Below are 57,671 nucleotides of genomic sequence, written 5' to 3' on the forward strand. Positions count from 1 at the left end.
ACTGCGACGGAATGATCGGCAGATCGTTAATGTTCCATTTCTTATATCGATCGTCGTAAGCATCGGGCTCCGCAAGCCCGATCAAATGCCCGATTGCCCACGTAATAATGTAATGTTCGCCTTCTATGTAGGAACGGTGATTTTTTGCTTTGGGATCGATTGCGGCTGCAATATTTCTGCCCATATCCGGTTTTTCCGCAATGATTAATGTCTTCAAAAGATAATCGCTCCTTCATTAAGCATTTCGCAAGCATAGCTGATTGTGCCACCCATACATGGCTTGAACTAGCTTCGCACTGCCTTGCCTCTAAACATTTTACAGACTTCTCGTCCAAAAAGAAATCCTTTTTCGTCATGGAAGCGACAAGTTACTCATAAAAAAATAAACCCAATAGGACGTTTGTCCCAATTGGGTTCATTGTTTTATGGCTCATCCAGATACGCCATGATCTTTCCGAAGATCGTACGGACACCGTCCGACCAATTAGGGTCCTCCGCGTACTTTCGATTAATCCAAGTGAACGGGTCCACATCCGCTGGCCTGCCTTTGCTTAAATTAAATACGGTACGTGCCGCGATTTCTGAGGATTGTCCGATATTCGTATTAAATTCCTTCCAGCTGTGGAATACGTTAAATGGATTGTTAGCGATCTGCTTGTGCAGCTTATTCGTCTTTGGCACAAAGCCCTGTTCTTGGCCCGTAATGGCAAACAACAACGCTGGATGGATATCAAAGCTTTGAGCGGCTTTTATGATGGCATCAAAATAGGGCTTTTCAGCTAGAATAGAAGAATTGCTTTCCAAAAATTCAACCAATCGTGCGCGATCAAATTCGTCGTAGCGGAGCTCAATAGGCAATCCGTCTTCGGGAACCGCCAGCTTTTGAACGGGTTTCACGACGACAGGCGGCTGAAGCTTTTGCTCGGAAGGCTTGCCGAGCGACCAGCCGTATAAAAGGGAAGTTCCAATAAGCAGCATGCATAAAGCACTATAGATGTACGCTCTAACTTTTGAATAGCGGGACAATGGCATTTTCCACTTCGTGACAGGAAGCGCAATCACCTCCGCGGCACTCAGGGTAGACGATTCCGCACGAACCATGACACCTGCTGACAATAACAATGCTCTCAGCTGCGCCAGAAGGCCATTCTCAGCATCAATAGCTAAGATATCCGATCGCTCCCTCTTCGAGGACAGCTCGTCCATTAGACGCTGCATGACGGGCTTCTTACAGCTTACATTCAGCTGCGTCTCTACCCAAGCATGGAAAGGCTCATAAATCTGTGCGTCAGATCGGTCGAGCAATAAACACGCTTGAAAAATATCATCTGCCCGCACCGGCCTCTGCCGCTCCAAAACGGCTGTTCGAATCAATGTCTCCGTAATGGATCGCTTAATGCTGCTCTCGAAATTCGGCAATTGCTTATGTATGATCCGTTTGACCGCATCCGCCACGATTTCCGCACGCTTATCTTGCGGCATCGCGGCATACTTATGCTGAACGTAGTTTCGAATGTTCCGAACGTCTGCCTGAGACAGAACGTATGCTTCATCGGCTGGCATGACGAATCGCCCCTTCGCGTCATCTCAAACCGATTTTACCACAACTTTCCTTATGATGGTGTGCTTAGTTTTTGGATTTCGTCTTGAATTTGCTGCTGCATAATAAAAGCAGTAATTGACTCAGCTCTAATACTCTAAATCGGCAATGCTTTCCACAACAAGAAAAGCGCCCGAGGGCGCTTCTCTTCCATCCTATTAAGCTTTGCTTGTTTATTTACGTTGATTAAGGAAGCATCGACGAACCCATCAAATATTTATCTACTTCACGGGCTGCTTCGCGGCCTTCGTTAATTGCCCATACAACCAAGCTTTGGCCACGACGCATATCGCCAGCTGCGAATACTTTATCAACATTTGTCGTGTATTTGCCGTATGCTGCTTTCACGTTCGTGCGGCGGTCTTGTGCAAGACCAAGCTGCTCGATCAACGTTGTTTCAGGACCTTCAAAGCCTACTGCGATGAATACAAGATCCGCTGGCCAAACTTTTTCTGTTCCTGGAATTTCGCTATATATTTTACGTCCAGTTTCATCCACTGTACGCTCAATTTGTACCGTATGAAGCTCTTTCAGGTTTCCGTTGCCGTCGCCGACAAATTTCTTCGTCAGTACGGAGAATGCCCGAGGATCTTCGCCAAATAGCGCTTTTGCTTCCTCTTGTGCGTAATCAAGCGTGTACACGTTCGGGAATTGCGGCCAAGGATTGTTTTGGCTGTCGCGCACTAGCGGAGCTTTGGCATGCGTACCGAATTGCGTAACCGATTTGCAGCCGTGGCGAAGCGCTGTTGCTACGCAGTCCGTACCTGTATCGCCGCCGCCAATTACGATAACGTCCTTGTCTTTTGCGGAGATATATTTGCCGTCCTCAAGGTTGGAATCCAAATAGCTTTTGATTGTGCCATTCAGGTAATCCATCGCCATGTGAACGCCGTTCAAATCGCGGCCTTCCATTTCAACGTCGCGCGCTCTAGTCGAACCGCCGCATAGCACAACTGCGTCAAAGTTCTCAACAAGCTCATTCGCTGTAATGTCTTTGCCGATTTCCGTATTGACTACAAATTCAACGCCCTCTGCTGCCATCAAGTCAACGCGGCGCTGAACGACGTGTTTTTCAAGCTTCATGGTTGGAATGCCGTAAGTGAGCAAGCCGCCAATGCGGTCAGCGCGCTCATATACCGTTACCGTGTGCCCTGCTTTGTTAAGCTGAGCTGCGGTAGCCATGCCGGCCGGTCCTGAGCCTACAACTGCAATTTTTTTGCCAGTACGCACTTTAGGCGGCTGCGGAACAACCCAGCCTTCGTCAAAGCCGCGGTCAATAATAGCTTGTTCGATCGTTTTAATCGTAACCGCATCGCCGATTAGGCCAACGGTGCAAGATCCCTCGCAAGGCGCTGGACAAACCCGGCCTGTAAACTCAGGGAAGTTATTTGTTTTATGCAGACGGTCAAGCGCTTCACGCCACAACCCGCGATAGATCAAGTTATTCCACTCCGGAATGAGATTGTTGACCGGACAACCCGAAACAGAGCCTGCAAGTTCTATACCTGTATGGCAGTATGGCGTACCACAATCCATGCAGCGAGCTCCTTGCGTCTTTAACTGCTCATCCGAAAAATGCTTATGAAACTCTTGCCAGTCTTTGATGCGCTCTAGCGGGTCGCGATCGGCCGGCAATTCGCGCTGATATTCCATAAAACCAGTAGGTGTAGACATGATCGCATTTCCTCCATCCATATTTCCCGTTAACCACTTTACGATTCTCTTTCAAACTATATCGGGAATCCATCAAATATTCAATATCAAACTTTCTCAAAAACGAATATTTTGTCTAAAGCGCTCGTTTGCTATTTTTAAACATCCTAGCATTCAAGGCCTTATGTCGTTAATGGATTATCCGTACAATCATTTGCACTTTATGACATATCGTACGTCAATTGTTCGTTTCTAGCGTAAAAAGCTATTTTTCACGTCGTTTGAACGTTTGAAACGTAAAAGCATAACGATTCTTTTCATCGCTCTCCCTGCTCTCGGCTTCCACGATTTGCCACTGCGAATCAGAGAACGCCGGAAAGAACGCATCGCCGCCTTCAACGGCCGTATCTACTTCCGTAAGTAATATCGTATCCGCAAAGGGCAGCATTTGTGCATAAATATCTGCGCCGCCGATAACCATCAGCTCATCGTTTTTGCATAGCTCAAGCGCTTCCTCAACCGAATGGACGATTTCACAGCCCTCAGGCTGAAAATCATGCTGCCGCGTCAATACGACATTCCGGCGGTCAACAAGCGGCTTAGGGAGCGACTCAAACGTCTTGCGCCCCATCAAAACCGTCTTGCCTAACGTCATCTTTTTGAAAAATGCCATTTCCGCTGGCAAGCGCCATGGCAGCTTATTCCCAATCCCAATGGTACGATTGCGGTCCATTGCAGCAATTAACGTAATTGTCATAGCGGTTAACCCCTCTCTCTATCGATCAGCTTAAATCCGCTACACAGCTACCGGAGCTTTTATTGTCGGATGCGGCTCATAATTTTCAATGGTCAGATCCTCTACTGCAAAATCGAAAATCGATTTTTTGTCAGCATTTAGCTTCAGCTTAGGCAGCGCCTTAGGCTCGCGGCTGAGCTGTATGTCGATTTGCTCCATATGATTCGTATAAATATGGGCATCGCCAAGCGTATGGATGAAATCGCCTGCCTCAAGCCCGCATTCATGCGCAATCATGTGGGTTAATAACGCATAGCTTGCGATATTAAACGGAATGCCAAGAAAAATATCAGCGCTCCGCTGGTAAAGCTGGCAGGACAGCTTGCCGTTAGTCACATAGAACTGGAACATGGTGTGGCACGGAGGCAGCGCCATGCTTGGCACATCCTCCGGATTCCACGCGGAGACGATCAGCCTTCTGGAGTCCGGATTTTTTTTGATCGTTTCAACTACGTCCTTAAGCTGATCGATCGTGCTGCCTTGTGTCGTCTTCCAATCCCGCCACTGCTTGCCGTACACGTTGCCGAGCTCGCCAAATTCCGCCGCAAATGAATCATCAGCCAAAATCCGTTGCTTAAAAAGATTCATCTGCTCGTCATAAGCTTTAGCGAATTCAGCATCCGTTTGAGACCGAAGGCCAAAATTCGTCATGTCAGGACCGTCATATGACGCGCTCTCGATCCATCTTTTGAACGCCCATTCATTCCAAATATTATTATTGTGCTGAAGAAGATAACGGATGTTCGTATCCCCTTGTATAAACCAAATTAGCTCGCTGGCAATTAGCCGAAACGGCACGCGTTTGGTCGTAAGCAAAGGAAAACCTTCGCTAAGATCAAAGCGCATTTGATAACCAAAGGTGGAAATCGTGCCCGTACCGGTACGGTCCTCTTTTTTGCTGCCGTTCTCTAGAACGTATTTTAACAATTGCAAATAGGTGTTCTCACTGTTGCTCATATTGCTATCGCCCCCCAATCATGAAACATAAATCAGAAAAATAACAATTTATTATATCATTATCCGCGTTGTCTGTCCTGCTTTCGTTTCTTTCTGAGGGCATGCCGCTCCGGCGCCGATGCATGAAGCCGCTTCTCTTCTTCCGTCTCCGGAATGACGGTAGGAACGACCGCTGGTTTGCCGTTTTCGTCAAGCGCAACGAATGTAAAAAAAGCGGTAACGGTCGTTTTGCGAACGGCGGTGAACAAATTTTCCGAGTGCACGGACACGTAAACCTCCATGGAACTCCGGTTCGTCCACGACACGAACGCTTCAACCTCAATGACTTCCCCTACCCGAATCGGCGCTACAAAATCAAGGCTGTCCGTCGATGCGGTTACAGCCTGCATGCGCGCATGCCGCATGGCTGCTATTGCAGCAACCTTATCCATGTACTCCATCAGCTTGCCGCCAAACATCGTATCGTAATGGTTCGTATCCAGAGGAAAAATAAGCTGCGTCATTATCGTTCTTGATTCGCTTGCCGGCTTCGTCGTTTGTTCCATGTTCGCGTATGCCCCCTAATTGTCGTTTGGTAGCTCTTGATGCGCAAAGAGGCCCCGCCGGCTGGTAAGCCGCGTGACCTCTAGTAGCGCTAAACGATAAATTTAGTGCGATTTATTTGATGAACGTGTGGATCGGGTGACCTAGTGCAACTTCAGCTGCATCAAGCACGATCTCTCCAAGCGTAGGATGCGCGTGAATCGTAAGCGCGATGTCCTCAAGCGTTGCACCCATTTCGATTGCTAGAGCAAGCTCAGCGATCATGTTGGAAGCCTCAAGGCCAATAATTTGCGCACCGAGCAAAAGACCGGAATCTGCGTCGGATACAAGTTTAACAAAACCTTCGTTTGCGTTAAGCGACATTGCACGTCCATTGATCGCGAACGGGAATTTGCCGACTTTCACATTATGGCCTTTGTCTTTTGCTTCCTTCTCGCTGAGACCAACGCTTGCGCATTCCGGATCGGAGAAGCATACTGCCGGAACACATTTATAGTCGATAACGCTTGATTGACCCGAGATTGCTTCTGCAGCAACACGGCCTTCATACATCGCTTTGTGCGCAAGCGCAGGTCCAGCAATGATATCGCCAATCGCATAGATGTGAGGGATGTTCGTACGGCATTGCTCATCAACTTCAACTAGTCCGCGATCGGACAGCTTCACATTGATAAGGTCAAGGCCAAGCTCGCCATCGGTATTTGGACGACGTCCAACCGTTACAAGCAAGTAATCAGCTGTTACTTTTTCTTCTTTGTCGCCAACAGTATAAGTTACCGTTACGTCTTTATCCGTTTGCTCAGCGCCTTTTGCTTGTGCGCCAGTAATGATATCAACGTTCGTGCTTTTTAGTTTCTTAGCAACGATGGATGACATATCTTTGTCAAAGCCCGGCAAGATAGCGTCGGAGCCTTCGATTACCGTTACTTTTGTACCGAATTTCGAGTACATTTGACCAAGCTCGATACCGATGTAGCCGCCGCCGATTACTACGAGGCTCTTCGGAATTTCTGGCAAGGACAAAGCGCCTGTCGATGATACGATGCGGCCGCCGTAAGGGAATGCTTTAAGCTCGATTGGACGTGAGCCAGTAGCGATAATACAGTTTTTGAAACGGTAGCGCGGCGCTTCTTGATCGTTGAATACGCGTGCTTCGTTTTCGTTAATGAACATGACTTCGCCTTGGAAATATTGGACTTTGTTTGCTTTCAATAGGGAAGCAACGCCGCCTGTCAATTTTTTGACGATACCTGCTTTAAACTCTTGTACCTTAGTGAAGTCAACCTTCGCTTCGCCAACTTCGATACCGAAAGCGGAAGCGTGGCTGATTGATTCATATTGATGCGATGCGGAAATAAGTGCTTTGGATGGAATACAACCCACGTTCAAGCATACGCCGCCTACATATTCTTTATCCACGATGAGTACGTTTTGGCCAAGCTGAGCAGCACGAATCGCTGCTACATAACCGCCTGGGCCCGCACCAATAACTAGAGTGTCAATATCAAGGGAAGCATCACCTACGACCATGTCTTATACCTCCATTATGAACAATTCCGGTTGGCCCAGAAGTGTTTTGATGTAATTCATAAAGTTTTGTGCTGTTGCACCGTCAATGAGGCGGTGGTCAAAGCTGAGTGAAAGAGCCATTACTGGAGCTGCAACGATTTCGCCATTGCGAACGATCGCTTTCTCCGTAATTCTGCCTGTGCCAAGAATCGCAACTTCAGGGAAGTTGATTACTGGTGTAAAGAACATACCGCCAGCGGAACCGATGTTCGAAATTGAAATCGTGCTGCCTTTAAGCTCGTTAGCAGCAAGCTTGCCGTCGCGTCCGCGAGCAGCTAGATCACGAATCGAATCTGCGATTTTGAATAGGTTTTTACGGTCTGCATCTTCGATAACCGGTACGATTAGACCGTTTTCCGTATCTGTAGCAATACCGATATTGTAGTATTTGCGCAATACGATTTCTTGGTTTGCCTCATCAAGCGTAGCGTTCAAGATCGGGAACTCGCGGCAAGCTGCCACAAGAGCTTTTACGATGAACGGAAGATACGTAAGCTTGGAGCCTTTTTTCTCGGCATAAGGCTTATATTTGGCACGTAGTGCAACAAGCTCGGTTACGTCAACCTCATCCATAATGGTAACGTGCGGCGCTGTATACACCGATTTTGACATCGCGTTTGCAATGATTTTGCGGATACCTTTGAAAGGAACGCGCTCCTCTGGACGGTAAGCCGTACCTGTTGCTGCTGGGGCAGCTTTTGTTTCCGCTTTAGCCGCTGTATTGGATTGTTGCTCTGCCGCAGGAGCAGCATCGCTTGCAGCAACAGCTGCTGGTGCACCGCCGAAGCCAGTAACATCATCGCGAGTAATACGTCCGTTTTTGCCGGTGCCGCCAACTTGAGTCAGGTCTACGCCCTGCTCGCGTGCGAATTTGCGAACGCTAGGCGTTGCAAGTACAAGTCCGCCTGTCGCTTTAGGAGCTACCGTCGCTGCTGGTGCAGCAGGCGCTTCCGCTTTTGGAGCTTCCACTGCAGGTGCAGCCGCTGCCGGCGCTTCTGCTTTTGGAGCTTCTGCAGCAGGTGCTGCTTGCTCAGGCAATTCGCCTTCCGCATCGATAATCGCAACGATCTCGCCAACGTGGCAGACTTGACCGTCTTTTACAAGCACTTCAAGGACTTTACCGTTTACTGGGCAAGGTACCTCAACGATCGCTTTGTCGTTTTGAACTTCCATAATAATGTCATCATCTGTAACCGTATCGCCGACTTTGATATGCACTTTAATAATTTCGCCTTCGTGCAAGCCTTCGCCGAGCTCCGGGAAACGATATTCGAATTTAGCCACCGCTTGTAACCTCCTTTAAAAGTTCAGTACTTTTTGAACGGCTGCAGAGATACGCGCTACCGAAGGAAGCCACGCATCCTCAACTAGAGCAAACGGATAAACGGTATCCGGTCCAGCTACACGAAGTACTGGCGCTTCTAGGTGCAGGATTGCTTTTTCATTGATTTGGGCAATGATTTCAGCTGCTGCGCCGGATGTTTTTTGCGCTTCTTGAACGACGATTGCACGGTTCGTTTTTTGGATCGAAGCGACGATTGTATCGATATCAAGCGGAAGCAGTGTGCGAAGATCGATAACCTCAGCACTCACGCCTTGTTTTTCAAGCTCTTCTGCAGCTTTGACAGCTGTGTGAACCATCAAGCCGTAAGAGATAATGGTTACGTCTGTACCTTCGCGAACGACGTTCGCTTTGCCGATTTCAACGGTATATTCGCCTTCAGGCACTTCAGCCTTGAATGCGCGGTACAGGTTCAAATGCTCCATGAAAAATACAGGATCGTTGTCGCGGATAGCGGAAATCATCAAGCCCTTTGCATCATAAGGATTGGAAGGAATGATAACTTTGATACCTGGTGTTTGAATGGCAAGACCTTCAAGGGAATCCGTGTGCAGCTCAGCCGCTTTCACGCCGCCGCCAAATGGCGTACGGAATACGATTGGCGAGTTGTAGCGTCCGCCAGAGCGGTAACGCATACGAGCAGCTTGGACAAACATTTGGTCAAGCGCTTCATATATAAAACCTACGAATTGAATTTCGGCGATTGGACGGAAGCCTTGCAAGCCCATCCCAACTGCCATACCTGCAAGGGCGGATTCAGCAAGCGGCGTATCAAATACCCGCTCTTCACCAAACTCATCCTGCAAACCTTCTGTCACGCGGAATACACCGCCGACCTTACCTACGTCCTCACCGAAGATGACAACGTTTGAATCGCGTTTAAGTTCTACGCGCATCGCATCGCGAATTGCTTCCAACATATTCATTTGAGCCATGATCGTCTGATCCTCCTCTACTATTGAAAATCGGCCTTTTGCTCTTCCAGATATTGCGGTGTTGTTTCGAACATGCTATCGATCAAGCCTGCTACAGTCATTTTCTCAACTGCTTCAGCTTTTTTGATGTGCTCATTAACAGTAGCTTTTGCTTCTTCTTTCACGCGGTTTGTGTCTTCTTCTGTCCACAAGCCTTTTTTCTCCATAAACTTGCCGAAACGAACGAGCGGATCTTTAAGAGCCCATTCCGCTTCTTCTTCTTTTGTACGGTATTTAGTCGTATCATCCGCCATGGAGTGAGGACGGAAACGGTAAGTCAGCATCTCGATCAAAGTTGCGCCTTCGCCGTTACGGCCGCGCTCTGCTGCTTCTTGAACGGCTTTAATGACAGCAAGCACGTCCATTCCGTCTACTTGAACGCCCTTGATGCCTGCTGCTACAGCTTTATGTGCAATCGACAAAGCGCCTGTTTGTTTGGAGTAAGGAGTCGTAATCGCGTAGCCGTTGTTTTGAACCGCATAAATGACTGGCAGCTTATAAGCGCCTGCATAGTTCATGCCTTCGTAGAAGTCGCCTTCCGACGAACCACCGTCACCTGTATAAGTGATCGCTACACGCTTTTCATTCTTTTTCTTAAATGCCATTGCAACGCCTGTTGCATGCAAAATTTGTGCGCCGATAATGATTTGCGGCATAAGAACGTGCACATCCTGCGGAATGTTACCTCCTTGTTGATGGCCGCGCGAATATAGAAATGCTTGGTACAGCGGCAAGCCGTGCCATACGATCTGTGGCATATCACGGTAGCCTGGGCAAATGAAATCATCTTTATTTAGTGCGTATTCGCTGCCGACCATCGATGCTTCTTGGCCGGATACCGGCGCATAAAAGCCGAGTCTGCCTTGGCGTCCAAGGTTTACTGCACGCTCATCCCATGTACGGGTAAATACCATGCGGTACATAATTTCTTTTAATTGATCATCGGACAATTCCGGTAAAAAATCCGGATTAACAACTTCCCCGTCGAGTGACAAGACAGATAGCGGTGTTACCGGTTCTGTTTGAACTTCGTATGGCAATTTGCTCATTTTGAACGCTCACCTCAATCGAAATATTTGAAAATCGTTTACCTCTGTTATAGAATTATTATAAACCTGTTTAACGAAAATGGTCAAAGCAAAAAACAAAAAAACCGTTGTTTTTTCGCAGATTCTCATCATTATCTTAAGAAATTGTATATGCTACAGACTTATTTATTTAGTATAACAGCATAATACAACAAGACAGAAATAGATGTGATTCCCTTGATTACCTTTCTATTGTTTACCCACAACGGAAGCATTCCATTCAACTTATCATTCCATGAGGAGAGAAAGAAATGACAGATGAGCGATATTTAAAGAGAACGATTGTGAAGGAAACCGTACCTAGCCGTTATTTGCCTGAGCAAGCACGCAACTTACGTATTTTTTTGCCGCCCGGCTATAATGAAGTGCTTAGCTATCCTGTCGTGTATTGCCAAGACGGCGAGGATTTTTTCAACTTCGGCAGAATTGCGACAACTGCAACGCGATTAATTTTGGACGAAGGGCTGGAGCCATTCATCATCGTTGGCGTAGACGTCGACAAAAAGCAGCGTACGGAGGAATATACGCCTGACGGCAATCGACATGAGGCTTATATTCGTTTTTTTGCGGAGGAGCTAATTCCGTTCGTCGAGGAGAAGTATGCTGTGCGGCAAGAGCCGGAGCACCGATTGTTAGCCGGCGATTCGCTGGGCGGTTCGGTTTCCTTGCATTTGGCGCTAAGCTACCCTCAGCTCTTTACACGTGTCATGTCCTTATCGGGCGCTTATTATGGCGTTTCCCAAAATATCATTTCAGAAGCAGGCGACCTGAGCTGGCTGAACATCTACATGATCGTTGGTTTGCAAGAGGATGCTTATGAAACGGATCGCGGCGTATTCGACTTTGTCGCTTTGAACCGCAATGCGAAGGCTCTCCTTGAGCTTAAGCAGGCTACTATCTTCTATGAAGAAAAAGACGGCAAGCATCAATGGGGCTTCTGGCAAAAAGAGCTTGACCGCGCTCTCTCCTATTTTATCGAGGTCGAATAACCGAAAAAAAGAAGCTGGCAGAATACTCCTAATGGAGATCAGCCAGCTTCTTTTTTATTTTCAAAACCTAATTAAAGATTCATATCGTTGCGGACACGCCCAAGCAGCTCCTTGCAGCCTGCTTCTACCAGTTCGTAGACAAAAGAGAAATTGCCATCATAATAAGGATCCGGCACATCGGCCGTTCCCCTATCAGGAAGAAGCTCCATAAACGTAAAGAGGCGGTCATGCTCCTTTGCGCCTTCTGATGCGCTTAGCAGCTTGCGCACATCGCGCAGGTTGTTTGTATCCATACATACAATGTAATCAAACGAAGCAAAATCATTGGACGTCACCAGACGTGCCTTCATGCCTTGATAAGATATCTGGTGCTCATCCAGCTGCTTCCGAGTTCCCTCGTGGGGCGGATGGCCGAGATGCCAGTCTCCGGTTCCCGCGGAATCAACTTCTATGACATCAGCTAAATTTGCCTGCGTCACCTGATAGCGCATAACCGCTTCTGCCATGGGAGACCTGCAAATGTTGCCAAGACAGACAAACAATATACGTGCCTTCATGAGTTGTCTCTTTTCTGCTGTTCATCAGCCGTATTAATATGAAGCGAGCGACGCGGTAGCTTCCACTTGTAATAGACGGATAACATACGGAATCCAATGATAACGACAAATAAGAACAAAAGCTCTAGGTTCGATTTAATCCATCCGAGTCCGATCACAAGTCCAGCTAGCATCGCCCATACCGCATAAATTTCATCCTTAAGCACAAGCGGCTTCCGTCCAGCGAGCACGTCGCGGATGATGCCTCCGCCAATCCCTGTTAGCATCGCAGCAACAAGCACTGCACTAAGCGGATGCTTCATCTGCGTGGCGTAAAGCGCGCCTTGAATGGCAAAGGCAGACAACCCAATCGCGTCAAAAAAAGCTTCGCTTCTGCGCCACCGCTGAATCCAGACGACTGGAAGCAGGAAGGCAATCGTCATCGCGATCATCGCGATTTTCAGCAAATAACCTTGGCTCCAAAGCGATGTAACCGGCATGCCGATCAGTAAGTTCCTTACCACTCCCCCGCCAAACGCCGTTACAAGGCCTAGCACGAATACGCCAAGAATATCGTACTCTTCTTCCATCGCAACGATCGCTCCGCTGACCGCGAAAGCGATGGTGCCGATAATACTGAAAATTCCGAAAATGTCCATACTCACAGCAATAGCTCCTCGCTTCCCGTCCATGAACCGGCAACTGGGGCCGATTCTTTCCTTCACCATTTTAGCTGGGTGTTTGCCGTTTCGCAACGACAAATTTCCGGGTAATCTTAGGCAGCAATAACATGATATTCTGTAGCCTCTAGTTTTTATGGAAGCAAAGGCTTTATACTTAAAGCATTACAAACATTTTCCCCTAAAAGAAAGGATAATTCCGTTATGCAGCCTCGCATCGTTATATGCACGGGCGGCCAGCTTGGCGCTTGGGCTCTTGAACATATTAAAACCGATGATTTGCTTATTGGAGCAGATAGCGGAGCACGATTTCTAATAAAGCAGGGATTTCGGCCGGATGTTGCGATCGGCGATTTTGACTCGGTATCCGAAGATGAGCTGCTAGAAATCCGCAAAAACAGCGGCCAAACGATTGCATGCGATCCCATCGACAAAAACTACACCGATACCGAAATGGCCGTACGGCTCGCCTTGGACATGCACCCGCGCGAACTTGTGCTCCTCGGCGCGCTTGGAACGAGATTTGACCATTCGCTTGCAAATGTTCACCTGCTCGCGCTAGCCGTTAAGCAGAATGTGCGTGCTACGATTATCGACAACCATAATAAGATTTCACTCGTGACGGACAAGGTCACCATTGAACAGCTTGGCTATCCAAACGTATCGCTGCTTCCGCTCACGATGCGGGTTGAAGGCATTACGCTCACCGGCTTTCAATATCCGCTCACTGATGCTGAATTAACGATTGGGCAGTCGCTTGGCATCAGCAATGTATTGCTCTCGCAGACGGGTAAAATCAAAATAAGCGATGGCCATTTGCTTGTGATCCAGAGCCGCGATTAGCCGAATGCATAGAAACAGCCGAGGTCTACGACCTTGGCTGTTCTTGTTCTACCTTATCCCTCTATAACTTGTTAGCAGAGCCAGCTAATAAATGTCTTCCTCCGGCGTAACAATGGTAAGTCCTTCCACATGCTTGCGATTCATCAGCTTGCGTGCTTTCCTATTTTCCACCGATTCAAAAACAATATCTAAATCATATTGCTCATCCGGGTAAAGCTTTGTTTTGGCAATATACAGCTTCATGCGTTTGTGGTTGAACGTTAATTTCTGCCCCTGCACCTGCACGATGACGTTTCCCCGTTCATCTGCTGGCCGGAATACGACTCCCATTCTCTTTAGCGGATAGATCCAGACCGCATCGCCTTTCTCAAATGGCTTAGCTGTTTTTTTGATCTGGGCAGGTCCATCGTTGGCACTCGTTCGTTTAGAGCTACTAGATGTCTCGAGTACCGCGCTAGATGCTTTAGCCTCAATTAGATCGTCTGCTTTCATAGCCGGAAGCTCCATTAGCGTTTCCGATAGAGGTGAAGCCTCCTTCCGCACTAACAGCTCCTCCGCACGCAACATGACGATTTCCGGCAATCCAAACCGTCTAGCAATGGCAAAAGCATGGCTGTCGCCTGCTTCGCCCATCTCTAACCGATAAAGCGGCTTGAGCGTATCGGCATCAAAGGCCATCTTGCCGTTTTGACAGCCAGCGGTACGGGCAGCGAAAGCTTTAATTTCGTTAAAATGTGTCGTAGCCGCAGCAAGCGCCTCTCGCTTGAGCAGCTGCTCGAGCAGCGCGATTGAAAGCGCGATTCCTTCAGTTGGATCAGTGCCGGCTGCAAGCTCATCCAGCAGAAGCAAAGCTCTCGGACCGGCAGCGATCATCATTTCCTTCAGAACGGTAATATGCGAAGAGAAGGTGCTAAGCGACTGCTCCAAGCTTTGGCCGTCTCCCACATCTGCGATCACATGCTCGAATATGCCAATCTCGCTCCCCTGCCCGGCAGGTACCAATAGCCCTGATTGCACCATAAGCACGAATAAACCGATCGTTTTTAAGGTTACCGTTTTGCCGCCAGTATTCGGACCTGTAATAATAAGCTGTTTCCAAGCATAACCAAGCTCAACATCCAAGGGCACGCTGTCTTGGCCTAATAAAGGGTGGCGAGCGCCTTTGAGACGAATGACAGGTTTCTCTGATAAACTGATCTTTTTTCCTTCGTAGGTGCGCGAGAGCTTGGCGCGTGCCGTAATGAAGTCAAAGGAAGCCATTGCCTCCACATTGCATTTCAGCTCGTAGGAGAACGATTCCGCGAGCTCGGACAGCCTTGCCAATATGACGGTACGTTCCCTCTCCTCCTCGGCTTTCCATTGCTGAAGTTCAACTTGAAGGTCTGCCACATCGATGGGTTCAACAAACAAGGTCTGTCCGCTCGCGGACTCATCCCACACCGTACCGGGCACTTGCTTGCGCAGCTCCCGCTTCACGGCGATAACGAAACGGTCGCGGCGCTTGCTGATGACTGGCTCTTGCAAAGAGGTTCGATACTTGTTTAGCGCATGCTCCATTTTTTTCTGAATCTTATCCTCAGAGGCGTAAATATGTCTTCGGATATAGGCTAGATCCGCGCTCGCTTGATCCGTCAATATGCCATAACGAATGCAGCGGTTCAGCTCCTCCCGAAGCGCAGGGCAATCATACATCGATTCCGCATATGCAGCTATCGTCGGTGCAATATCACGTTTGCTGTGCATATACTTTTTCATTTGCGTAACGGATGTGAGCCAGACGGAGAGCTGTTCGAGCTCCTGCTCGTTGTAAATTCTCCCTTTGCCCAGCAGAGAAAGAAATGGATCGATGCCTTCCATTGCGGATAACGGAATGCTGGCACCGCTACCGAGCAATGAAGCCGCCTCTTCCGTTTCTGTCAGCCATGCTTCAACCTGGCGCTGCTTTGTGCTTGGCGCAAGCCTCTCGGCTAACAGCCTTCCTGCCGGTGATACGGTCATGCTCACAACTCCGGCTTTGACCTTGTCGAACTCCAGCCGTTTCCATGATGCTTCATTCATTTTTGTTGCCTCCTCTAAATTTGGGTATAAAAAAAGACAGGAATAGAACGCGGGCGCGTTCCATTCCTGTCTAGGTCGACGTAAGCTCCAATACCGCTTCCATCGTTAACGAAATCGTTAGCATGAAAACGGGTATAAAAAAACCGCGCTGCGAGAGCACGGTGATTGGGCCGCTGTCGAATTGCTTCAGGCGGAAATCCTCATGTCCTTAACTCTTGGCGCCAGATCACGAAATAGAGCCTTGCCGCAGGGTACTTTTTTTGTACCGAGCATCAGTCGCAAGACCTTCGTTCATCTGACCGTATCCAATTTATGAGTTAAAGACACCAGCAAACATTAAAATTTCCCCTTTAAGCCTTATAGTGGTTAAAAAAAGGTTACTCCAATAATGTACAAAAAAGACAAGCGGATTGTCAAGCGATTAACAATTGATTTCCTTCAAATGGTGATGCTCATGCCTGTCCTGGCAAAATTCATCTGCTCTGGAAGAACATAATCCCTTCTAAGATCGATGTCATGCGACATATGAGTGAGCAGCGTCTGCTTTGGCTCCCATTTCTTCACAAGCGCAATGGCTTCAACCACGTCATAGACGGATCTCGTCTCATAGGCAAACGGCTCATGATAAAAGCTCGTTCCGAGCACAAGCAAGTCTAAATTAGCTAGCGGCTGCTGCATCTCCTCCGTCAAACCAATGGAGTCCGAGCAATATGCCCAGCAGCTGCCATTCTCCGTATGCTCGAACCGAAATGCGTATGCATAGCCATTTTTGCCATGGTTGACGCGCCAGCTAGACGCTCGCCATTTGCCAAGCATAATCGGCTGATCAAATGAATTGAACACGATTTGATTCGTGAGCCACGGGAAACGGTCCAATATTTCTCCAATCACTTCCGAAGGCGCAAACGCCTGCCCCTTCTTCTTCGTCCAGCGGCAAGCGTCTGCCCATTCCACAAGACCGCCAATATGGTCAAAATGCGCATGCGTAATCAGCATCGTATCTACTGCCCGCAAATCTGCCGCTTCTAATTGCTTCGAGAAATCCGGTCCGCAATCAATCCAAACCGTGCCCGCTTCCTGATCCTCAATCTGCAACGAGGATCGATATCGCCGATTCTCCCCGCTGGCACGCGCTTCCGTACATACCTCGCAGTCGCAATACATACGGGGTACGCCCATGGAGTCCCCCGTGCCTCTAAAGATTAAGTTTGTCATAGCGGAAGAAGCTCTAGCTTATCCGATGCGCGAATATGATCCATCATGCTGACCCATTCAGCCGGCTTATTCGGCAAAGCGGAATAGTAGCCCTCTAGAAACGTCGCTACAAGAGCAGCATCGATTGCTGTTAACTCCTCGTCCTGCGGCAGGAAGCATAAATCAAGTTCCGCCACCGCTTGTCCTTCATGGTCCCAAGAAGGATGAACATATCCGACATTGATCCGTTTGTAGCCGATATGCGATAGCACCTCGCGGCGTACATACGGATTCATCGGCGAGACGCCGCCGAAAGAATGGTCTGCAGCCCGGTAAGGATCATACACCTCGGCAAACATCCCGATTGGCGTAGTGCCCGACGCTTCAGCGAGCTTCACCAAGTCACGCTCGCGATTGCGGAGCAGAAAACGTCCAATGCCGAGTGAAGGCTTGCCTATAATCGTAAAATCGGTCATCGCTACACGCAGTTCGGGATAATAGCGATACTCCGTTGAACCGACCACTTCGCCCTCATGAATCGCCACATAAACATGAATTGTCGGATCTTCCAGCGGTTCACGCCAGAGCTCGTAAGCCAGAACCTCTTCAGGAGGGAATATCGTTTGCAAAAGCTTATGTAAAGGTCCAAAATAACGGTCTTCGATCGAAGTAATTCGATGGTAAATGAGCATAGTGTTTCTCTCCTTTAAAGAAATGGATTGCGCCACTCCATGATGGCTGCACAGTTATGCGACTGCTCGTCTTCTAGATAATGATGGGCAATGCCAATCGGCACCCGGCCGCATCTAAGCAAAAAGGTGATGACGGGATCGTTCCATTCTCCATGCATCACTTTATCCAAATAAGCCTCAGGTGAAATCTCATGGGCATGAGCGCCATAGCCGGGCATCCGGCCGCCTCCAAGCAGCCTTCGCAGTCCCAGCTGCACAACCGTCTCATACATCGATTGCATGAGCCATTTGCCAATGCCTGATTTGCGATATTCCGGTACGACGCAAATATCGATGACATAAAGCGTATCTCCGCTTGCATGATGATTACGAATGTAGCCCCGATCGGAGATAGTCTCCCATTCATGCTTGTCCGCATAATCATCCATATCGACGATTAACCCAGTCATCGAGCCTATCATGCGGCCGTTAATCTCCGCACATAAGGCTCCTTCAGGAAATCTTGTGACATGCTCCGTTAGCTGCTCCGTATTCCACCATAATTCAGAAGGGTATGGCGGCGGAAAGCTTGCTCGCTGAACGTCAATTAACGCTTCGAAATCTGAAGATATATAATTGCGGATAATAGCTTTTTCGGGCTTACCGTCAACAAACAAGTATAGCTCTTTGCGCATGGCGATCCACCTTCTTTTCTGCTTCATCCAGCAGGAATGCTGATTACTGCCAATCTGTATACAAGTCGGTACGACGGTCACGCCAAGTCGTAACTGAGCCTTTTTCTCTTACTTCCTCCAGCAGCGCCAGATCGAGGTCGGCCACGACGAGCATGTCATCGTTGATAATTCCTTCGCTCAAGATGCCGGCCGGCGGAAAAGGAATGTCATTGGGAGCAATAATCGCAGCTTGCCCAAAATTCGCCCGCATCAGATCGACTTTGCGTAGCGAACCGACTGTCCCTGTCGTTACGATGTAGACTTGATTCTCAACCGCTCTGGCATGGCAGCAATATCTAACGCGATAGAACCCATGCCGATCATCGGTACAGGATGGGCAGAAGATAACGTCTGCCCCCTTCGCACGCGCCATCCTTACGATCTCAGGAAATTCAATGTCGTAGCAGGTAAGCATCGCAACTGTCCCATAGGGGGTATCGAATACTTCTAGGCCATCACCCGCCGACATATTCCAGCCTTCTATCTCAGAAGGGGTAATATGAATTTTATGCTGCACATCGATTTTGCCATCCGGATGAAAAAGATGCGCGGCATTGCGGAGCGTGCCGTCAGCCATTTTAATGACATGCGTGCCGCCGACGATATATACCCCATATTCAGCAGCCAACGAACGAAAAAGGTGCAGGTAGTCTTCCGTGAAATCGGGAAGCCGATCAATGGGCAGCGCTTTCCCCTGCTCATCTCCGATGGACATCAGTTGGGTCGTCAAAAATTCTGGAAACAATACAAACTGAACCCCGTACTCCGAGGCATTTCGCACATAGTGCGTAACTTGCTCGGAAAATTGCTCAAATGAGCTAATATCTGCAAGCTTATATTGAACTGCTGCCGTGCGAAACTTCAATGTTCACAGCCTCCATCGCTAATTAGTTATTGTTTTCGCTGTTTGAACTGCAGCGTAATCGTCGTGCCTAAATCAGGCAAGCTAAATACATCAACCTTGCCTTCATGCAAATCAACGATTCGTTTGGCAATCGATAGTCCAAGCCCGACGCCGCCGGTAGCGCGGCTTCTAGCGCCGTCAACCCGGTAGAAACGTTCAAACAGATGCGGAATTTCATTTTCCGGTATGCCCATGCCTTTATCCTTGACCTCGATTTTGACGATATGCCTAACTAACGTAACCGTCACATCAATCGGGTCCTTCGAATATTTAATGGCATTGTCCAGCAAAATGACGAGCAGCTGCCTGATTTTGTCCTTGTCGCCAACCATGCGGACGACCTTGGACATCGCTTTTACGCGAATCGGACGCCCGAAGGTCGTTTGCAGCATCGTGGCCAGCTCATCGACAACTTGCACAACATCGAACAGCTCCTGGCGCAGCCAGTCCTCCTGCTCCGCCTCGGCAAGCATAAGCATCGACTTCGTTAAATTTTGCAAACGGTTGGCTTCCTTGTCGATCGCTTCGATGGCTTCATTGCGCAGGCTCTCGTCATCCCGTCCCCAGCGCTTTAGCATCCCGGCATAACTGCTAATAACCGTCAGCGGTGTCTTAAGCTCATGCGAAGCATCCGCAACGAACTGCTTCTGCTTCGCAAAGGTGCGGTCAAGCCGTTCTATCATTTGGTTAAAAGCGCGGACGAGCTGCAATAGCTCCGCCGATTCCTCGCGGCTGCTCAGCTCGATTTGTCTGAGCTTGCCGCTCCGGTCGATTTCGCGCATCGTATTAACCATCTGCTGAATGGGCGCCGTTAATCTCGAGGTGAACCAATACGTACCGAAAATCGCGAACAAGATCGCGCCACCGCTTGTAACGCTTAGCGCTGCAACCAGCACTTGCAAATAGTTGTCCAGCTCGTCCAAGATGCGGTTTACCTCAAGCATCGCGATAACGCGGTTCCCGTCATATAGCGGCACGCGCATAAACAAAATACGCTCTCCGCTTTTGGTAATCATCCCTGTGTGATGATGCGTCTCGAAGGTCGCCGGCAGCTCTTGAAGAAGCTTGTCCGAGCCCGTAATATTCATCACTCTGTTATTAGGCGCAATAATGCGAATCATTTCGTTAACGTTGTAGTATTCGTTGAGCAGCTCTGGAAAATTTAATCCTCGACCGCTCTGAATTCGGGGATTCTCAAGCATGAGATTCACCTTATTGGCAATAACCTCTTCTTCGCTTTCCGTCGTTATTTTGATCACATAAAAATAAACGAAAATATTGAACAGAATTAAAATAAAGATCAGCCAAAAAATCGTAAAAAGCGTGAACCGTTTGCGAAGTGTCATGCATCCGGCTCCTTTATCATATAGCCTACTCCACGAACCGTATGAATGAGCTTATGCCGGTACCCCTTGTCCAGCTTTTGGCGCAAATAACGAATGTATACATCGACCAGGTTCGTTTCACCAATAAAGTCATAGCCCCAAACCTCTGACAAAATATCCTCACGTGATTTTTCATCGTTTTTGTTCTCAACGAGATAGACAAGCAGCTCAAACTCACGCGGCGTCAGCTCAATCAAAATATCTTTCCGATACACTTTACGCGTACGCAGCTCAATCGTCAGATCTCCGACCTTAATCATATCGGAACCTTCCGCTTCTTTTGGATACTGCTGGAATATACGCAAAATGTTGCGAACCCGTGCAAGCAGCTCCTCCATGGCAAACGGTTTTGTTATATAGTCATTGGCTCCATGCTCGAAGCCGCTAACTTTATCCGGCACGGTATCGCGTGCAGTCAATAGTATGATGGGTACTGGATTGCCTGCTTGGCGCAGTAATCGCAGCACTTCAATGCCACTCATCTCAGGCAGCATGACGTCTAGCAAGACAAGCTCCCAATCGCCAGTGGAAGCCATTTCATAGCCGGTGCGCCCATCTGCTGCGGTCCCTACCGTATAACCTTCATGCTCCAGTTCAAGCTGCAATATTCGGGAAATGCCTGTTTCGTCTTCTACGACAAGAATACGTTCCTTCATCCTAGAGGTTCACCTGCTTCCTGTTGTAAATAATTTCTTGCCTTTAAGCAAAAGCGGCGTTCTTTATAAAAGAACGGTTAATTTTATCATAATGAAGACGTTTCACAAATGCAAGCAAGCCGATCTACAGAAAAAGTAGACCGGCGAATGCCGCTAGCAGAACTGCTTGCCAAGGTGGACGTTTCCATAGCTGGATAAACATAAAAAGTACAATGACGAGTACGAATTGAATCGATGTATTAACCGTATCTACGAATATCGGATCGTATAGAGCAGCTAGCAGGATGCCAACGATCCCAGCATTTACACCTTTTAAAGCGGACTGCGCCGTCCTGTTTTGCTTCAAAGCTTCCCAAAACGGAAGCGCGCCGATGACTAACAGAAACGCCGGCAGAAAAATAGCAACCAATGCAATTGCTGCATTTACGATTCGCATTGGGCCTTGCCCAAGTGCTGCGCCAATATAGGCTGCGAAGGTAAAGAGCGGTCCTGGCACAGCTTGAACCGCGCCATAACCTGACATAAATTGATCATTGGTGAGTTGGTTCGCACCCGAGCCAAGAAATGCTGCTTCCAGCATCGGAAGCACAACTGTCCTCCTCCAAATACGAGTGAACCCGCCCGGAAAAAACCGTCGATAAAACTTAATAATGAAGAGCCTGTCCATCTGCTGATGAATGGGAGAAAAAAAAGCAGCAGGAAAAATAAGAGCAGCATAACTACACCAACGACACGCCCTACAGGCTGAGAAGTTTGATCAACGTTTAATGGTTGGACGCTCTCCACCTGCGGTTTAAGCAGAAAAATGCCAACTGCCGCGCATAGGAGCAGCGGCAAAAGCTGCCCCCACATGCCGGGTACCAATAAAGCCATGCTAGCAGCACCAAGAGCTAGCGTTCCCCGCAGCCGGTCAGGCGCCAACGTTCTCGACATGCTCCACACTGCTTGAGCCACGATTGCAACGGCAGCCAGCTTTAAGCCTTGCAGCCATCCCGCATCATGAAGCGATACAATGTCCGCGCCATAGGCAAAGGCGACCATGAGCATGGCAGCCGGCATTGTAAATCCAAGCCAAGCCGCAATCGCGCCGGATATCCCCGCTCGCTTGACCCCGATTGCCATGCCAAGCTGGCTGCTTGCAGGACCGGGCAGAAATTGGCACAAGGTAACTAAATCCGCAAATGCCCGCTCATTAAGCCACTGGCGCCTAACCACGTATTCATCCCGAAAGTATCCGATATGTGCAATCGGCCCGCCGAAGGAGGTCATCCCTAGTTTGCATGCAGCCCAAAATACTTCCCATATCGCCGCTAGACTGAACACTCGCTTACTCATCCGTAGCTCACCTCTGGGTTTGCATTGACCAAGCTTCTACATCCCATGTTTTGGTAACCCAATCCTCATAGAAATCAGGTTCATGAGAAACGAGTACAACTGTGCCTCTATAAGCTTTAAGAGCTCTCTTCAATTCAGCTTTCGCAACGACATCCAAATGGTTCGTCGGCTCATCGAACAAAATCCAGTTGCTCTCGCGCAGCATCAGCTTGCAAAGGCGAACCTTCGCCTGCTCGCCGCCGCTTAGCTGGTTTAGTGCGCGTGTAATATGCTCATTTTTCAAGCCGCAGCGCGCAAGTGCAGCACGAACCTCATGCTGGTTCATAAAGGAAAACTCATCCCATACATCATCCAGCGGCGTCATCGTTGGCGCTTTCGCTTCTTGCTCGAAATAAGCAGGATTCAAATAGTCGCCGAGATAAGTTTTGCCATCAAGAGCCGGAATAACGCCAAGGATCGTCTTCAATAACGTCGATTTGCCGACACCATTGCAGCCTACAATCGCAATTTTATCGCCGCGTTCAATGACCATGTCCATTTTAGGCAGCAGCGGCTTGTTGTAGCCAATAACCATTCCTTCCGCTTCAAAGACGGTTTTGCCGCTCGTTCTGGATTCCCTAAAGTTAAACGTAGGTTTCGCCGCTTCTTCGGGCTTATCGATGCGGTCAATCCGATCAAGCTGCTTCTCCCGGCTTTTGGCACGGCCTGATGTTGAAGCACGAGCTTTGTTTTTATTGATGAATTCCTCTTGCTTCTTAATATAATCCTTCTGCTTTTCATAAGCATCGATGTGCTGCGCCTTATTCAGATCGGCCATTTCCAGGAATTTCTCATAATTAGCCGAATAACGCGTCATCTTCGTAAATTCAAGATGATAGATTACGTTGACGACTTGATTCATAAAGCCTGTTTCATGAGATATAAGAACAAAGGCATGCGGGTAGTTTTTCAGATAGTTGGTCAGCCAGTTAATATGCTCTTCATCCAAATAGTTCGTAGGCTCATCGAGCAATAGTACCCCTGGCTTCTCAAGCAATAGCTTGGCAAGCAAAACCTTCGTCCGCTGACCGCCGCTAAGCGCCGTAACATCGCGGTCAAGGCCAATCGCGTTAAGGCCTAATCCGTTTGCCATCTCATCAACCTTCACATCGATAAGATAGAAATCGCCAATCTCAAGCTCTTCTTGGATCTCGCCCATGCGGATGAGAAGCTGATCCAGTGTATCGGCATCGGCATCGCCCATTTGCGCTGCAATGCTGTTTAGCTCTTCTTCTAATACGAGCATGGGAAGAAATGCATCCTTAAGAACGTCGCGGATCGTCTTGCCTGCTTCAAGCTTCGTATGCTGATCCAAATAACCGTAACGAACGCGTGGCGTCCACTCTACCTTGCCCTCATCTTTTAATAGCTTGCCTGTCAAAATGTTCATAAGCGTCGATTTTCCGGTTCCATTCGCGCCAACCAGCCCTACATGCTCTCCGGCTAGCAGACGGAAGGATACATTTCGAAACAATACCCGATCGCCAAACGTATGTGATAATTGCTCCACTGTTAACAAACTCATTTGTCTTTTATCTCCATTCATGTATGCGCCTTAATAAAAACCTGCAACGATCTCGTTTTAACCCGTATCATTGTATCACATAAATGATCATTCCGTATTTATTTCATTGTAAATGAGCTTGAAAATGGGCATCAATGCTTGGCTCAATCGCTTTCGCAAACGCAAATCATCGGCAGCCCATACGCCATTCCATTGCAAGGTCAGCAAGGTCTCATCAGGGAGCTTAGGCACAATGGCGTGCGGCCCCTCCGGGAACAACGACAGCCATTCGTTTCTGCCGCGGAACGCCATATCCTTGTTCGCTATAAAATAGATTTTGCCGCCATTTGGATGAAGCTCTCGCTTAAGCGTGACCAATTGCCTTAACTCAGCCGCTTGCCACTTGGCGACAGCAGGATCTCCAACTGCAAATATGAATCGTGCTTGCCTCATTTGTGCCAGCGCATCCGGTTCGTTCCATTTCCCTGATAAATCGATTAAGTTAATCAAGCTTCCGGCATGATGAAGCATTTTATTAAATCTCTGCTCATCTAGCGCGGGTGTGGGATAGCCCTCCGAGCGAAGCGTGAACCAGCTTACGAAACTTTTGTCCTGCATGTAGTTAACATATCGTTGATCAAGTGCCCGGGTTTCCTTCCAGCGACTATTTTTTGCGCGCTTCTGCCCCGATAACCACGCATGCCATTCCGGTCTGGCATGCTCGTATTCTGCTGCTGAAACCGCAGTGCCCTGCTGCCCAAGTAACACAGCAAGCGTATGCGCAAGAAAAGTAGAGCCTGCCCCAGGCGCTAAAGATAACAGACAAATATTCATTCCGCGAGTCCGAGAATTTTCGTTGTACGGCGCTTCGTTGTTCTCCTCAGAAGATACCATTTGATTTGGCGCATAAGGCTTGAGCACCTCTTGCACCTCCAGCATCGTGTGATAACGTAATTTCGGATCAGGCTGCAGCAGACGCTGAATCACCGCAATAAACGCAGTCGGAATATCAGGCTGCAATTGCGCGAGAGCTGCGCGCTCTCCTCTGCTTGCAACTGCTTGTTGGTATATAGCTCCCCCGCTTGCCATGTAAAAAAGCAGCGCGCCCAGCCCGTAAATATCCGTCCGTTCGTCACTTTGCCCTGCACCCTCCTGCTCCGGCGCGGCGAAGCCGACCGTTCCAAGCTGGGCAGTGTCCCTCTGCTGTCCCTCCTTGAAATGGCGGGAGATGCCAAAATCAATGAGCTTTACCTGCCATTTATGATCAATCATGACGTTTGTTGGTTTCAAATCGCGGTGAATAATCGGCGGGCTATGACCATGCAAGTGGATAAGTGCGGCACAGAGCTGCAACCCGATATGAATGATTTGCCTGAAGGTCAATCCGGCATGGATGGAGCCAAACAGCTCCGCGACGGTGCGGCCGTCAATGTATTCCATGACCAGCGCTTCAAAGCCATGCTCCTCCGGCGCAAAATAATCCATAATTAACGGCAGCTGCGGATGGTTCATCTTCATCATCATAGAAGCTTCTTCTGCATAACTGCCGGCACCTGCCGGCAACGGCAAAATGACCTTAATCGCCCTTAGCTTGCTGGCAAGCTTGAGATCATCCGCAGCATAGACGACCCCCATGCCGCCACGTCCTAAAATACCCGCAATGCGGTACCGTCCGCCAACAACAGCACCGATTGCAAAGGGTGAAAATAATCGTTGCGAATCATTTTCTTCTTCCAAACTTGCCGCCCCCTTCGTAGAAACAAAAAAAAGCATCCCGACGCCGTTTGTAAGAGTACAAACGGCATCAGGATGCTTTCCTGACATCTAATTGATTAGTGCTACTTTAACATATAATGGATGAATAATACAGTCTTTAATGGATTAAAATACGCGTTTTTTGGAATTAAGCAGCTCCGCTAGAAACGCAAGCGCGAGACCTTGGCCCCAGCCCTGCACACGCTTGTGCGCCACGTCGCGGTAGCCCTGCTGATCATTCATGACAGCCGTGCCGGCAGACACATTCAGCACTGCGCCATCCTCTGTAATTTGGCTTAAAATCCCATCGATTGAGCGTTGAATGTATTTGTTGTACAAGGAGCCAAACGCGAATAACCCCGTTGCAATGCCCGCAGATCCCGATGTTTCATGGTAGGAAGTATCGTCGTTCAAAACCGTATGCCACAGTCCATTCTCGGCTTGCAGACGTACAAGTGTACTTAGTTGATCCCGCATAGACCCTTCGATAATCATAAAGGACGGATGCTGAACGGCGATATGAGGCAAAGTCTTCGCCATCGTCAGAGCTGCCCAGGAGTTGCCGCGTGCCCAAAAAATGGATGACATATGATTTTGCGCGATATTGTCCCAGCCATGGTAATACAGATTCGTAACCGGGTCCTGCAAGAAATGCTCATGACCGTGGTACTGCTTGAGACCATCCTCCAAGTAATCGGTACGCTCCAGCAAATGTCCCATCCGAACGAGGAAATAACCCGCCATCATCATTGTGTCTACCCAAGCCTGTTCGGGAAAATTGTACGTTTCGGAATTGACGGTATGCTGAAAAATGCCGTCTGCGAAACGAATCGCATCGTTTTTTAAGTATTCTGCCATTTGGATGGCAACGTCTAAATATTTTTGATTGTCGGTTGCTTTATAAAGCGAGATAAGCGCATGTCCAATCGATACGCCGTTGACGGATAGCTTTGGCAGTCCATCTTCAAGCTTCTCATCCACCCATTCCTGAAGCAGCTGAATGTAACGTTCGTTTCCGGTTGCTTCATACGCCTCGGCCACCCCGTAAAAAGCGACGCCTCCCGGCCAATCCCAGCTAAAGTCCATTCTAAATGTGCGGTCCACGACACGGTCGATCACTTCGAGAATATGATTTTCGTCAAATTGAAGCTGTGGCATTTCCATCTTCCTCTCCCCTGATTCCATTAGTTTCTACTTCAAGCCGCTTGTGCTGATACCTTCAACAATATACTTCTGAAAGGCAAAGAATATGGCAAGTACAGGAATTAAGCTGACAATGGACATCGCAAACATCGCGCCCCAGTTCGAAACGGTATCGCTGTCGAGGAACATCTTAAGTCCCATCGATACCGGGTACAAGCTTGGACGGTTCAGATAGAGAACCGGACCGAGCAAATCCTCCCAGCGCCAGTAAAAGGAGAAAATCGACGCCGTTGCCAGAGCCGGTACGACAAGCGGCAATATAATCCGGAAAAACAAGCGGAATTTTCCGCAGCCGTCGATGGTCGCCGCTTCGTCAAGCTCATTTGGAATCGTCCGAATGAACTGGATGAGCAAAAAGATAAAAAACGGAATGCCGAAATATTGCGGGATGACGATTGGTTTGATGGAATTGAGCCAGTGCAGCTTCGCGAACAATATATATTGCGGCACAAGCACGACGTCATGCGGCAGCATAAGCGTTACCATCATAATGCCGAACCAAAACGTTTTGCCTGCGAAGTTAAGCCTAGCAAATCCAAAGGCAATAAAAGCCGATGACAATACAGCCCCGATCGTCGACAAAATAACGATTTCGAGCGAGTTCATTATAAAGTTGCCGAACGACTGGCCCGCAATGCCGATCCAGCCGATTTTATAATTTTCCCAAATCCAAGGCTGCGGAATAAGCGAATCCGCCGTTGAGAAGATCAGATTGCTTTGCTTGAACGAGCTCATGAGCAGCCATAACACAGGGTAAACCATCACGAGCGCGAGGGCTGCAACAAAAATATGATAAATCGGCCACTTCAGCTTTTTCAACGTCATGATTAATGGCCACCTTTCGACTCGTAATGTACCCATTTCTTGGAGGTTGCGAACAGGATTCCCGTCAGAATCGCGATGATGATGAGCATAACCCATGCCATTGCCGACGCATAACCCATATCAAAATAAACGAACGCTTGGCGGAACAAGTAGAGGGAATAAAGAAGTGTCCCATCAAGCGGGCCGCCTTCGCCTTTTGAAATAATGTAAGCCGGAACGAAGGTCATAAATGCCCCAATGGTCTGCATGATCGTATTGAATAAGATGATCGGGCTGAGCATCGGCAGTGTAATTTTGAAGAAGCGAATAACAGGTCCTGCCCCATCGACGTTTGATGCTTCATACAATTCTGGCGGAATGTTTTTGAGTCCGGCTAGAAAAATGAGCATCGAGGAACCAAATTGCCAAACCGACAATGTAATGAGCATCCAGAGCGCAGCCGCTGGTTCAGCAAACCATCTCACGCTATCTAAACCGAGTGCATTCAGAAAAATGTTTATGACTCCTTCGTCGCCATACAGATTGCGCCACATAATGGAGACCGCTACGCTGCCGCCAATAATAGAAGGAAGATAATAAACCGTCCGATATAACCCGATTGCTTTCGAAGCTGTATTTAAGATCATAGCGATAAACAGTGCAAAGGCTAATCTAAGCGGAACACCTATAAATACGTACAGAAAGGTTACTTTAAGCGATGCCCAGAATTTCGAATCATCGGTAAACATGCTCTGGTAGTTCTCTAATCCGATAAAGGATGGTGTGGAGAGAAGATCGTAATCCGTAACGGAAAAATATAACGATGCAATGGCCGGAACCAATGTAAATAACAGAAATCCGATAACAAATGGTCCAATAAATGTGTAACCGATTAAGTTGTTTTTAAGTGATAGCGATTTCATCTCATCCAACTCCTATACGAAGTCTAACGTGCCAGCTATGAAAGGGCGATGGCCGATCTTAAGATTAGCCATCGCCTCTTCTCAACTTCGATTACTTGTTTTTCTTAAGGATGGCGGTTGCTTCGTCTCTAAATTTCTTAGCTGCTTCTTCCGGCTTAATTTTGTTGTAGTTCATTTGCTCAGCAAGACTCGTTAAGGATTTGAATACTTCAGCGGAACCGATTGGATCAGCAGGGTCCATTGGCGTGCTGTGCGACTCAGCCCACGCTACGTAATCGTATACTTGAACTTGCGCTTCCGTGGAAACCGCTTTTAACGCTTCTTTCACTTTAGCCGACACCGGGACGCCGCGATCGCCCAAGATAAGTTTGTTAGCTTCGATATCATTGACGAAGAAGTTGATAAATTTAGCTGCTTCTTCTTTTACTTTTGAATTCTCAGAGACGGAGAAGAACATGCTTGGCTTCAGGAACAAACCTTTTTCCATGTTAGGGCCAGCCATTGGAGCGATTGCGAGCGGACGGTTAGCCACCTGCTGCAAGCCAACATATTGGTTCGACCACTGCCATACGCCAATCCCTTGATTAAGTACTAGATGGCTGTCTTCCGCGCCTTTGATTTGAGCAAGCACGTCAGGTGAAGGTACAGCGCCATCAATTACGAGTTTAGCCATCATACCGAAGAAATCAGTGAACATCTGATCATCTTCATAACCAAGGCCAGTGCCTTCAGCGTTAAACAACGTTTTGTCTAAAGTACGGAGGTAGTATCCGAAAAATACTTCAGGGCGCATGCCGTTATCGAAGTATAGGCCAGCTGCTTTGGCTTTAGCTGCCATTGCTACATAATCATCCCAAGTGAAGTTTTCAGGGATGGATTCGATGCCTGCTTTTTTCAGAAGAGCTGGATCATAGTTGAATCCAAGAGCATTTACGCCAAGGTTCATGCCGTAGAGGCCGTCGCCCAATTTACCGCCGTCAATCGCATTTTGGCTAATGTCGCTTACGTCGATTTGATTGCCAAGGTAAGGAGTCAAGTCAGCAAGCTGCTTTCTGCCCGCATATTGCGAGTAGTTTTGCGTATCGATTTGGATAATGTCAGGAAGCTCGTTTGCTGCTGCTTGCGGAGCAAGCTTTTTCCAATAATCATCATAGTTCGCATATTCCATTTCAATGGTTACGTTAGGGTTTTTAGCTTTGTACATTTCGATAACCTTCATCGTGTAATCATGACGAGGCTGACCGCCCCACCAAGCGATGCGCAGCGTGACCGGCTTCGCTTCCGCAGGCTCTTCTTTCACTGCATTACTCGATTTAGGAGTGTTCGTGGTGTTAGCCGCATTGCCGTTTCCTGAGTTGTTGCCTCCGCAAGCGCTTACGAGAACCAGCGCAAAAGCCATGAGCATAAAAAGCATTTTTTTCGGTGCTTTCATTGTGTTACGCCCCTTCCAGACTCTTTAATGTTGTTTACAAGTTTTATTATAGGTCGTATGCCTTGTTGCCGGAATTCAAAAAACCGCTTTCTTTGTTAAAAAAACAGAGGTCGCCATTATGGCGACCTTTTATATTCCGATGGAGTAAAGCCGGTATGCTTTTTGAACACTTGACTAAAATATTGCGGGTTATCGCCAAAGCCAAACTTCTCGGCCAACTCAAACACCTTCACATCGCCAGTTCTCTCGATTTCCTCCATCGCCTTGTCCATTCTTAAACGAACGACATAATTGGAAAATTTCTCGCCAGTCTCCTTTTTGAACAGCTTGCCTAAATAATCGGCATTCATGTACAGAATCTCGCTGGCTACCCAGTTCAGTGATAATGCAGGATTCGAAATATGCTCCTCGATGACCAGAATCATTTTATGAATAATAGACGAGTGCTTCTTGGAATGGGTATGAAAATTGTTCAAGCATATTTTCTCCGCGTTTTCGGTGACGAACTGCTCTGTTGCCCGCAGCGTCGTAAATTGATCGAAGCTGGCGATTTTTTTCAAATAATCATTGATTTCCTCCGGCTTCCCTTGCCTAACTATGGAAATATAGAGCGGGATAACATACGATTTGGACAAATGCATATCCATTCGGCTGTCTGCCAGCAGTCTAAAATAGTTTTGCAGCTCTGCGTGAACGAAAGACCAATCACCCGATTTCACATGCATGCTAAGCGGCTCTTCATCATAAAAGAATGGCTTAAGCGCGCTATCGTCTCCGCGTTCAACATCCTTCTGCGTAATGATGCTGCCCTCACCCAAATAAAACTGGTAGTTTAAGCATTCAAGCGTATCCCGGTACATTTTGCGGGCATGTATAATGGCTCCGGCATCGCTAACGGCAACCGTCGCATCCATCTTATAATAGGTCGAGAACGTTTTTTTAATCTCATTCAGCCATACAAATAATTGATCTGCTTCGGCAACCGCTTCAATCAACAGCAGCACATGTTTCCCGATCGTCGTGCTGAGAAGCACATTCGAGCTGCCGAGTACGTCCTGCGCAATATTTTTGACTGCAAACATATGCTCAAATTCGAAATTCCCTTCGATTTGGAACAAAAGCAGCTGTACCTTATCATTCTCAATCGTTAGATGAAATAAATTTCCATAGTCATCCCAATCGCGCTGCCCATATGTTTTATTCGTAACGAGCTCCTTCAAAAACTGCTCCTTCGCGTGAGGAAGCACCTTTGACAATTCCTTCTGGATATTCAGCATGAAGTTTTCCTTTGATTGCTCTTTCTCCAGCTCCGCTATAACTTCCGTTAATGCGTCCGTAATCGTATTCTCATTACAGGGCTTGAGCAAATAGTGCTTGACGCCATATTGCATAGCCGAGCGTGCATAATCAAATTCACTGAACCCAGACAATAAAATGAAGACGATGTGCGGATATCTCTCGTACACTTTCTCGACTAGCTGCAGCCCGTTCATGCCAGGCATTTTAATATCGGAAATGACAATGTCGGGCAGATTCGCTTCGATAAAAGCCATCGCCTCCAGCCCGTTGCGGGCAGTGCCGGCAAGCTCCGTATGAAATGCGTTCCAATTCACCGTGCGCGATATGCCTTCTACGATAATTCGCTCGTCATCGACAAGCAGCACCTTATACATGGATATCCCTCATTTCGTAAGGAAGCATTAGCGTAACTCTCGTGCCACCGTTTGGTTCGCTATCAACAGAAAGCCCATAGGCTTCGCCGTATAGAAGCTTAATGCGGTCCTCGATATTTTTCAAGCCTAAGCCTGAGCCTTTTGTTTTCACTTGACCGCTAAGCAGCTGTGCAACAAATGACTCCTCCATGCCAGGACCGTTATCCTCGACCGAGATGTACAACAGCTTGTCCTCTACATAAGCATGAATGCTAATTTTGCACGTATCAATCATTTGCTCCAGCCCATAATTGATCGCATTCTCGACGAGCGGCTGCAGCGAAAGCTTCGGAATGCTGCAATAGAGCAGCTTCTCAGGCACGTCCACATGGAAATCCAGCCGTTCCTCGAATCGATATTTTTGGATCGTCACATAATGATTGATAATATCAAGCTCCTTGCTCAGCGGAATGAGCGGCTCCTTGAGATTGATAGAGGTTCTGAGCAGCGAGCCCAATGCTTCGACCATTTGCGAAATATGCGTCTGGTTGTTCAGCTTGGCCGACCAGTTGATCGACTCCAGCGTATTGTACAAAAAATGAGGGTTGATCTGCGCCTGAAGCGCCTTGAACTCCGTATCGCGAATCGTCAGCTGCTTCACGTAGTTCTCATGGATAAGCTCATTGATGCGCTCCACCATGATGCGAAAATTCCGATGCAATTGTCCGGCTTCATCCATCGCAAGCGGCCGCTCGTTCGGCTCTTCCGTGTATTCGAAATTGCCGAGCTGCACCTTTTTCATTTTTGCATTCAACCGTTCTATCGGCTCCGTAATCCCTTTCGCAAAACTGACGGCTATAAAGAGAATGACGATGAACAGTATCGCAAAAATGAGTATAATCGTATTTTTCACCTTCGCAACGCGTTCAAAAATATCATCAAAAGGAATGAGCGTATAGTAGGTCCAATCGGTATACGTTGATGCAATATACGTTACGAAGTACTGCTTGCCCTCAGAACGGATGACCTTATAACCTTCCTTGCCGGTTAACTCAGATAACTTATCGATCGGAAAAGCGGAGGCTTCCGGGTATACCGCTTCGTTATTTTTCATGATGATGAGCTGTGCGTCATTGCTGTTCATACCCTTGGCAAGGTCGCGAAACAGCTTGTTCATATCGATGCGCAGCGCTAAAGTGCCGATATAGTCTAGTTTCAGCTGCTGAAAGGATCTCACCTCACGCGCTGCAATTAAGGACTTATCGTTGCTGTAAGGCGCAATCCACGTGTTACCGCCCTTGTTCACCGCCGTTAATTTCTTATAAACGTCCAGACGGTCCTGATATACGGTTACCGAGTTGGCGCCAACCGCATACTCATTGTCGTTCACGTCATACAGCTGGGCGGAGAGCACATATTTATCAAGCGCGCCGATGTTAACCATTCGTTCCTTCACCGTCAGTTGGACGACATAATTATCGTAATCAGACAAGCCGCTCTTGATCGATCTCAAATAGTTTTGAATGGTCGAATCCGTCGCGAGCATGAACGTCAGCTTCTCCATTTTCTTTAATTCGTTCTCGATGCTGATGGATGATAGGCTGAGCGCCTTAGAAGACTGTTTATAGATCTCCTGATCATAAAAATCAAAAGCATATTGCTGAATCACAATAGCAAGCACGGCAACGACAAGCATGATGACTGAGATCAGCACAAACATCTTGTGTTTGATCCGCAAATTCGTATAAAGCGCTTTCAAATTAGGCACTAAAAAAAGCCTCCTACCCACGATAAGATGGTTTCAGCTATTGTTGGCAAGCCCTTATACTTCTGATTGCAAAAAAGAACGCCCTGCCTCGCGGCGAGGGCGGTTTGTGTTATTTTTTGATCAAATATAAAGTAATCTCTTCTCTATTATGAAACAATTGCTTCGCTTTTTGCAGCGAAAACTCCGTAGAAAGTCTGGAAATGACATCTCTAATCGTCTGAAGCGGTTTGCGGTGCATGAGCTTAACCGTGATGATCGCTGTAGCGCCCTTCGCAAGGGCAGGCTCCAGATCAAGCACCAGCTTGCACATCAGCATCGGGCTCCAGCTCATATCGCAAACTAGCAAATCGAATGAGCTCGCATTAAATTTAACCTCCGAAGCGTTTCGTTTCAAATAGGTTAAAGTCGGATAAGCCATAAGCGATGGATGAAGCTCAGCAGGATCAACTGCGGTGACCCGCAAGCCGCGCTCCAGCAAAAGTGAAGTCCAGCCGCCCGGCGCAGCGCCTACATCAAGCGCATTCTGGTAGCCGGCGTAGTTCAGCCCAAATTCACGTTCTGCTTCAAGCAGCTTGAATTTGGCGCGGGATACTTGTCCTTCTTCTCTCTGGAAGCGTACCGCCCCGCCCGGCCAATCCGACAGCATGTCCGATGGCGCGCCAAAGCCGATAAAAAGCTGATTGACTGCGGCATAGATCGCAATAATGACCTCTGGCTGCTGAACAACCGTCTCGGCACCGATCTCATCCAGTACCGCATCAAGCACCGCTTTCGTATCTGCAGCGGAATAAACAAACTCCGATTTTGAAGCGCGTCTAATGTGTACGGCAACTCGTTTATTTTCAAAGGTCAGCACGGCATTGCGCACCATATCCGACAATTGCTCTAAATCATTGGCATTACCGGTAATTTCGATCGTCCGGTCCACCGGCTGCACATGCCGCAAAAAGATCGGCTCCTGCTGCAAAATCGCCTGCAGCGTCTCTTCCCGAGATTGCGGACTCGTCATCAGGAACACTTCTCCTGCCGCAAGCTGCGTAAAGGCTACACCCTCGATCAATCTGCGAAGCTCTTCCATCGCATAAGGTGCATAAGTTTGATTGGCTGTTCCGATCCATTGACTCACGTAGCATAAACCTCTTTCATATGTGAATTACCCTGGGGAAGGTCCCTTGGAGGAACCTTTTTACCCCCTGCCCCTTAAAGGGATTTTAAACCCCAAGCCCCTAAAAGGAGTTAATACCCCGAGCCCTAAAGGGAGTTAAAAAACCTAACCTTTAAAGGTTATTCCAAACCCAACCCTAAAGGGCTTACAACCAAACTTAAAAGCTTTTCGAACCCTCCCAAACCCTCCCTTCCAAGGGAGGGCCCCAAGGACTGCGTCCTCTGGACACCTGCAATTGGACTAACGTCTGAGCTAAAGATGTGCTCGCGAGATACGTCGACGGAAGGATCGCTTTCGTCCCTATCAGGACACGCTTACAGGGTGTGCGCACGTGTTGCCTAAACGGCATAACACCTGAGTAACGTTGGATGATCTGAGACGCTTATAAGTTAGGTTGCGATAGGATCGCTTTCGTCCCTTTGGGACACGCTTACATTGGATGCGCTAGTGCGCATGGATTCCTCTGGTACTTACTTAACTTTTTTATTAAGCAATGAATGAGAGCATTACTTGTATTATAACCGAATTCGTCACATTTCGTGAAACTAAAACTGTAAACATAGTTTTACGAACTACGATTAGCACCACGAAATGAGATTATTCGTTTTAAATCACATACCTGAAAGCGTGTCCTGAAAGGACGAAAGCGGTCCAACTTCCAAAATAGGCTTGTCCACCGCACTGTATCTCCAACGTTTAACGGTTTAGGAGGTAACACGAGTGCACCACAATGCAAGCGTGTCCCAACGGGACGAAAGCGTTCGATGCTCTCCCCCAACTCGCGAGCGCCTGACTGGCTTACACGTTAGTCCAGTTGCGGGTGTCCAGAGGGTGCAACCCTTGGGGCCCTCCCTTGGAAGGGAGGGTTTGGGTGGGTTCGAAAAGCCTTTAAAGGTTTGGTTTTAAGCCCTTAAGGGGTTGGGGTTTAAGCCCTTAAGGGGTTGGGGTTTAAGCCCTTAAGGGGTTGGGGTTTAAGCCCTTAAGGGGTTGGGGTTTAAGCCCTTAAGGGGTTGGGGTTTAAGCCCTTAAGGGGTTGGGGTTTAAGCCCTTAAGGGGTTGGGGTTTAAGCCCTTAAGGGGTTGGGGTTTAAGCCCTTAAGGGGTTGGGGTTTAAGCCCTTAAGGGGTTGGGGTTTAAGCCCTTAAGGGGTTGGGGTTTAAGCCCTTAAGGGGTTGGGGTTTAAGCCCTTAAGGGGTTGGGGTTTAAGCCCTTAAGGGGTTGGGGTTTAAGCCCTTAAGGGGTTGGGGTTTAAGCCCTTAAGGGGTTGGGGTTTAAGCCCTTAAGGGGTTGGGGTTTAAGCCCTTAAGGGGTTGGGGTTTAAGCCCTTAAGGGGTTGGGGTTTAAGCCCTTAAGGGGTTGGGGTTTAAGCCCTTAAGGGGTTGGGGTTTAAGCCCTTAAGGGGTTGGGGTTTAAGCCCTTAAGGGGTTGGGGTTTAAGCCCTTAAGGGGTTGGGGTTTAAGCCCTTAAGGGGTTGGGGTTTAAGCCCTTAAGGGGTTGGGGTTTAAGCCCTTAAGGGGTTGGGTTTTAAGCCCTTAAGGGGTTGGGTTTTAAGCCCTTAAGGGGTTGGGTTTTAAGCCCTTAAGGGGTTGGGTTTTAAGCCCTTAAGGGGTTGGGTGTTAAACCCTCGAGGGTCTGGGTGAAAAATTACCGACCAGCTATTTTATTTAATAGCGCGTCCGTCATGGGACCATTGTGCAGCTTGGTCTCTGCTGGCGCGTTTGTTGATAACATATGGTACATTTGCATGCGTCCAGCCGCGCTTGAGGTGTGCAAGAAGATTTGCTCGGGGTAGCGACCTGTCTCTACGATATGGCGCACCACTTCGTAGCCTGTAGGCTGGGCCCATCCTAGATCGTAATCTAGTGATAGAATACCGATCGTCTCAAGGTCTAGCAGCTGCTTGCATTCTTCCGCATTGCTTGCCAGCACGAAGCCTTTTGGACATGTACGGTAATCATCTAAATACACATGAATCATGAATGAGTCCCCCGTTCAGCGTCAGATTTAAAGCTTCTTTATTCACTGATCCTTTTGGCAGTCTGAACAAACGAATGCTTTTCGGCCAGATACTTCAATTTTCTCGATCACACCGCCGCAACGCGGACAGTTTTGACCCTCGCGTTCGTAGACTGAAAAATGGCTGCTATGACCGCCAGTCAAGCTGTCTCCCTCGGCAAAAGGCTGCTCTCCCGCTCCGCCCTGTGAAATCGCTTCCTTTAATACATTATGCATCGATTCGTATAGGCGTTCCCAAGTTTCGCGTTCGAACATCGGTATTTTTGCATCGGGACGCAGCGCCGCAGCATAGCATATTTCGTCTGAATAAACCGCGCCAATGCCTGAAATGACATTTTGGTCCATTAATGACGGTTTGATCGAACCGCGTTTTTTGGCAAAACGAGAGATGAATCGGTCGATCGTCAGTCTTTTGTCCAAAGCATCAGGCCCGAACCGTCCCAGCTTCTCCTCAACTTCCTTAACAGTCAATAGCTGCAGAGCATCCGCGCGCAGTCCACCGAAGTATAAAGAGACTGTGCCAAAATGCAGCTTCACCTGGGCAGCGCGTTCCGGCCCATCCGTCTCACTGCCTTTATACAAATAAGCCCCCTGCCCCAATTGAAGCAATAGGCGCTTGCCATTGTCCAAATGAAACAACAAAAACATTCCGCGTCTTTCAACAAACCAAATCACTTTGCCTGCGACATCTCGCTCAATTTGCTCTTCGCTAGCTTGGAAAGCTTTTACATTCGATATCTCGATACCGGTAATTTGAGCTCCCGCGAATTGCTCCGCTAATAACGCTCTATAAATGTCCAGTTCCGGCAGTTCCTGCATGAAGCTCGCTTCCTTCCTATGTTCTTCGCTTGCTTTGTCTTATATCTCTCTATGGTCAGAAATATACAAACGAAGGTTCTCTAAGTCATTGCAAATAATCGATGGCTTACAACCGGCTTGCTCTGAATAATAATCCAAATTTTCAGCCGTTGTGAGTCCCGTTAATACCAATATCGTGCCACAGCCTGCTGCCTCGCCAAATGCGATATCCGTAGCCATGTTGTCGCCAACTACCCATGTTTCATCAGCCTTTAATCCAATCTCTCGTAACGAATATCCCATAAGAATAGATGAGGGCTTGCCAATTAGAATGGGCTCCTTGCCACCGGCTGCCCTAAGCATGGCGCCTATGGAGCCTGCACCCGGAATGAGGCCATCGCTAGATGGCAGCAGCAAATCAGGATTCGTCAAAATGAAAGTGGCCCCGCCATGTATATAACGTACCGCCTTCGTTAACCGCTCATAAGTAAAGGAACGGTCAATCCCTTGGAGTACAAAATCCGGCTGCTCCTCCGTCAGCAATAAGCCTGCTTCTTGAACAGCCTTTCTAAGACCCGCTTCTCCGACTACAAAAACGGATGCCCCCGGCTTCAAACGTGAAATATGCTCAGCAGCTGCTTGTGCAGAGGTACATACTTCATCTGCCGCAGCAGGAATTCCCATTTTCAATAGTCTCTCGGCTACGTCTTCAGGCGTTGCCGATGAATTATTGGTTACAAACCGAAACGGAAGCTTTGTTTCCCTTAAATAAGTGATCAACGTGTCTGCACCATCAATGCGGTGGGTGCCGTGATAAAGCGTGCCGTCAAGGTCAATTAGCAATCCGCGCATTGCCGGTTGTTTTACTGTCATTGCGTAAGTCCTCTCAGGGCGCAAACGGCAGCTGTTGAAATCTGGTTGCTAAACTTACGTTCTCCATAATAAGATAAGCCATACCATTAACCAGCAGCCGCCTTTATTACGCCTCTTTCCTATATTAAGGTTACCCGTTTATTTCAATTGTTTTTCTGCCTTACGGCGAAGCCGCGTAATTCGATTGCGAAGCGCTTCAAGCTCCGCTCTTTTTTTGGTATCTCGGCGTATGAGCATCGATTGATTTAATGCGTGCTCGAACGCTAGGTTCGCGTGCCCGAGTGCTGATTCATAATCTTTGAGCTTATGCTCGTAATACATAGCAAGCTCGATGCTGGCTTCATGGGCTGCCGCACCAAAATGAGTCGAGGAATGAATAATAGCCTTCTGCCACAATAACACAGCACGAACCCAATTTCCAGCCTTCTTGTCGCGCTCAGCGAGCATGATAAGCGTAGATGGATTCGGCTGATCCTTTTTCATCGCTAGTTCAAACAACAGGTGAGGCAGCTCGGTTTTGCCCATGCGTTCCAGCCAAAGTCCCGTACGGACCATTTCCTCCGTTTCAACGGGCAAAGGGATATATTGTTCGATATTGCCGTTCAGCAGATGGCCAAACCGGATCGATAGGGCAGCAAGCGAGAGCATATCGATTTCATTATGGCGAAATACACCTTCAAGCGGAGCGGGATTGCCGTCCGACAAAAACTGGAAATATAGCTGTGGCGCAAGCGAGCCTGGCACATCGTCCTCGCGGTGGATGCCCAGCCTCTCCTCTTCGACATGGCTTAATTTGCAGGAGACAAGCGTGTTTTTCCATAAAGACCTAGAAGGATGCAAAAAATCGAGATGTCTCGGCTCCCACATGCCGCGGCTAAGCCCATGCATAATAAAACGATTTTGGACGAGCGGCCAGTCGAAGGTTTTGCCGTTGTAGGTTGCAAGAAAAGTGAAATGCTGCAGCTTTTCCGCCAAATAGATCAGCATCGCCCTCTCTTCTGCCGGATGTCTGATCAACGTTTGCTCGATGACAAATTGACCTTTCGACATATAACCTATGCCGACCATGAACGGAATGTTACCCGCTCCTACGCCAAGGCCTGTCGTTTCCAAATCAAGATACAGAATTTGCTCACCCGACGTTTCACGCAGCGGATGGAACGAAGACAATCCCGGCGCCGCCTCAATCAGCTCTTCGATCGCATGATGACCGTGGCGATGGTTGATTGGATAAACGATTTTCCGAAGCAGAAAGCTGCCCGTTTCGTTCGTCAACAGCTTTACATCGAATGTCTCCCACACGGGTGACAGCTGCTCTTCTTCCTCCCCAAGAGAAACCTCGTTATAATCCTCGCTCACAGCGGGCGTTGCTTCACTCTGCTTGTCCTTCTCCGTGCTTTCTCCGCGCAGCCGATTCATACGCTCTCTCATGCTGCTCATCGTTTAACCCCCGCTTCTGTCTTAAGCTCCAGCGCTGCTGCTATTGCCGTTTTCGATATTTTCACATATGCAAAACATACTTCAATTATAAGCTCTAAATCGCACACGAATTAAAACTGATCCAAAAGCTGAATACTTCTGTGCTTCCCATTGATTCCTTCTATCTCCGAGCCTATGCATGCCGGGCATCCATCCTTGCAAGAACACTTTTGTATTAGATTTTTTGCTGCGTTCTTGATTTCGTCGAATCGTTTGTAAACATCCTCAGCGAGTCCAATTCCTCCTGGATAATGGTCATAAAGAAAGACGGTCGGCAGTCCGGTATGCGCCGCTTTAATTTGGGATACGACATGCATGTCGTTTCGATCGCACATGACCATTACAGGCGCAATATGCCGCATGACGTTCGCGATGCCAAGCAGCAGCTGTTCCAACGTTTTCTCCCCAATTTCAGGGTCCACTTGTTTTAATTCCATCCAGGCAGCACTGGTATGTAATTCTTCTTCGGGAAGATGGATAGGGCCAGAGCCGATATTTTCTCCGCTGGTCAATTTGATTTTTTTGAAAATAGTTGGGATAGCGTTTATCGCGACGTCTCCAAAATTTAACGATGTATGGCTTCTTTCCGTTACCTTATCTATCTGCAAAACCTTTAAGTTTACGGCTAGGTTGGCATCCGTGTAATATTCAACATCCACTTCCCGCACATAAGCCTTCTTATGCTCCCAGTCCAGCTTTTCAACTTGGAATTGAACGCCTTCATGCAAGTAGATCGCTTCGTCGTGCAAAAGAGTCATCGCGCTGAATCGGTCCATTTCGCCAATGATTTTAACGTCAGCTGTATTTGATTGATCGATAATGACCACGTTTTCTTGTGATGCGGAACGCAAGCTAATGTTGCTCGCCGGGAAGGACTGATTTGCCCAATAAAACGTTTCTCCGTTCCGGTGCAAGATTCGTTCTTCCACTAAATATTCCATGATTTCAACGACATCCACAGGTCCGAACTGCTCCGTAGCTTTGAATGGAAGCTCATACGCCGCGCAGCGGAGATGGTCCACTAGAATAAGCAGGTTCTCCGGATTGATACGAGCTGCTTCCGGGTTGCGGTCAAAAAAGTAGTCGGGATTTTGCACGATATGCTGGTCAATGGGTGTCGAGCTGGCTACCATCAAAATAAGCGCCTCGCCGTGTCTGCGTCCCGCTCTGCCTGCTTGCTGCCAGGTGCTGGCTACGCTGCCAGGATAACCGGTCATGACGCATACCTGCAGCTGCCCTATATCTACGCCAAGCTCAAGCGCATTCGTACTGACTACGCCAAGAATATCGCCGGCCCGCAGCCCCTTTTCAATCTCGCGCCGCTGATTCGGTAAATAACCGCCCCGGTAGCCCCGTATTGATTTGGCGCCGATCTGATTTTTAACAAGCTCTTGAATGTGGCTGAGAATAAGCTCTACGCGCACGCGGCTTCTTGCGAAAATGATCGTTTGAATTTTATTTTTCAGAAACTCGGTAGCCAGATGGTTTACCTCTACTGTTGCGCTCTTTCTAATATTGAGAGGCTGGTTCACGATTGGCGGATTGTAGAAAACAAAATGTTTTCTCCCTCTAGGCGCCCCATTATCATCAATAAGCCGCATAGGCTCACCAGTTAACTGCTCAGCTAATTCCTTCGGATTGGCAATCGTTGCAGACGTACATATAAATGTAGGGTTGCTCCCGTAAAAATGGCATATCCGTTTCAATCTCCGCAGGACATTGGCAACATGGCTGCCAAATACGCCCCGATACGTGTGAAGCTCGTCAATGACGATATATTTTAAATTTTCAAATAGGCTTACCCATTTCGTATGGTGCGGCAAAATGCCCGAATGCAGCATGTCCGGATTCGTGATGACAATATGACCGGCTTTCCTTACTTTCTGGCGTATCGCAGGCGACGTGTCCCCGTCATACGTAAAGCTTTTGATATCAATGCCCATCTCATCTATGATTTCGGTTAATTCGCTTTTTTGGTCCTGCGACAATGCTTTAGTTGGAAAAAGATATAACGCTCTGCTCGTATCGTCTGCCGCAATGGCCTGCAGCACCGGCAGGTTGTAGCACATCGTTTTTCCGGATGCCGTTGGCGTAACCGCTACAATGTTTTCACCCTTCTCAACAGCCATGTAAGCTGAATACTGGTGAGAATAGAGCTGATCTATGCCGCGCCTTGCAAGCGCATCGGCTATTCTGGAATCTACTGTGTTTGGTATAGGTTTATATTTGGCATCCTGCGGTTCGATTTCATGCCAATTCACGATATTTTCATTGCCCCGCAGCTCCTGAATTAATTCTGCTAGCGTCTTCTTTTTGAACATGGCGTACTCACCTCTTTATACCTACATTTTAGCGAATATTTGTTCGATTGACTAGATAGGGAGAATCGCTGGAAAACACTTGCTATGATAAACCCATTTTGTGGGCATCATTAGTGATCCCCTCAAATTGACAGTGTCGTTTGGAACCGTTATAGTTATGTAAAATTATATTTAGATAGTTACCTAAATCTCTAACCCATATATAGGTTAAACTGGGAAGGAAGACGTTAATGTCCATCAATCTTGCTTTCAAAGCACTGTCTGACCCGACAAGGCGTATCATATTGGAGTTATTGCGCGAGCGGGATTTGACTGCCGGGGAGATCGCGGATCATTTCCAAATGTCAAAACCTAGCATTTCCCATCATCTTAGCTTGCTCAAACAGGCTGAGCTCGTATCGGATGAGCGTAAAGGCCAGCATATTTATTATTCCCTCAACTCTACCGTTTTCCAAGATTTATTAAAATGGTTCGTCTCCTTTCAGCAATCAGATCCGGGGGGAATGAAGAGGAATGAAATCTAGCATCTTATCTTGGATCATCGTTGCCATCGCCCTAACCGGAAGCATCGTTACGTATCCAGACATGCCGGAGCAAATGGCCATCCACTGGAATGTCAGCAATGAAGTCAACGGATTTGCACACAAAGCATTTGCACTCTTACTGCTTCCTGCATTAATGGTTATCTTAATCGTCGTCCTTCCCAGAAAACAAAACTATATTAAACATAAATCGAGCATTTTGATCGTGCAAAATGTAACGCTACTCTGCCTGTTAGTGCTGCACAGCGTAACGATAGCGTTTGGCTACGGCGTAGACTTCAACATTGCAATGGTTATACTGCCTATGGTTGGTGTTATCTTGACGCTAACGGGATGGCATATGCCGCAATTTCAGCCCAACAGCTTTATCGGGATAAAAACGAATTACACGCTTGCAAACGAAAGCAATTGGAAAAAAACGCATAAGTCCGCAGCCAAATATTATGTATTGGGCGGCTTGCTGATGATTGCTGCTGCGTTCGTTCCTCCCCTTCTTCAGACGATCCTCTTCTTCGGAATTATCGTCACGATTGTGCTCGCATCCGTTTACTTGTCGTTTCATTTTGGCAAGGATAACAAGTGAATTTTGAACTGCTATCACATATACGCCAAACAAGCCTTAGAAGAGATTCTAAGGCTTGTTTTTGTTTTATTATTTTCAAAAATAGTCTAGCGGCTCCTATTCGCTTAGAACGCCACGAGCAATTTCGATTTGAAGCAAATCCGTTGCCGCTATTGCATTTGGAAAATACGCCGCTGCCTCCGCCTCTAATTGGCTAAGATCCTCGTTGCTGTACCGCCCGCTAAAATGAGTCATGACGAGCTGCTTCGCTCCTGCTTTTGCAGCTGTTGCCGCTGCCTCTGCCGTTGTACAATGCCCGAATTCATGCGCTTTCTCTTCCAATCCTGCTGCAAACGTAGCTTCATGCACCAGCAAATCAGCGCCGATTGCCAGCTTCAAAGCGTTATCGCACGGCTTCGTGTCTCCAAGTATGGTTATCACTCTGCCCATATGGGAAGGTCCCGTTACGTCCTCAGGCTTTACGATTGCGCCGCTGGGCGATGTAACGGGCTGCCCTTGCTTTAACTTCCCGTAAAGCGGGCCTGCTTCCAGTCCAAGCTCCTTCAGCTTATGTACAAGCAGCTTGCCCGGCTGCTCACGCTCCGTAACACGGTAACCAAAGCTAATGACGCGATGCTCGAGCAATCCCACCTCAACCTGGAAACGATCATCCTCATAAATAAAGCCTTCATCGCCTGACAACTCATGAATAACCAGTTCATAGTCCAACTGGGTAGCGCTTATTGAAAATATCGTATCAATAAAACTTTTGATCCCAATAGGACCGTAAAGCTGGACAGGCGACACTCCCCCATCGAACGAGCGGCTGCTGAGCAAGCCTGGCAATCCGTAAATATGATCGCCATGCAAATGGGTGATAAATACAGCCTCCATCTTATTTAGCTTAAGCGGGGTTCGCATAAGCTGGTGCTGCGTCGCTTCGCCGGCATCAAACAACCACCAGCTGCAGCGCGGCTCAGGATGCTGAAGCGCAGCAGCCGTTACATTTCGATATTTGGAAGGCCTGCCTGCACCCGTTCCCAAAAACCACATATTCATATCCTCGACCACCTCACGATTCGCAGCAGCTTTTTTTTGCGCGCTGAATGGAAACGAAGAGCCCTCTCCAGCTCGTTTGACCGAACGCTAAAGGGCTCTTTCATCATTATAAACTATAGTTTCTCTACGTTAAAATATTGCGCTTCCGGATGGGCAAATACCATCGCAGATACGGAAGCCTCCGGCTCCATCATGCAGCCTTCCGTCAATTCAACGCCAATATCCTGCGGTCTCATCAAATCGAACAACGGCTCTTGATCCTCCAGATTCGGACAAGCCGGGTAACCGAAGGATACGCGAATACCTTGGTACCGGGCGCCGTGACGCTGCTTCATCGTCATTTCCGCCGGATCTGGATAGCCGCAAATGTCACGCATAATATGGTGGACGCGCTCCGCCATCCCTTCCGCTACTTCTAGCGCTACCGATTGCAGCGCATGCGACCGCAAATAATCGCCGTTATCCTTCCATTCGTTCGCTAGCTCACGAATGCCGTGGCCAGCCGTTACGACTAGGAAACCGACATAATCCATCACGCCGCTGTCCACTGATTTCAAGAAATCGGCTAGGCAGAGGTAAGGCTCAACCTGCTGGCGCGGGAAGGTGAACCGTTTGATCTCCTGCAAAGGATCTACCGGGTTGTAAATAATAACGTCGTTGCCCGATGACTGTGCCGGGAAGAAGCGATACATCCCGTGCGTTTTCACGATGCCTTCAGAAGTTCCCTTTTGCAAAATATCATCGACTGTCGCTTTCAGCTGCAGCGCTTTTTCATTGCCTTCTTTGAGCAAATTATCGACATTGCCCTTAAGCCCAAGGTGATGGCCAAGCAGCATCTGCATATTCACATATGGAATGACATGCGGAAGCGGCACATCACGCAGCACGTGACGGTCCAGATCCGGTGGCGTGAATACAGGCGCATCCGGAGAAATTTTGGAACGGACGGCCCGCGTTAATTGCGGCAACGGTTTCTTTTCTTCCTCATCGGCACCGCCGGAAGCTTTGTACGCGGCCATCTCATCTTCAAGCCTTGAGCGATGCTCAGGGTCCATCAGCTTGTTCGCAATATCAAGGCCGTCCATTGCATCCTTCGCATAAAGGACAAGGCCGTCATACTCGGGACCGATTCTTGTTTTCGTAAACTTCCGCGTCAGCGCAGCGCCGCCGACAAGGATAGGCGCATCAATGCCTGCTGTACGCAAATCCTGTGCGGTAATAACCATTTGCTGAGCAGATTTGACGAGCAAACCCGACAATCCGATCGCGTCGACTTTCTCGTTGCGATAAGCCTCAATGAGCTGCTCAGGCGGTACTTTTATGCCTAGATTTATAATTTTGTAACCGTTATTCGATAAAATAATTTCAACTAAGTTTTTGCCGATATCATGGACATCGCCCTTTACCGTTGCCAAAATAATTTTACCTTTGACGGACGATTCGTTTTTCTCCATGAAGCTCTCAAGGTAGTTAACGGATGCTTTCATCACCTCAGCGCTTTGCAGCACCTCTGCTACGATTAGCTCATTGCCGTTGAATAAACGGCCAACCTCTTCCATTCCGCGCATAAGCGGTCCGTTGATGACGTCCATCGCGGAGTACTTCTTGAGCGCTTCGTCAAGGTCAGGAATAAGCCCTTCCTTCGTACCTTCCACAACGTATGAGCCAAGACGCTCCTCCAGCGTAAGATTTGAGATTTTTTCCTTCTTCTCAACCTTCTTGTCACGGAAAGCAGCAACAAAGGCAGCCAGCGTCTCGTCTGTCGTGTTGTAAATGAGATCCTCTGCCAAGCGGCGCTCCTCATCGGGAATCGAAGCATAACGCTCCAGCTTCTCCGTGTTCACGATCGCATAGTCAAGACCCGCTTTCGTTGCATGATACAAGTACACGGAGTTAAGAACCTCACGTCCAGCATCCGGCAAACCGAAGGAAATGTTGCTGAGCCCTAGAATCGTTTTGGCGAGCGGGAACTTCTCCTTGATCATCCGAATCCCTTCAAGCGTCTCAACGGCAGAACCGATGTATTGCGGATCGCCAGAGCCGACAGGGAACATATTCGGGTCAAAAATAATATCCTCTGGATTCATCTTATATTTCTGTGTCAGCAGGTTATAGGATCGCTCCGCAACCTCCATCTTCGCTTCGCGCGTCACGGCTTGGCCGCGCTCGTCGATAAGGATCATAACGACTGCGGCGCCATACCGGTGGATCAACGGCAAAATTTGCTCGAACTTCGATTCTCCGTCCTCAAGGTTAATGGAGTTTATGATCGCTTTGCCTTGGGAATATTTTAACCCGAGCTCAATAATATGATCATAAGTGGAATCGAGCATGAGCGGCGCTTTGATCTTCTTCACGACCTGAGGCAAAAATTGATGGACTGCATAAGCCTCATCGATATCGGTATCCTGCAAGTTAATATCAATCACGTGCGCGCCGCCTTTTACCTGCGCTCTTGCGATTTCAGAAGCTTCATCAAACTTCTCTTCCTTGAGAAGACGTTTGAATTTGCGCGAACCGGATATATTGGTTCGTTCCCCGATCATGATCGGGCGATTTTCAGGCTCGATAAATACAGTCTCTATGCCGGATACGGCATTTGGATGAGACCCCATCTTCGTCCTCGGCTCATAAGCAGCCATCGTCTCCGCCATAACCCTTATATGCTCAGGTGTTGTTCCGCAGCAGCCTCCGGCAATATTCAACCAGCCCTGCTCAGCGAATGCCGACATTTTTTTGGCAAGCGATTCCGGAGATTCATGATAATGTCCGTTCTCATCCGGCAAGCCGGCATTCGGATAACAGCTGATCGCAGCGTTTGCGATTTCACTTAGTGTCCGAAGGTGATCACGCATAAACTCCGGGCCCGTTGCGCAGTTCAGTCCAATCGAGATAGGCTTCAAATGCTCTAGCGAAATGTAAAACGATTCGATCGTTTGTCCGGCAAGCGTCGTTCCCATCGGCTCAATCGTCCCGGAGATCATGATCGGAAGCTCTTTGCCGAGCTTGTCGAACGCATTGCGAATGCCGATGCTCCCTGCCTTTACATTAAGCGTATCCTGGGAGGTTTCGAGCAAGAGCGCATCTACGTCTGCTTCAATCAAAGCAAGCGCTTGCTCATAATAGCTCTCAACAAGCTCGTCAAATGTTACCCCGCCCGTTACCGACAGCGTTTTCGTTGTAGGCCCAAGTGCGCCGGCTACATAACGAGGCTTGTCAGGCGTGCTGTATTTGTCACAGGCATCACGTGCTAGTTTGGCGGCAGCCAAATTGATTTCTCTCGCTTTTTCGGGAATATCGTAATCCGCCAAAACAACGCTTGTCGCGCCAAACGTATTCGTTTCCAAAATATCCGCGCCTGCTTCTAAATATTGCTCGTGTATCGATTGTATAACATCAGGACGAGTCAGAACGAGCATTTCATTACAGCCATCCAGCTCTGCTCCGCCAAAATCATCCTCATTTAAATTCGCTTGCTGAATCATTGTACCCATCGCGCCGTCCAAAATGAGTATGCGCTCTTGAAGCATTTGTTGTATGGTCGGTTTCGACAATTTACTACACCCTTCCCAAAATCATTAACCCATAGTTTATCAGAATACCTTTTATGTGAAAAGGTAAATCCATCGACAATCGATTTAAATTGATTTATAATAATTATATCATTTTATTTCTATAGGAAAAGAGGGAATGTTCATGGCTGAAATTAGAATTCGCAATACAGAGGAACGGATTCAAGGTGAAGAGGCTGTCCGTGCATTTCTAGAAAACCAAGAGGTGCTTTACGAGCATTGGAACCCAGCTAAGCTGGAAGAAGGCTTACAACAAAAATTTGTTCTCTCCGATGAAGAGAAGCAGCAAATATTAGCGACTTATGACGACGAAATCCAAGACTTGGCTGCTCGTCGCGGCTATAAAACATGGGATATCATCGCATTGTCCGATGCTACGCCTAACCTTGATGAGCTTCTTAAAAAATTCGAAAACGTTCATACCCATACGGAAGATGAAGTTCGTGCAATTACTGCTGGACGCGGCATCTTCATTATCAAAGGTACGGATGATGTTGGTTATTTTGACGTTGAACTCGAAGCTGGCGACGTGATTTCCGTACCGGAATACAAGCCGCATTTCTTCACGCTAATGGACAACCGTCAAATCGTAGCTGTTCGCCTATTCATCGAAACAGAAGGCTGGATTGCTCATCCATTTGCTGACGAGAAGTTCGCAGGAACCAAAGCGTAAAACTTATTTTAACATAATGCAAGCCCCTCGTTAGCAGCTAAAGCTGCATACGAGGGGCTTTTTGTTGCTATTATTTAAGAGCCTAGCAGCTGCAGCAGCTCTTCTAAATGCTTAATTTCATGGGTAGGAACGATTTCGTCCGTGCGTACAGCGCCGTGGCGATTGATCCAAACCGAGGTCATGCCTATCGTATTCGCACCGAGAATATCCGTCGTGAGCTTATCGCCCACCATTATGCCGTGATCCTCTTCGACGCCGAGACGCTCAAGCGCGTGCTTAAAGATAGAAGCGGCTGGTTTGCCTTGACCGAATTCACCCGAAATTATAATATGATCGAAATAAGGAATCAGTTCCGGTACGCCGGCAAGCTTTTCCCGCTGCAAATCAGGAGATCCGTTCGTCAGCAAAAGCAGCTTGTACTTTCCTTTGAGTGCGTCTAGAACACGGAACGTTTCTTCGTATACGATAGGACGTGCGCGACGTTCAGCAGGAAATTGCTCGGCAAGCCTCACGCCAAGCTCTTCATCATCTACGCCAAGTGCTTTCAGGCCTTGTGTCCAAGCCGCTTTACGATAGCCGGGAGCGAGACTCTCAAGCTTACGGAATTCCTCTTGCTCGCCTTCGCGAAAAGGCGCCCAAAGTCCTTCAAACGGGTTGATTCCGATCATCTTCGTAAAAGGAAATGTTTCATACGATTCATAAAGGGCTCTCGCTTCACGGCGAACCGATTCCTCGAGCTCTGCAGGATCTACGCCTGTCGCATCCGCTGCCGCTTGGCATGTAGCTTCAAACGCTTCCTTTACGCTGAGGTCATCCCACAGCAATGTGTCGTCCAAATCAAATAATACTGCTTGTTTAGCCATCGTTGTTCGAACTCTCCTGCCTATTTATTTTTGCGAGAAAGAAATGCCGTTTGCTTGTGCGAAGACTTTCAGCTTATCGCCGATTTCTTCGGTAGGGAAACGGTTAGTCAATTTTGAGAACACCCAGTTGCCGCCTTTGTGCTGCTCCACGATCACATAACCCTTTTGAACGCTAATGCCTTTAATGTTGGACGCAGGAATGCGTTTATCTCCTGTCAGACGGCGAGACTGAACAAAGTCTTTGCCAATCGTAATATAAGGCCTGCGGAAGAAAAACAGTGCCGCAAGCAAAATATAACAGCCTACCGTGATCCAAAACATCGTGTCCATTTTAAACTGTGTTGAGCTTTGCATCAAAATGACGTACATGCCGATAAACAAAATCAATAAGATAGGTGCAATATAATTGCGCCCAACGATTTTCTCCGATTTCTCAGCATTAAATACGATTTGACCATTGCCTTGCTTCTTGCGTTGTTTGTTCACAACATTCATATTTTTGCGCACTTTGCGCTCCCAGGAACGTGACAAGCTGATTCTCCTCCTAATTGTTAACGCTATTCGAATGGTCTGCGGAACTTCTCAATGAAGCGATTCGGATAATCATCCGGCAATGCGCTAATTTGCTCCAAACGGTTCCACACTTCGCTTGGCATCTCCCAGCCGATAGACCCCATGTTGTCCTCAAATTGTTCTAGCTTACTCGCACCGAATATCGGTGAAGTAATGCCTTCACGCTGAATAAGCCAGCGGAGAGCAACTTGAGCAGGCGATTTGTCCAGTTCCTTGGCCGCTTCAAGCAGAGCATCGAGAATGAGAAAGTTTTTGTCTAGAGCCCGGTTAACCCATGCGCTCTCTCCGACCTTTGAGATCAAGCGCCCCTCTGTCGGCTCTTCTCTGTTGTAGCGTCCCGTTAGGAAGCCGCCGCCTATTGGAGCCCAAGGAATGATGCCTACTTTCTCCTCTAAGCATAACGAGAGCATTTCGCGGTCCATTTGTCTGCTCACTAAGCTGTATTGGGGCTGAATGGACACAAATCGCACATAACGGTTAACATCGCTAACCGCAAGTGACTTCATCAGCTGCCACGCAAAAAAGTTAGAGCATCCTATGTATCGAACTTTGCCGGAAGTAACGAGATCATCAAGCGTACGGAGCGTTTCTTCAATTGGCGTAGCATGATCCCAAACATGGACCTGGTACAAATCAATATAATCGGTTTCAAGACGTTTCAGACTTGCATCAACGCCATCCATTATATGCTTGCGAGACAAACCTACCCCGTTTATATTGGCGGATGTGGTCATACGCACCTTTGTAGCAAGGACGATGTCTGATCGTTTGTTTTTGATGGCTTTGCCGACAATCTCCTCGGAACGGCCGCTTACATAAACGTCGGCCGTATCGAGAAAATTGCCCCCGCGATCTACAAAACGATCAATCATGTCGATTGAATCCTCTTCACTTGTCGTATTGCCAAATGTCATCGTTCCCAAACATAGCTCGGATACAGCCAGTCCACTTTTTCCTAACAGATTATATTTCATCTAAATACCCTCCCATGGCTATTAAATGAGTATGACTGTCGTTAGTTAGTGCTTGATGTTTTTGTCGCTGTCATCCACAATTTCAATTGTTTCCAGCTGCTGGCGAAAATTGTTTTTGAAGTTGGTCAAATATTGCTTGCGCAGCTCATCTCTTTCAGCCATTTCTTCATCGGTTAAGCCTACCGATTTATTTTTACGAGCTAGCTCGTTAATACGTTCAATTATTTTCGAAAATTCCATTACTTGCTCTACTCCTCTCATGATGAAAAAACCTCTACACTATACTTTGACATTTTCAACGTTCAGTTGTCAAGGAATCGTAGAGGCTTCATATTTAAAGGATTCAATTATTGTAGAGCTATTATTGCAAAACGACCTGATCGCCAACCTTCAGCCCTTCAAGAACTTCAGTGAGTTCCGGCGTTTCAAGACCAATTTTAATTTCCTTTCTTTCATACTGGCCATTTCCGGAATCCAGCATAACAAAATGTTTATCCTTTTCGCGAATGATCGCTATCGATGGTACAGCAGTCGTATTTTCTTTGCGTTCGGTCTCAATGGCACCATTCAAGCTTAAACCCGCTATCAAATACTCGCTAGGCTCTAGAACGATTACCACCTCGAACTGAGCAGCTTGATTTAGGTTGTTCTGATCCGTCCCTGTTTTCGCAAATTTTGATACTCTCAGCACTTTCCCTGTCAGCTTCAGATCCTTCATCGCGTTCATCTTCACTTGGACGGGCATGCCTGGCTTAATGCGGAATACGTCCTGCTCTCCAACTAATGCGATGAATTGCAGCTTATTTAAATCAACAACCTTGCCCACATATTCATTATCCGCCAAAGCCTGCGGCCGTTTGTTAGCATTGTCGAACAAAAAGATACCCGTAGCCGGCGAGCGGAGGCTCGACTCTTTCAGCTTATTCTTCTTCACTAGCAGCTCTTTGGCTTGAATGCTCGAAGTCACTTCATTCAATTCCTTCGTCAAACGAGCGATTTCCTTCGTTACAAGCAGTTTTTTGCGTGCTTCTTCTGTCGATTCTAGCGGGTTCGCTTCATCATCCACCTGACTCAAATAGTCGTTCAGGTCAGCCTCAAGGCTAGCCTTATGTAAAGCCGCCTCCGCTTGCAAAATCTCGTTTTGCACAGCAGTTTGATCGAGTTTAAACAGCACATCGCCTTTCTTCACCTGCTGACCGTCTTCGATTGCCCATTCAGTCACTTTAGAGCCATAAGGGGCATATACAAGCGTTTCTTGCTCATACAATGACTTTCCTTTCACCTCAACCTTATTCGCAATCGTTTCTTTCGTTACTTGAAAGGCAATAGGCTGCGAGTCTGACGTTATCTCTACAAGCTTGGTCGGATTTCCCATTCTATATAAAACAAAGCTAATTCCAATAATAACAAGTCCAATGATTCCCCACTTTATTTTCTTCTTCATCTTTAAGCTCCTTCTTATACTCTAAATTAATCACGTCTAATCGCTGTCAAAGCATCTGTACGGGATGCGCTCACCGCGGGGTAAATACCTGAGAAAATGCCGGTAGCAAGCGCGAACGCCATGCCAATGGGTATCGTTAATAGCGGAATAAAAATAATAACCGAATCCTGCTCACCGGATAAATTCGTTATAAGACCGTTAATGCCCCAAACGATCCAGTATGAAAATAGTACGCCGAGCAATCCGCCAAGCAGCCCCAGCAAGGCCGCTTCTACGATAAACATATTTCGAATTTGGGCAAGGTTAGCGCCAAGCACCTTCATAATGCCAATTTGCCTTCGCCTCTGGTAGGTAGACATCGTCATCGCAACGACGATAGATATCGAAGCGATAATAAGAATAAAAACACCGATGCCAAGAGCAGCTGCTTTTATTATTTTAAACTCATTTGCAAGCCGTTCCTTTTGAAATAAATTGGTTTGCGTGGAGACAACAAGCTTTTTGAGCTGCTGCTCGACCTGCTCGATATTGGATTGATTATCAACCTTCACAATAATGGAATTATAGGATTCCTGTTCATCTCCTCGCATTTTGAGCTCTTTCTTAAGCAGCTCCGCTGTTGCAATGGAAATGTAGCCCTTCTTGTCATACATGATCTGGTCATCTTTGACGCCAGTTGGTTTTTTCAGTACGCCAACGACTCGCAGCGGCCTGGTTAGAATCTGTCCATCTGCAGAGTAATAGCGAAACTGAATTTGCTTCTGATATAAGGGGGTGGGAATTTTGTTTAAGTTTTGATATTGCTCATACACCGCATCATCGTAAGGATTCGCGTTTATTTGATCTTGCATATTCTGTTTGGTTACTTCGTCAAAAAGACCCATCGTTGCGCCATAGCTTAGCACGATCGTATCCTCAAGGTCTGAAGGTCCCCCTTGCAAAAATTTATGCCCGAAATCCGTTAGAACCTCCAGATCCGTGCCGATCAATTGGGTTTGATTTTGCGAGATAAGCCCGTCTAATGTCGTCAGCTCCATGTAATCAAGCTGCTGAAATGGTGCGGCAGCCGTCACATGCTGAATTTTCCTCATTATATCCAGCTTTTGCTGCGTCAATTTACCTTGCTTTAACGATTCGCTTTCACTCTCGGATGAAGGTTTATTGCCCACTGCTTGGGCGCCCGTATTTGCCGTTACCGTAATTTCATCCATTTTCAAATAGCTGTTCATTTGCTGCTCGACATAAATCTGGGCGGACTCACCAATGCTCATCGCAACAATAATGGCGGCACAGCCTATGGATATACCTGCTGCGCAAAGTGCGGTTACGACCTTTCTGCGCTTCACTTGATCCCATGATAATCGTGTAATATCACTTATTCTCAATTTTGTGGCACCCCCGCAAGCATACTTTCTCGAGCGGACTCTTGCTCCGTCACCAGATACCCATCCCGAAGCGAAATAATTTTTTCCGTTTGGGCGGCAACCTCACGTTCATGCGTGACGATGATAAACGTCGTTTCCATCGTTTTGTTCAATCGCTTCAAGATCATAATAATTTCTTCCTCGGTTTTTGTATCCAAATTACCCGTAGGCTCGTCCGCAAAAATGACCGAAGGCTCAGTGATCAAAGAGCGGGCAATACTGACACGCTGCTGTTGACCGCCTGAGAGCTGCGACGGAAACAACTCCGCCTTATCCGGAATCCCCACCTGCTCAAGCAAAGCAAGCGCCTTTTTTTTCCTAATGGATGGATGAATGGATTGGAACACTAGCGGCAGCTCAACATTTTCACGTACCGTCAAATTTGCAATAAGCTCATACGCTTGAAAAATAAAACCGATATGCTTGCGCCTAAACTCAGCCAATTTGTTTTCGTTCATCGTAACGATATTGTGGTCTGCAATGAAAATTTGTCCTTCCGTTGGCTTCATCAAGCCCGCCATTAAATTAAGCAGTGTAGATTTACCAGAGCCGGAACTACCTAATAACGCAATCATTTCACCCTTATGTACATCGAAGCTAATATTCTGCAATACTGCAGTCGCTTCATTCCCATTTATGAAGGAATGGGATAACTCTTCAACACGTAACAATTCAGCCTCTCCTTTCAGTCCCCCACCAATAGACGAACAAGCAAAGCACGAACCCTGCAGTTCAAACAAAAAAACTTTCCAAATGAAGTAGAGTCCACTGATCTACTTGATTCAGAAAGCTATTTATAATTAAAACTTTCTATTAATTGTAAATGAAATTCAGCTTAAATGCTAGGAATAATTAACCTCTGGCCCGGCATAATCTCAGAAGATTGTAAATCATTACGATCTTGAATTAAATAAATGATATATCGAATATCTTGCTTCCCATCCGTAAACTGCTGCGCAATACCCCACAGTGTATCCCCAGAATGTACGGTTACCACTTGTTCATTAACTGCTGCTTCTGCCGGATGATTGCCGGATGCATATGTTCCTATCATTAGAAAGCTAGTAAACAATAGTGCGAACACGGCCGTGCAAACGATGATCTTAGCTGCATGCTTCTTCATCAACCGTTTGACCAAGTGGCCGAGAACCACTGCTTTGCCTGTTTCTTGTTTGTGTATCGTTCTATAAAAGCTTGGACTAGTTATCATTTTTCAGCACCCCAAACGTTTGTTCTGTTTTTAGATTACACGAACAGACGTTTGGTGTCAACGAAAAAAATACGAACTTCTGTACTTAAGAACTTATGTTTGTACGAACTCCGGTTCTATGTTATAATTTGCTACAAATCTACTAATGGAGTGATCACAGTGTCGAAGATTTCTAACCGACAACATTCAATTCTTGAATTTATAAAGAATGAAGTCCGGGAGAAAGGCTATCCACCCTCCGTTCGAGAAATCGGCGAAGCTGTTGGATTGTTATCCAGTTCAACCGTTCACGGTCATTTGGACCGTTTGGAGAAGAAAGGGCTAATTCGCCGAGATCCCACTAAACCGCGTGCTATTGAAATTTTAGATCAAGAAGGCGTAGACGGCATTATTCCCCTTTCTGTAGCTAAAGTACCTATCGTAGGTAAAGTTACTGCAGGCGTGCCGATAACTGCCACTGAGAACATCGAAGAATACTTCCCGCTTCCTTCCCATTTTGTTGGAGACAGCAGCGTATTCATTTTGAACGTCATGGGCGAGAGCATGATCGAAGCCGGTATTCACGATGGTGATTACGTTATTGTCCGTCAGCAGCAAACCGCTAATAACGGAGAAATCGTTGTAGCGATGACTGAAGACGATGAAGCTACGGTAAAAACTTTCTACAAGGAGAAGAATCACATTCGCTTGCAGCCAGAAAACTCCACGATGCAGCCGATTCTACTCCAAAATGTTACGATTCTAGGCAAAGTCATCGGGCTTTTCCGTGATATCCATTAAACGAAGCAAATGTACATAAAGAAGAGGCTGAATCGATGCATACGCATCTGCGATTCAGCCTCTTCTTTGCGATTATAATGAACCACGGCATTCAAACGTTTGCCCCCCTGCCCTTCTCAATCCAATCAGCACAATGCCTGCAAGTAGCTCTTAGCTGTATGACAAACACCCAATCACCCGGCGTTTATCCCGCATAACCTATATGGTATTCAACAAATAAGGAGGTGCATTGAAAATGTCCGGTTTTGTTGGTGGGGCTTTTACAAATCTAGGCACCATTTTAGTTTTGTTTATCTTATTGGTGATTATCGCGTGCAGCTGTGGCTTCGGCTTCGGCGGCTATTAATTCAAACATTCAGCTTTCATAATATTGAAACCAAAAAAGACCCATGTTATGGGTCTTTTTGTATGCAGTCTATATCCAGCATCAAAGCAAGCTTACATTTATATGTATGAAAATGCTCCACTTCAGATAACATGCCGAAATGAAGATGGGCAAGTTACATAGGCATCGCTCCAAGCATAGGCTGTTTTTATTAAACGAATAATTGGAGGTATACTTGATGGCATTCGGACCGCAGCAACCCCCGTTTTATCCCTACCCGCCACCTTACCCATATCCCTACCCTTATCAGTACCCGTATCCCTACCCCTATCCGGAAGTGCTCCCAGTTCCCATTCCCTTTCCAATAGGCACCTTTGGAGGACCATGGCTTGGCGGAGGCAGCTTTTCTGGCGGCGGGGGCTTTCATGGCGTACCATCCTCCGGATTTCATGGGGGTCCTGGAGGGGGCTTTCATGGCGCCGGGGGCGGATTTCATGGCAGGTATAGGCCATCATACAGAAGATTTTAAATCTCATTCATGGAGGGTGAGGGCAGCTGCCCCCTCCTCCCTAAGTTCCAGCCTCCGAAATTATACCTTTATTGCGTCCCAGCTCATTTGGATAATGACATCAAGATTTTGCTGATTCGCTTCATTTTCCTTTTTGAAATGTGCCTTGGCCAGCTGAATGACAGGGAAATAACAGAAGGTCAACAAGAGATTGATGTCTGCCTGTTTCAACAATTTCTCGCGCTGCCCTCTCAAGGCAAAAGACCGCAAGGATTGAAACATCCATGCTGTGTCCTCTAGACAGAGCTTATCAAGCAGCGGCGAAGTTGAAAATTGTTCTAAAAACAAAAAGTATTCCTTATTGCTTAGCGTGAAATCCAATAAATTTCTCATGACGGTTGCAAAACCATCCTTGACAGGAGTTGAATCGTCGATATTTTGCACCAATTGCTGACTCATCTTTTCTTTAACATTCAAATAAAGCTTTAGGAGCATGTCCTCCTTATTTTCAAAATAAACATAAATCGTTGATGATGATACGTTCGCTCGCTTAGCGATTTTTGACATGGAGATGTCGGCAAATCCGATTTCGTTCAAAAGCTGTATCGTCGCTTGAAAGATTGCTTCGCTTTTATTCTCGTCTTTATGTCTCATGCAGGTATGATAAATGATCATTCGTTTTAAGTCAATTTTGTTGCAGAAACCTTACATCGCCCGCTTCAGCAACTGGTTTAACGACCACTTTGTTTTTGCGTGATTACCAAGCCTTTGACGGTTAAGCAGCGGATAGTCGTACAACGGCCCTTCATAAAGGACTTGAAACAGAGGATGGTTTAAAAAATCATTTGGCGTGACCAGCGCCGAAGGACGCTCCCACAAGGGAATGCCGCTCTTAGTCATCGTTTCTGCCACGAACTGTGAACA

At 47.5% G+C, this 57,671-nt stretch carries 52 protein-coding genes and 1 pseudogene (2 of these 53 cut by a window edge); 7 read left to right on the forward strand and 46 right to left on the reverse strand.

Annotated elements, in window-relative coordinates; translation table 11 throughout:
• From A7975_RS05745 to pdhA, 10 genes are all read right to left on the reverse strand, one after another.
• A protein-coding gene (locus A7975_RS05745) for a type IA DNA topoisomerase (RefSeq protein WP_065384456.1) crosses the window boundary here: on the reverse strand, nucleotides 1-217 show its start. Its footprint begins 2,024 nt before the window's first position; 217 of the gene's 2,241 nt are visible here — the first part of the coding sequence; its start codon is at nucleotides 215-217; its stop codon lies off the left edge, out of view.
• A gap of 206 nt (nucleotides 218-423) precedes the next feature.
• Nucleotides 424-1,563, reverse strand: a complete 1,140-nt coding sequence (locus A7975_RS05750) for a hypothetical protein (protein WP_065384457.1) — start codon at nucleotides 1,561-1,563, stop codon at nucleotides 424-426.
• A 223-nt stretch (nucleotides 1,564-1,786) separates the two neighbouring features.
• Nucleotides 1,787-3,274: a glutamate synthase subunit beta gene (locus A7975_RS05755; protein WP_053376196.1), complete on the reverse strand. Its 1,488-nt coding sequence runs from the start codon at nucleotides 3,272-3,274 to the stop codon at nucleotides 1,787-1,789.
• Nucleotides 3,275-3,518: 244 nt separating this feature from the next.
• On the reverse strand, nucleotides 3,519-4,010 hold the full coding sequence (locus A7975_RS05760) for a dihydrofolate reductase (protein ID WP_065384458.1): 492 nt from the start codon (nucleotides 4,008-4,010) through the stop codon (nucleotides 3,519-3,521).
• Between the two features lie 39 nt (nucleotides 4,011-4,049).
• The gene (locus tag A7975_RS05765) at nucleotides 4,050-5,006 is read right to left on the reverse strand and encodes a thymidylate synthase (protein ID WP_065384459.1); all 957 of its coding nucleotides are present in this window, start codon (nucleotides 5,004-5,006) and stop codon (nucleotides 4,050-4,052) included.
• A 59-nt stretch (nucleotides 5,007-5,065) separates the two neighbouring features.
• Nucleotides 5,066-5,551 (reverse strand): acyl-CoA thioesterase, encoded by a 486-nt coding sequence (locus A7975_RS05770; RefSeq protein ID WP_053376199.1) that lies wholly within the window; start codon nucleotides 5,549-5,551, stop codon nucleotides 5,066-5,068.
• A gap of 112 nt (nucleotides 5,552-5,663) precedes the next feature.
• Entirely contained in the window at nucleotides 5,664-7,079 is a 1,416-nt protein-coding gene (gene lpdA / locus A7975_RS05775; protein WP_053376200.1) for a dihydrolipoyl dehydrogenase, read from the reverse strand.
• A gap of 3 nt (nucleotides 7,080-7,082) precedes the next feature.
• Nucleotides 7,083-8,402, reverse strand: a complete 1,320-nt coding sequence (locus tag A7975_RS05780) for a dihydrolipoamide acetyltransferase family protein (RefSeq protein ID WP_065384460.1) — start codon at nucleotides 8,400-8,402, stop codon at nucleotides 7,083-7,085.
• A gap of 15 nt (nucleotides 8,403-8,417) precedes the next feature.
• Nucleotides 8,418-9,395 carry an alpha-ketoacid dehydrogenase subunit beta gene (locus A7975_RS05785; protein ID WP_053376202.1) on the reverse strand — a complete coding sequence of 326 codons (978 nt, stop codon included), beginning with the start codon at nucleotides 9,393-9,395 and terminating at the stop codon, nucleotides 8,418-8,420.
• A 20-nt stretch (nucleotides 9,396-9,415) separates the two neighbouring features.
• A complete protein-coding gene (gene pdhA / locus A7975_RS05790; protein ID WP_053376203.1) occupies nucleotides 9,416-10,483 on the reverse strand; it encodes a pyruvate dehydrogenase (acetyl-transferring) E1 component subunit alpha in 1,068 nt (355 codons plus the stop codon).
• A 290-nt stretch (nucleotides 10,484-10,773) separates the two neighbouring features.
• Between pdhA and A7975_RS05795 the strand changes: the two genes are divergently transcribed.
• Complete coding sequence (locus tag A7975_RS05795; protein WP_053376204.1) at nucleotides 10,774-11,511, forward strand: alpha/beta hydrolase; 738 nt, start codon at nucleotides 10,774-10,776, stop codon at nucleotides 11,509-11,511.
• Between the two features lie 71 nt (nucleotides 11,512-11,582).
• Here the strand turns inward: A7975_RS05795 and A7975_RS05800 are convergent, their stop codons facing one another.
• Both A7975_RS05800 and A7975_RS05805 read right to left on the reverse strand, forming a co-directional pair.
• Complete coding sequence (locus A7975_RS05800) at nucleotides 11,583-12,068, reverse strand: low molecular weight protein-tyrosine-phosphatase (RefSeq protein WP_065384461.1); 486 nt, start codon at nucleotides 12,066-12,068, stop codon at nucleotides 11,583-11,585.
• On the reverse strand, nucleotides 12,065-12,706 hold the full coding sequence (locus A7975_RS05805) for a trimeric intracellular cation channel family protein (RefSeq protein ID WP_053376206.1): 642 nt from the start codon (nucleotides 12,704-12,706) through the stop codon (nucleotides 12,065-12,067). The genes A7975_RS05800 and A7975_RS05805 overlap by 4 nt, the downstream gene beginning before the upstream one ends.
• Nucleotides 12,707-12,931: 225 nt before the next feature.
• Between A7975_RS05805 and A7975_RS05810 the strand changes: the two genes are divergently transcribed.
• Nucleotides 12,932-13,570: a thiamine diphosphokinase gene (locus A7975_RS05810; RefSeq protein ID WP_065384462.1), complete on the forward strand. Its 639-nt coding sequence runs from the start codon at nucleotides 12,932-12,934 to the stop codon at nucleotides 13,568-13,570.
• Nucleotides 13,571-13,654: 84 nt separating this feature from the next.
• On the opposite strand, the gene A7975_RS05815 is transcribed toward A7975_RS05810, so the two are convergent.
• The 22 genes and pseudogenes from A7975_RS05815 to A7975_RS05920 form a co-directional block, all read right to left on the reverse strand.
• Entirely contained in the window at nucleotides 13,655-15,628 is a 1,974-nt protein-coding gene (locus tag A7975_RS05815; protein WP_065384463.1) for an endonuclease MutS2, read from the reverse strand.
• 438 nt (nucleotides 15,629-16,066) lie between these two features.
• A complete protein-coding gene (locus tag A7975_RS05820; protein WP_065384464.1) occupies nucleotides 16,067-16,843 on the reverse strand; it encodes an MBL fold metallo-hydrolase in 777 nt (258 codons plus the stop codon).
• Nucleotides 16,840-17,514: a GNAT family acetyltransferase gene (locus A7975_RS05825; protein ID WP_065384465.1), complete on the reverse strand. Its 675-nt coding sequence runs from the start codon at nucleotides 17,512-17,514 to the stop codon at nucleotides 16,840-16,842. Before A7975_RS05825 ends, A7975_RS05820 begins: the two co-directional genes overlap by 4 nt.
• A 14-nt stretch (nucleotides 17,515-17,528) precedes the next feature.
• Nucleotides 17,529-18,188: a GNAT family N-acetyltransferase gene (locus A7975_RS05830; RefSeq protein WP_065384466.1), complete on the reverse strand. Its 660-nt coding sequence runs from the start codon at nucleotides 18,186-18,188 to the stop codon at nucleotides 17,529-17,531.
• Nucleotides 18,189-18,231: 43 nt separating this feature from the next.
• Nucleotides 18,232-19,092: a carbon-nitrogen hydrolase family protein gene (locus A7975_RS05835; protein ID WP_065384467.1), complete on the reverse strand. Its 861-nt coding sequence runs from the start codon at nucleotides 19,090-19,092 to the stop codon at nucleotides 18,232-18,234.
• A 26-nt stretch (nucleotides 19,093-19,118) separates the two neighbouring features.
• Nucleotides 19,119-20,477: a HAMP domain-containing sensor histidine kinase gene (locus A7975_RS05840; RefSeq protein ID WP_053376213.1), complete on the reverse strand. Its 1,359-nt coding sequence runs from the start codon at nucleotides 20,475-20,477 to the stop codon at nucleotides 19,119-19,121.
• Nucleotides 20,474-21,172 carry a response regulator transcription factor gene (locus A7975_RS05845; protein WP_053376214.1) on the reverse strand — a complete coding sequence of 233 codons (699 nt, stop codon included), beginning with the start codon at nucleotides 21,170-21,172 and terminating at the stop codon, nucleotides 20,474-20,476. The genes A7975_RS05840 and A7975_RS05845 overlap by 4 nt, the downstream gene beginning before the upstream one ends.
• Before the next feature lie 124 nt (nucleotides 21,173-21,296).
• A pseudogene (gene chrA, locus A7975_RS05850) lies at nucleotides 21,297-22,507 on the reverse strand (chromate efflux transporter).
• Between the two features lie 7 nt (nucleotides 22,508-22,514).
• Complete coding sequence (locus tag A7975_RS05855) at nucleotides 22,515-24,071, reverse strand: ABC-F family ATP-binding cassette domain-containing protein (protein ID WP_065384468.1); 1,557 nt, start codon at nucleotides 24,069-24,071, stop codon at nucleotides 22,515-22,517.
• A gap of 87 nt (nucleotides 24,072-24,158) precedes the next feature.
• Nucleotides 24,159-25,787, reverse strand: a complete 1,629-nt coding sequence (locus A7975_RS05860) for a serine/threonine-protein kinase (protein ID WP_065384469.1) — start codon at nucleotides 25,785-25,787, stop codon at nucleotides 24,159-24,161.
• A 144-nt stretch (nucleotides 25,788-25,931) separates the two neighbouring features.
• On the reverse strand, nucleotides 25,932-26,963 hold the full coding sequence (locus tag A7975_RS05865; RefSeq protein ID WP_065384840.1) for a glycoside hydrolase family 88/105 protein: 1,032 nt from the start codon (nucleotides 26,961-26,963) through the stop codon (nucleotides 25,932-25,934).
• A 33-nt stretch (nucleotides 26,964-26,996) separates the two neighbouring features.
• Nucleotides 26,997-27,833, reverse strand: a complete 837-nt coding sequence (locus A7975_RS05870) for a carbohydrate ABC transporter permease (protein WP_053376218.1) — start codon at nucleotides 27,831-27,833, stop codon at nucleotides 26,997-26,999.
• Nucleotides 27,834-27,835: 2 nt separating this feature from the next.
• Nucleotides 27,836-28,735, reverse strand: coding sequence for a carbohydrate ABC transporter permease (locus A7975_RS05875; protein WP_053376219.1), 900 nt, complete (start codon nucleotides 28,733-28,735; stop codon nucleotides 27,836-27,838).
• A 91-nt stretch (nucleotides 28,736-28,826) separates the two neighbouring features.
• Nucleotides 28,827-30,167: an ABC transporter substrate-binding protein gene (locus tag A7975_RS05880; protein ID WP_065384470.1), complete on the reverse strand. Its 1,341-nt coding sequence runs from the start codon at nucleotides 30,165-30,167 to the stop codon at nucleotides 28,827-28,829.
• Between the two features lie 116 nt (nucleotides 30,168-30,283).
• Complete coding sequence (locus A7975_RS05885; RefSeq protein ID WP_065384471.1) at nucleotides 30,284-31,840, reverse strand: response regulator transcription factor; 1,557 nt, start codon at nucleotides 31,838-31,840, stop codon at nucleotides 30,284-30,286.
• Nucleotides 31,833-33,587 (reverse strand): sensor histidine kinase, encoded by a 1,755-nt coding sequence (locus A7975_RS05890; protein ID WP_053376222.1) that lies wholly within the window; start codon nucleotides 33,585-33,587, stop codon nucleotides 31,833-31,835. The genes A7975_RS05885 and A7975_RS05890 overlap by 8 nt, the downstream gene beginning before the upstream one ends.
• Nucleotides 33,588-33,696: 109 nt before the next feature.
• Entirely contained in the window at nucleotides 33,697-34,713 is a 1,017-nt protein-coding gene (locus A7975_RS05895) for a 23S rRNA (cytidine(2498)-2'-O)-methyltransferase RlmM (RefSeq protein ID WP_065384472.1), read from the reverse strand.
• Between the two features lie 1,682 nt (nucleotides 34,714-36,395).
• On the reverse strand, nucleotides 36,396-36,728 hold the full coding sequence (locus A7975_RS05900) for a cyclic-phosphate processing receiver domain-containing protein (protein ID WP_053376224.1): 333 nt from the start codon (nucleotides 36,726-36,728) through the stop codon (nucleotides 36,396-36,398).
• 42 nt (nucleotides 36,729-36,770) lie between these two features.
• Nucleotides 36,771-37,586, reverse strand: a complete 816-nt coding sequence (locus A7975_RS05905; protein ID WP_065384473.1) for an Fpg/Nei family DNA glycosylase — start codon at nucleotides 37,584-37,586, stop codon at nucleotides 36,771-36,773.
• A 39-nt stretch (nucleotides 37,587-37,625) separates the two neighbouring features.
• A complete protein-coding gene (locus A7975_RS05910) occupies nucleotides 37,626-38,438 on the reverse strand; it encodes a TIGR01457 family HAD-type hydrolase (RefSeq protein ID WP_053376226.1) in 813 nt (270 codons plus the stop codon).
• A 138-nt stretch (nucleotides 38,439-38,576) separates the two neighbouring features.
• Nucleotides 38,577-39,878 carry a ribonuclease H-like domain-containing protein gene (locus A7975_RS05915; protein WP_065384474.1) on the reverse strand — a complete coding sequence of 434 codons (1,302 nt, stop codon included), beginning with the start codon at nucleotides 39,876-39,878 and terminating at the stop codon, nucleotides 38,577-38,579.
• 110 nt (nucleotides 39,879-39,988) lie between these two features.
• Nucleotides 39,989-42,238: a DEAD/DEAH box helicase gene (locus A7975_RS05920; protein ID WP_065384475.1), complete on the reverse strand. Its 2,250-nt coding sequence runs from the start codon at nucleotides 42,236-42,238 to the stop codon at nucleotides 39,989-39,991.
• Between the two features lie 230 nt (nucleotides 42,239-42,468).
• On the opposite strand from A7975_RS05920, the gene A7975_RS05925 reads away from it, so the two are divergent.
• Together A7975_RS05925 and A7975_RS05930 are read left to right on the forward strand one after the other, a co-directional pair.
• A complete protein-coding gene (locus A7975_RS05925) occupies nucleotides 42,469-42,762 on the forward strand; it encodes an autorepressor SdpR family transcription factor (RefSeq protein WP_065384476.1) in 294 nt (97 codons plus the stop codon).
• Complete coding sequence (locus tag A7975_RS05930) at nucleotides 42,752-43,363, forward strand: SdpI family protein (protein WP_053376230.1); 612 nt, start codon at nucleotides 42,752-42,754, stop codon at nucleotides 43,361-43,363. The genes A7975_RS05925 and A7975_RS05930 overlap by 11 nt, the downstream gene beginning before the upstream one ends.
• 96 nt (nucleotides 43,364-43,459) lie before the next feature.
• On the opposite strand, the gene rnz is transcribed toward A7975_RS05930, so the two are convergent.
• Both rnz and metH read right to left on the reverse strand, forming a co-directional pair.
• On the reverse strand, nucleotides 43,460-44,401 hold the full coding sequence (gene rnz, locus A7975_RS05935; RefSeq protein ID WP_053376231.1) for a ribonuclease Z: 942 nt from the start codon (nucleotides 44,399-44,401) through the stop codon (nucleotides 43,460-43,462).
• A gap of 113 nt (nucleotides 44,402-44,514) precedes the next feature.
• Nucleotides 44,515-47,955, reverse strand: coding sequence for a methionine synthase (metH, locus tag A7975_RS05940; RefSeq protein ID WP_065384477.1), 3,441 nt, complete (start codon nucleotides 47,953-47,955; stop codon nucleotides 44,515-44,517).
• A gap of 142 nt (nucleotides 47,956-48,097) precedes the next feature.
• Between metH and A7975_RS05945 the strand changes: the two genes are divergently transcribed.
• Nucleotides 48,098-48,646: a 1,2-dihydroxy-3-keto-5-methylthiopentene dioxygenase gene (locus A7975_RS05945; RefSeq protein ID WP_065384478.1), complete on the forward strand. Its 549-nt coding sequence runs from the start codon at nucleotides 48,098-48,100 to the stop codon at nucleotides 48,644-48,646.
• A gap of 74 nt (nucleotides 48,647-48,720) precedes the next feature.
• Here the strand turns inward: A7975_RS05945 and A7975_RS05950 are convergent, their stop codons facing one another.
• From A7975_RS05950 to yneA, 8 genes are all read right to left on the reverse strand, one after another.
• The gene (locus A7975_RS05950) at nucleotides 48,721-49,509 is read right to left on the reverse strand and encodes an HAD family hydrolase (protein ID WP_065384479.1); all 789 of its coding nucleotides are present in this window, start codon (nucleotides 49,507-49,509) and stop codon (nucleotides 48,721-48,723) included.
• A gap of 24 nt (nucleotides 49,510-49,533) precedes the next feature.
• On the reverse strand, nucleotides 49,534-50,040 hold the full coding sequence (locus tag A7975_RS05955; protein ID WP_053376235.1) for a hypothetical protein: 507 nt from the start codon (nucleotides 50,038-50,040) through the stop codon (nucleotides 49,534-49,536).
• A gap of 26 nt (nucleotides 50,041-50,066) precedes the next feature.
• Nucleotides 50,067-51,056: an aldo/keto reductase gene (locus A7975_RS05960; protein ID WP_065384480.1), complete on the reverse strand. Its 990-nt coding sequence runs from the start codon at nucleotides 51,054-51,056 to the stop codon at nucleotides 50,067-50,069.
• 45 nt (nucleotides 51,057-51,101) lie between these two features.
• Entirely contained in the window at nucleotides 51,102-51,296 is a 195-nt protein-coding gene (locus A7975_RS05965; RefSeq protein ID WP_053376237.1) for a DUF896 domain-containing protein, read from the reverse strand.
• Nucleotides 51,297-51,417: 121 nt separating this feature from the next.
• Nucleotides 51,418-52,500: an efflux RND transporter periplasmic adaptor subunit gene (locus tag A7975_RS05970; protein WP_065384481.1), complete on the reverse strand. Its 1,083-nt coding sequence runs from the start codon at nucleotides 52,498-52,500 to the stop codon at nucleotides 51,418-51,420.
• Nucleotides 52,501-52,526: 26 nt separating this feature from the next.
• Nucleotides 52,527-53,885: an ABC transporter permease gene (locus A7975_RS05975; protein WP_065384482.1), complete on the reverse strand. Its 1,359-nt coding sequence runs from the start codon at nucleotides 53,883-53,885 to the stop codon at nucleotides 52,527-52,529.
• Nucleotides 53,882-54,595: an ABC transporter ATP-binding protein gene (locus A7975_RS05980; RefSeq protein ID WP_053376240.1), complete on the reverse strand. Its 714-nt coding sequence runs from the start codon at nucleotides 54,593-54,595 to the stop codon at nucleotides 53,882-53,884. Before A7975_RS05980 ends, A7975_RS05975 begins: the two co-directional genes overlap by 4 nt.
• Nucleotides 54,596-54,759: 164 nt before the next feature.
• On the reverse strand, nucleotides 54,760-55,134 hold the full coding sequence (gene yneA, locus A7975_RS05985; protein ID WP_065384483.1) for a cell division suppressor protein YneA: 375 nt from the start codon (nucleotides 55,132-55,134) through the stop codon (nucleotides 54,760-54,762).
• A gap of 159 nt (nucleotides 55,135-55,293) precedes the next feature.
• On the opposite strand from yneA, the gene lexA reads away from it, so the two are divergent.
• Both lexA and A7975_RS34430 read left to right on the forward strand, forming a co-directional pair.
• A complete protein-coding gene (gene lexA, locus A7975_RS05990; RefSeq protein ID WP_053376242.1) occupies nucleotides 55,294-55,914 on the forward strand; it encodes a transcriptional repressor LexA in 621 nt (206 codons plus the stop codon).
• Nucleotides 55,915-56,149: 235 nt separating this feature from the next.
• Entirely contained in the window at nucleotides 56,150-56,260 is a 111-nt protein-coding gene (locus A7975_RS34430) for a sporulation protein YjcZ (protein WP_082197990.1), read from the forward strand.
• Between the two features lie 568 nt (nucleotides 56,261-56,828).
• Here the strand turns inward: A7975_RS34430 and A7975_RS06000 are convergent.
• Together A7975_RS06000 and A7975_RS06005 are read right to left on the reverse strand one after the other, a co-directional pair.
• Nucleotides 56,829-57,422: a TetR/AcrR family transcriptional regulator gene (locus tag A7975_RS06000; protein ID WP_053376244.1), complete on the reverse strand. Its 594-nt coding sequence runs from the start codon at nucleotides 57,420-57,422 to the stop codon at nucleotides 56,829-56,831.
• A gap of 30 nt (nucleotides 57,423-57,452) precedes the next feature.
• On the reverse strand, nucleotides 57,453-57,671 hold the final stretch of the coding sequence (locus tag A7975_RS06005) for a C40 family peptidase (RefSeq protein WP_053377818.1). The gene runs 390 nt beyond the window's last position; 219 of the gene's 609 nt are visible here — the last part of the coding sequence; the start codon falls outside the window, past its right edge — the gene reads right to left on this strand; it ends in the stop codon at nucleotides 57,453-57,455.

Source organism: Bacillus sp. FJAT-26390, assembly GCF_001682865.1.
In the GTDB taxonomy this organism is placed as follows: Bacteria; Bacillota; Bacilli; order Paenibacillales; family Paenibacillaceae; genus Pristimantibacillus.

What these genes read in the sequence shown, in the direction of transcription:
- A7975_RS06000 (WP_053376244.1), bottom strand. Translation starts at nt 57,422, where the DNA reads ATGATCATTTATCATACCTGCATGAGACATAAAGACGAGAATAAAAGC.
- yneA (WP_065384483.1), bottom strand. Translation starts at nt 55,134, where the DNA reads ATGATAACTAGTCCAAGCTTTTATAGAACGATACACAAACAAGAAACA.
- A7975_RS05930 (WP_053376230.1), top strand. Translation starts at nt 42,752, where the DNA reads ATGAAATCTAGCATCTTATCTTGGATCATCGTTGCCATCGCCCTAACC.
- A7975_RS05755 (WP_053376196.1), bottom strand. Translation starts at nt 3,274, where the DNA reads ATGTCTACACCTACTGGTTTTATGGAATATCAGCGCGAATTGCCGGCC.
- A7975_RS05920 (WP_065384475.1), bottom strand. Translation starts at nt 42,238, where the DNA reads ATGTTCAAAAAGAAGACGCTAGCAGAATTAATTCAGGAGCTGCGGGGC.
- A7975_RS05830 (WP_065384466.1), bottom strand. Translation starts at nt 18,188, where the DNA reads ATGCGCAAAGAGCTATACTTGTTTGTTGACGGTAAGCCCGAAAAAGCT.
- pdhA (WP_053376203.1), bottom strand. Translation starts at nt 10,483, where the DNA reads ATGAGCAAATTGCCATACGAAGTTCAAACAGAACCGGTAACACCGCTA.
- A7975_RS05970 (WP_065384481.1), bottom strand. Translation starts at nt 52,500, where the DNA reads ATGAAGAAGAAAATAAAGTGGGGAATCATTGGACTTGTTATTATTGGA.
- A7975_RS05870 (WP_053376218.1), bottom strand. Translation starts at nt 27,833, where the DNA reads ATGACGTTGAAAAAGCTGAAGTGGCCGATTTATCATATTTTTGTTGCA.
- rnz (WP_053376231.1), bottom strand. Translation starts at nt 44,401, where the DNA reads ATGAATATGTGGTTTTTGGGAACGGGTGCAGGCAGGCCTTCCAAATAT.
- A7975_RS05815 (WP_065384463.1), bottom strand. Translation starts at nt 15,628, where the DNA reads ATGAATGAAGCATCATGGAAACGGCTGGAGTTCGACAAGGTCAAAGCC.
- lpdA (WP_053376200.1), bottom strand. Translation starts at nt 7,079, where the DNA reads ATGGTCGTAGGTGATGCTTCCCTTGATATTGACACTCTAGTTATTGGT.
- A7975_RS05840 (WP_053376213.1), bottom strand. Translation starts at nt 20,477, where the DNA reads ATGACACTTCGCAAACGGTTCACGCTTTTTACGATTTTTTGGCTGATC.
- A7975_RS05900 (WP_053376224.1), bottom strand. Translation starts at nt 36,728, where the DNA reads ATGATTCATGTGTATTTAGATGATTACCGTACATGTCCAAAAGGCTTC.
- A7975_RS05910 (WP_053376226.1), bottom strand. Translation starts at nt 38,438, where the DNA reads ATGACAGTAAAACAACCGGCAATGCGCGGATTGCTAATTGACCTTGAC.
- A7975_RS05880 (WP_065384470.1), bottom strand. Translation starts at nt 30,167, where the DNA reads ATGAAAGCACCGAAAAAAATGCTTTTTATGCTCATGGCTTTTGCGCTG.
- A7975_RS05760 (WP_065384458.1), bottom strand. Translation starts at nt 4,010, where the DNA reads ATGACAATTACGTTAATTGCTGCAATGGACCGCAATCGTACCATTGGG.
- A7975_RS05855 (WP_065384468.1), bottom strand. Translation starts at nt 24,071, where the DNA reads ATGAGTTTGTTAACAGTGGAGCAATTATCACATACGTTTGGCGATCGG.
- A7975_RS05820 (WP_065384464.1), bottom strand. Translation starts at nt 16,843, where the DNA reads ATGACAAACTTAATCTTTAGAGGCACGGGGGACTCCATGGGCGTACCC.
- A7975_RS05925 (WP_065384476.1), top strand. Translation starts at nt 42,469, where the DNA reads ATGTCCATCAATCTTGCTTTCAAAGCACTGTCTGACCCGACAAGGCGT.
- A7975_RS05750 (WP_065384457.1), bottom strand. Translation starts at nt 1,563, where the DNA reads ATGCCAGCCGATGAAGCATACGTTCTGTCTCAGGCAGACGTTCGGAAC.
- A7975_RS05875 (WP_053376219.1), bottom strand. Translation starts at nt 28,735, where the DNA reads ATGAAATCGCTATCACTTAAAAACAACTTAATCGGTTACACATTTATT.
- A7975_RS34430 (WP_082197990.1), top strand. Translation starts at nt 56,150, where the DNA reads ATGTCCGGTTTTGTTGGTGGGGCTTTTACAAATCTAGGCACCATTTTA.
- A7975_RS05845 (WP_053376214.1), bottom strand. Translation starts at nt 21,172, where the DNA reads ATGAAGGAACGTATTCTTGTCGTAGAAGACGAAACAGGCATTTCCCGA.
- A7975_RS05770 (WP_053376199.1), bottom strand. Translation starts at nt 5,551, where the DNA reads ATGGAACAAACGACGAAGCCGGCAAGCGAATCAAGAACGATAATGACG.
- A7975_RS05885 (WP_065384471.1), bottom strand. Translation starts at nt 31,840, where the DNA reads ATGTATAAGGTGCTGCTTGTCGATGACGAGCGAATTATCGTAGAAGGC.
- A7975_RS05810 (WP_065384462.1), top strand. Translation starts at nt 12,932, where the DNA reads ATGCAGCCTCGCATCGTTATATGCACGGGCGGCCAGCTTGGCGCTTGG.
- A7975_RS05865 (WP_065384840.1), bottom strand. Translation starts at nt 26,963, where the DNA reads ATGCCACAGCTTCAATTTGACGAAAATCATATTCTCGAAGTGATCGAC.
- A7975_RS05960 (WP_065384480.1), bottom strand. Translation starts at nt 51,056, where the DNA reads ATGAAATATAATCTGTTAGGAAAAAGTGGACTGGCTGTATCCGAGCTA.
- A7975_RS05945 (WP_065384478.1), top strand. Translation starts at nt 48,098, where the DNA reads ATGGCTGAAATTAGAATTCGCAATACAGAGGAACGGATTCAAGGTGAA.
- A7975_RS05800 (WP_065384461.1), bottom strand. Translation starts at nt 12,068, where the DNA reads ATGAAGGCACGTATATTGTTTGTCTGTCTTGGCAACATTTGCAGGTCT.
- A7975_RS05965 (WP_053376237.1), bottom strand. Translation starts at nt 51,296, where the DNA reads ATGGAATTTTCGAAAATAATTGAACGTATTAACGAGCTAGCTCGTAAA.
- A7975_RS05950 (WP_065384479.1), bottom strand. Translation starts at nt 49,509, where the DNA reads ATGGCTAAACAAGCAGTATTATTTGATTTGGACGACACATTGCTGTGG.
- A7975_RS05905 (WP_065384473.1), bottom strand. Translation starts at nt 37,586, where the DNA reads ATGCAGGAACTGCCGGAACTGGACATTTATAGAGCGTTATTAGCGGAG.
- A7975_RS05915 (WP_065384474.1), bottom strand. Translation starts at nt 39,878, where the DNA reads ATGAGCAGCATGAGAGAGCGTATGAATCGGCTGCGCGGAGAAAGCACG.
- A7975_RS05805 (WP_053376206.1), bottom strand. Translation starts at nt 12,706, where the DNA reads ATGGACATTTTCGGAATTTTCAGTATTATCGGCACCATCGCTTTCGCG.
- A7975_RS05785 (WP_053376202.1), bottom strand. Translation starts at nt 9,395, where the DNA reads ATGGCTCAAATGAATATGTTGGAAGCAATTCGCGATGCGATGCGCGTA.
- A7975_RS05825 (WP_065384465.1), bottom strand. Translation starts at nt 17,514, where the DNA reads ATGCTCATTTACCATCGAATTACTTCGATCGAAGACCGTTATTTTGGA.
- A7975_RS05795 (WP_053376204.1), top strand. Translation starts at nt 10,774, where the DNA reads ATGACAGATGAGCGATATTTAAAGAGAACGATTGTGAAGGAAACCGTA.
- A7975_RS05765 (WP_065384459.1), bottom strand. Translation starts at nt 5,006, where the DNA reads ATGAGCAACAGTGAGAACACCTATTTGCAATTGTTAAAATACGTTCTA.